General features: G+C 65.7%; 30 protein-coding genes. 9 read left to right on the forward strand and 21 right to left on the reverse strand.

What is annotated here, in order from left to right:
* Positions 1-141 precede the first annotated feature (141 nt).
* From fabG to DTW89_RS08435, 6 genes are all read right to left on the reverse strand, one after another.
* Positions 142-888, reverse strand: coding sequence for a 3-oxoacyl-ACP reductase FabG (gene fabG, locus DTW89_RS08410; protein WP_111865531.1), 747 nt, complete (start codon positions 886-888; stop codon positions 142-144).
* Positions 885-1,835 (reverse strand): ACP S-malonyltransferase, encoded by a 951-nt coding sequence (fabD, locus tag DTW89_RS08415; protein WP_114655617.1) that lies wholly within the window; start codon positions 1,833-1,835, stop codon positions 885-887. Before fabD ends, fabG begins: the two co-directional genes overlap by 4 nt.
* A 59-nt stretch (positions 1,836-1,894) precedes the next feature.
* On the reverse strand, positions 1,895-2,872 hold the full coding sequence (locus tag DTW89_RS08420) for a beta-ketoacyl-ACP synthase III (protein WP_111865534.1): 978 nt from the start codon (positions 2,870-2,872) through the stop codon (positions 1,895-1,897).
* Positions 2,872-3,924, reverse strand: coding sequence for a phosphate acyltransferase PlsX (gene plsX / locus DTW89_RS08425; protein WP_114655618.1), 1,053 nt, complete (start codon positions 3,922-3,924; stop codon positions 2,872-2,874). The genes DTW89_RS08420 and plsX overlap by 1 nt, the downstream gene beginning before the upstream one ends.
* A 108-nt stretch (positions 3,925-4,032) precedes the next feature.
* The gene (gene rpmF / locus DTW89_RS08430; RefSeq protein WP_005794249.1) at positions 4,033-4,215 is read right to left on the reverse strand and encodes a 50S ribosomal protein L32; all 183 of its coding nucleotides are present in this window, start codon (positions 4,213-4,215) and stop codon (positions 4,033-4,035) included.
* A 100-nt stretch (positions 4,216-4,315) separates the two neighbouring features.
* Positions 4,316-4,867, reverse strand: coding sequence for a YceD family protein (locus DTW89_RS08435; protein ID WP_114655619.1), 552 nt, complete (start codon positions 4,865-4,867; stop codon positions 4,316-4,318).
* Between the two features lie 25 nt (positions 4,868-4,892).
* Here DTW89_RS08435 and DTW89_RS08440 point away from each other — a divergent pair, with 25 nt between their 5' ends.
* Both DTW89_RS08440 and DTW89_RS08445 read left to right on the forward strand, forming a co-directional pair.
* Positions 4,893-5,492 (forward strand): Maf family nucleotide pyrophosphatase, encoded by a 600-nt coding sequence (locus DTW89_RS08440; protein WP_024814390.1) that lies wholly within the window; start codon positions 4,893-4,895, stop codon positions 5,490-5,492.
* Entirely contained in the window at positions 5,489-6,304 is an 816-nt protein-coding gene (locus DTW89_RS08445) for an SAM-dependent methyltransferase (protein WP_024814389.1), read from the forward strand. Before DTW89_RS08440 ends, DTW89_RS08445 begins: the two co-directional genes overlap by 4 nt.
* A gap of 136 nt (positions 6,305-6,440) precedes the next feature.
* Here DTW89_RS08445 and DTW89_RS08450 read toward each other — a convergent pair whose 3' ends face one another.
* From DTW89_RS08450 to DTW89_RS08465, 4 genes are all read right to left on the reverse strand, one after another.
* Positions 6,441-7,499, reverse strand: a complete 1,059-nt coding sequence (locus DTW89_RS08450) for a S49 family peptidase (protein ID WP_114655620.1) — start codon at positions 7,497-7,499, stop codon at positions 6,441-6,443.
* Positions 7,500-7,590: 91 nt separating this feature from the next.
* Positions 7,591-7,968, reverse strand: a complete 378-nt coding sequence (locus DTW89_RS08455; protein ID WP_024814387.1) for a Rieske (2Fe-2S) protein — start codon at positions 7,966-7,968, stop codon at positions 7,591-7,593.
* Between the two features lie 36 nt (positions 7,969-8,004).
* Entirely contained in the window at positions 8,005-8,676 is a 672-nt protein-coding gene (locus DTW89_RS08460) for an HAD family hydrolase (RefSeq protein WP_114655621.1), read from the reverse strand.
* 7 nt (positions 8,677-8,683) lie between these two features.
* A complete protein-coding gene (locus tag DTW89_RS08465) occupies positions 8,684-9,694 on the reverse strand; it encodes an RluA family pseudouridine synthase (protein ID WP_201740971.1) in 1,011 nt (336 codons plus the stop codon).
* Positions 9,695-10,277: 583 nt separating this feature from the next.
* Between DTW89_RS08465 and DTW89_RS08470 the strand changes: the two genes are divergently transcribed.
* The 4 genes from DTW89_RS08470 (at position 10,278) to queF (ending at position 16,267) form a co-directional block, all read left to right on the forward strand.
* On the forward strand, positions 10,278-13,430 hold the full coding sequence (locus DTW89_RS08470) for an Rne/Rng family ribonuclease (protein ID WP_114655622.1): 3,153 nt from the start codon (positions 10,278-10,280) through the stop codon (positions 13,428-13,430).
* Between the two features lie 237 nt (positions 13,431-13,667).
* The gene (gene yaaA, locus DTW89_RS08475; protein ID WP_114655623.1) at positions 13,668-14,444 is read left to right on the forward strand and encodes a peroxide stress protein YaaA; all 777 of its coding nucleotides are present in this window, start codon (positions 13,668-13,670) and stop codon (positions 14,442-14,444) included.
* 8 nt (positions 14,445-14,452) lie between these two features.
* A complete protein-coding gene (locus DTW89_RS08480; protein ID WP_114655624.1) occupies positions 14,453-15,355 on the forward strand; it encodes a 2OG-Fe(II) oxygenase in 903 nt (300 codons plus the stop codon).
* 66 nt (positions 15,356-15,421) lie between these two features.
* Complete coding sequence (gene queF / locus DTW89_RS08485) at positions 15,422-16,267, forward strand: NADPH-dependent 7-cyano-7-deazaguanine reductase QueF (RefSeq protein WP_114655625.1); 846 nt, start codon at positions 15,422-15,424, stop codon at positions 16,265-16,267.
* A gap of 15 nt (positions 16,268-16,282) precedes the next feature.
* Here the strand turns inward: queF and DTW89_RS08490 are convergent, their stop codons facing one another.
* From DTW89_RS08490 to DTW89_RS08525, 9 genes are all read right to left on the reverse strand, one after another.
* The gene (locus tag DTW89_RS08490; RefSeq protein ID WP_114655626.1) at positions 16,283-16,552 is read right to left on the reverse strand and encodes a hypothetical protein; all 270 of its coding nucleotides are present in this window, start codon (positions 16,550-16,552) and stop codon (positions 16,283-16,285) included.
* Between the two features lie 103 nt (positions 16,553-16,655).
* Positions 16,656-18,218 carry a methyl-accepting chemotaxis protein gene (locus DTW89_RS08495; RefSeq protein ID WP_114655627.1) on the reverse strand — a complete coding sequence of 521 codons (1,563 nt, stop codon included), beginning with the start codon at positions 18,216-18,218 and terminating at the stop codon, positions 16,656-16,658.
* Between the two features lie 93 nt (positions 18,219-18,311).
* The gene (locus DTW89_RS08500; RefSeq protein WP_114655628.1) at positions 18,312-19,610 is read right to left on the reverse strand and encodes a DNA polymerase Y family protein; all 1,299 of its coding nucleotides are present in this window, start codon (positions 19,608-19,610) and stop codon (positions 18,312-18,314) included.
* 9 nt (positions 19,611-19,619) lie between these two features.
* Positions 19,620-21,293, reverse strand: a complete 1,674-nt coding sequence (locus DTW89_RS08505) for a thiamine pyrophosphate-binding protein (protein ID WP_114655629.1) — start codon at positions 21,291-21,293, stop codon at positions 19,620-19,622.
* A gap of 184 nt (positions 21,294-21,477) precedes the next feature.
* A complete protein-coding gene (locus DTW89_RS08510; RefSeq protein ID WP_024814376.1) occupies positions 21,478-22,641 on the reverse strand; it encodes an alpha-hydroxy acid oxidase in 1,164 nt (387 codons plus the stop codon).
* Positions 22,642-22,831: 190 nt separating this feature from the next.
* Positions 22,832-24,085 (reverse strand): diguanylate cyclase domain-containing protein, encoded by a 1,254-nt coding sequence (locus DTW89_RS19970; RefSeq protein ID WP_330863072.1) that lies wholly within the window; start codon positions 24,083-24,085, stop codon positions 22,832-22,834.
* A 9-nt stretch (positions 24,086-24,094) separates the two neighbouring features.
* Positions 24,095-25,108: a cache domain-containing protein gene (locus tag DTW89_RS19975; protein WP_330863066.1), complete on the reverse strand. Its 1,014-nt coding sequence runs from the start codon at positions 25,106-25,108 to the stop codon at positions 24,095-24,097.
* Between the two features lie 90 nt (positions 25,109-25,198).
* Positions 25,199-27,520: a penicillin-binding protein 1C gene (pbpC, locus tag DTW89_RS08520; protein ID WP_114655630.1), complete on the reverse strand. Its 2,322-nt coding sequence runs from the start codon at positions 27,518-27,520 to the stop codon at positions 25,199-25,201.
* A gap of 254 nt (positions 27,521-27,774) precedes the next feature.
* On the reverse strand, positions 27,775-33,756 hold the full coding sequence (locus DTW89_RS08525) for an alpha-2-macroglobulin family protein (protein ID WP_114655637.1): 5,982 nt from the start codon (positions 33,754-33,756) through the stop codon (positions 27,775-27,777).
* Positions 33,757-33,996: 240 nt separating this feature from the next.
* Between DTW89_RS08525 and DTW89_RS08530 the strand changes: the two genes are divergently transcribed.
* On the forward strand, positions 33,997-36,114 hold the full coding sequence (locus DTW89_RS08530; RefSeq protein ID WP_114655631.1) for a catalase: 2,118 nt from the start codon (positions 33,997-33,999) through the stop codon (positions 36,112-36,114).
* 49 nt (positions 36,115-36,163) lie between these two features.
* Positions 36,164-36,772: a hypothetical protein gene (locus DTW89_RS08535; protein WP_114655632.1), complete on the forward strand. Its 609-nt coding sequence runs from the start codon at positions 36,164-36,166 to the stop codon at positions 36,770-36,772.
* Between the two features lie 161 nt (positions 36,773-36,933).
* Here the strand turns inward: DTW89_RS08535 and DTW89_RS08540 are convergent, their stop codons facing one another.
* Both DTW89_RS08540 and argH read right to left on the reverse strand, forming a co-directional pair.
* Complete coding sequence (locus tag DTW89_RS08540) at positions 36,934-37,917, reverse strand: Bug family tripartite tricarboxylate transporter substrate binding protein (protein WP_114655633.1); 984 nt, start codon at positions 37,915-37,917, stop codon at positions 36,934-36,936.
* A gap of 227 nt (positions 37,918-38,144) precedes the next feature.
* Positions 38,145-39,623, reverse strand: a complete 1,479-nt coding sequence (gene argH / locus DTW89_RS08545; RefSeq protein ID WP_114655634.1) for an argininosuccinate lyase — start codon at positions 39,621-39,623, stop codon at positions 38,145-38,147.
* Between the two features lie 51 nt (positions 39,624-39,674).
* Between argH and DTW89_RS08550 the strand changes: the two genes are divergently transcribed.
* On the forward strand, positions 39,675-40,744 hold a 1,070-nt coding region (locus tag DTW89_RS08550), incomplete at its 3' end, for a sensor histidine kinase (protein ID WP_114655635.1).

Consider the following 40,744-nt stretch of genomic DNA (forward strand, 5'->3'; position numbering starts at 1 on the left):
CACGTCGGGTGGGCTTGCGCGACTGCTCGAATCCGTTGTTTTGATCTGCGGCCATTGCCAGGGTCTGCTGCTTCATCTGCGGATAACGTTTGAGAAGCGACAACGGTGGACCTTGATCAGCATTGCCTTAACTCTCAACAATTACATGTACATGCCGCCATTGACGTGCAATTCCTGCCCCGTCACATAGCCCGCCTCACGCGATGCCAGGTAGGCCACCGCATGGGCAATGTCGGCAGGCTTGCCCAGATGGCCCAGGGCGATCTGGGATTGCAGCGCCTTTTGCTGCTCTTCGGGCAGATTTGCCGTCATGTCGGTTTCAATGAATCCCGGCGCCACGCAATTGACCGTGATGCTGCGGCTGCCAAGTTCGCGGGCCAGCGCGCGCGTCATGCCAGCCACGCCAGCCTTGGCGGCTGCATAGTTGGCCTGCCCGGCATTGCCCGATGCGCCCACCACGCTGGTGATGCTGATGATGCGCCCAAAGCGCTGCTTCATCATGGGGCGAATCGCCGCACGGCTCACGCGGAAAACAGCCTTGAGATTGGTGTCCAGCACGGCATCCCAGTCTTCGTCTTTCATGCGCATGGCCAGCGTGTCGCGCGTGATGCCGGCATTGTTCACCAGCACATGCAATCCGCCTTGCTGCTTGACGATGGAGTCCATCAGCGCCTCGATGGCCGCGCCATCGTTGACATTCAGGTTGGCGCCCCGGCAGCCCGGGTAGGCTGACAGGGCCTTGCTGATGCGCTCTGCGCCCTCGTCCGTGGTGGCGGTGCCGACCACCTGGTAACCACGCACTGCTAGCTCCAGGGCAATCGCGGCACCGATGCCGCGCGATGCGCCGGTGACCAGCGCCACCTGGGCTGGGGATACAGAATGCGTCATGCCAACAACTCCCGGGTTTCGGCCAGCGTGGCCGGATCAAACAGTGCTGCGCCGACCAGTTCAGGGTCGATGCGTTTGGTCAGGCCCGCCAGCACCTTGCCGGGGCCACATTCAATGATATGGGTGATGCCACGGCCTTTCAGCGCCTGCACACACTCAACCCAGCGCACAGCACCAAAGGCCTGGCGGTACAGCGCGTCACGAATGGCGTCGGCGTCCTGCTGCACGGCCACATCCACGTTGTTGAGCACCGGAATCTGGGGCACAGCCAGCACCACATCGGCCAGCGCCATGCGCAGCTTCTCGGCGGCAGGCTTCATCAGGCTGGAATGGAATGGTGCCGACACGGGCAGCGGCAGCGCGCGCTTGGCACCCGCTGCCTTGAGCAGCTCGCAGGCCTTGTCCACACCCGCCTTGGTGCCAGCGATCACGGTCTGGATCGGGTCGTTGAAATTCACGGCCTCGACCACTTCGGTCGATCCCGGACCAAAGGATGCAGTCGCCTCAGAGCACCCCTCAATCACCCGGGACGCCTCCATACCCAGAATGGCCGCCATGGCCCCTGTGCCCACCGGTACGGCCTCTTGCATGACTGCGGCGCGCAGGCGCACCAGAGGCGCTGCCTGTGCCAGTGTCAGCACGCCAGCGGCCACCAGCGCCGAATACTCGCCCAGCGAATGCCCGGCCACGGCCAGCGGCGCAGCCCCGCCTTCGGCGCACCACACGCGCCATGCGGCAACCCCGGCCACCAGCATCACGGGCTGGGTGTTGGTGGTCAGGGCCAGTGCTTCCTTGGGGCCTTGCTGAATCAGCAGGGCAAGATCTTCACCCAGAGCGTCCGATGCCTCTTGCAGCGCTTGGGCCACAACCGGGTGATCGCCCCAGGCGTCCAGCATGCCTACAGACTGCGAGCCCTGCCCGGGAAAGACAAATGCAAAGGATTTCATAAAAACCAAGATATTTATAAGAAATATGCCTCTAGCGCTTTATCAGTAAGCGCAAGTAGCTATAACTTCAGGAGCACAGCGCCCCAGGTAAAACCGCCCCCCACACCTTCGAGCAGCAGGGTTTCGCCCTTCTTGACCTGCCCGGTGCGCACGGCATGGTCCAGCGCCAACGGAATCGAGGCTGCCGACGTGTTGCCGTGCTGGTCCACTGTGACCACCACCTTGTCCATGGACAGCTTCAACTTCTTGGCTGTGCTCTGCATGATGCGGATGTTGGCCTGGTGCGGAATCAGCCAGTCGATGTCGGCATCGGTCAGGTTGGCTTTTGCCAGCGTGGCGCGTGCCGCTTTTTCGAGCACACCCACCGCCAGCTTGAATACAGCCTGGCCATCCATCTTGAGCAGGGGATCGCCCAGCACCTCGCCACCCGATACATTGCCCGGCACACACAGGATGCCCACATACTGGCCGTCGGCGTGCAGGTCGCTGGCCAGGATTCCGGGCGTGTCAGACGCCTCCAGCACCACCGCGCCTGCTCCGTCACCAAACAGCACGCAGGTCGTGCGGTCCTTGAAATCCAGGATGCGGCTGAAAACCTCGGCCCCCACCACCAGCGCACGCTTGGCGGCGCCGGTCTGGATCATGGCGTCTGCCACCGTGAGGGCGTAGACAAAGCCACTGCACACCGCCTGCACGTCAAAAGCGGGACAACCATTGGCGCCCAGCTTGTTTTGCAATATGCAGGCCACCGAGGGAAACACCATGTCGGGCGTGGAGGTGGCCACGATGATCAGATCGATGTCTTGCGGCTCGCAGCCGGCGGCCTCCAGCGCCTTCCTGGCAGCCTCCAGACCCAGATCGCCGCTGGTCACATCGGGCGCAGCGAAGTGGCGCGCCCGTATACCGGTGCGCTCCACGATCCATTCGTCAGAGGTCTGGATTCCGCTCTGCGCCAGCTCGGCCACCAGATCGGCGTTGGTCACCCGGCGGGGAGGCAGATAACTGCCGGTGCCGGTAATGCGGGAATAGCGTCTCATCAATGTGTTGTCGCCACAGCGACGGGCGTTGGCTGGGCATTGCCAGGCGCCAGCAGGGGCGCCGCATGCGCAATCCGGGTCCGGACACGATCGAGCAGGTTGTTGCGGGCTGCATCATACGCCCGGTTCAATGCCTGCTCGAAAGCCATGGTGTCGGCCGAACCGTGGCTCTTGAACACCAGCCCCCGCAGGCCCAACAGCGCCGCGCCGTTGTATCGACGGTAATCTATGCGCTTCATGAGCGCTTTTAGCACCGGATAGGCAAAGATGGCGGCAATTTTTGTCAGGATATTGCGCGAGAACTCTTGCTTGAGCCCACCCACCACCATGGTCGCCACGCCCTCACTGGCTTTCAGCGCCACATTGCCCACGAAACCGTCACACACCACGATGTCCACGGTTCCCTTGAAAATGTCATTGCCTTCCACATTGCCATAAAAATTCAGATCGCCCGAATTGGCAGCAGATCGGAGCAGTTCACCAGCTTTTTTGATGACTTCACTGCCCTTGATGATTTCTTCGCCAATGTTGAGCAAACCAACCGTGGGCTCCTCGACACCCTTGAGCACCGACACCAGCGCAGAACCCATGACGGCAAACTGCAAAAGGTGCTCGGCAGAGCAGTCCACATTGGCCCCCAGGTCGAGCACCGTGGTGGCACCACCCTGGGCATTGGGCATCTGGGTGGCAATGGCCGGGCGGTCAATGCCATCGAGCGTCTTGAGGATATAGCGGGCAATGGCCATCAAGGCACCCGTGTTGCCGGCGGAAACCGCGGCAGCAGCCGTGCCATCCTTTACCTGCTGAATGGCAACGCGCATGGACGAATCCTTCTTGCGGCGCAGGGCAATCTCCACGGGGTCATCCATGGCAACCACCTCGGTGGCCAACACCACGGTAGCGCGCTCGTGCGAGAACGATTGAAGACTGTCCTTCAGACCGACCAGCAGCAGATGGGCATCGGGATGATTGTCGAGGAACTGGCGGCACGCCGCGAGCGTGACGCGGGGGCCGTGGTCGCCCCCCATGCAGTCAACAGCCAGTGTGATCATGGGCGACTTGTCCGGCCGGCAGTGCGGGCCGAAAGATAAATGCAACGGTCAAAACAAAGGCCCGAGCTACAGATGCAGTAGCAGCGGGCCTTGTGGAGAGGGCTAAAGTCAGGCTTCAGACTTGTTCTTCAGCACCTGGCGGCCACGGTAGAAGCCGTTGGGGCTGATGTGGTGGCGCAGATGCGTTTCACCGGTGGTGGGTTCCACAGCAATGCCCGGCACGTTCAGGGCATTGTGCGAGCGGTGCATGCCGCGCTTGGAAGGGGACTTTTTGTTTTGCTGAACGGCCATGATGGCTCCTGGTCTTGAATAGGGTTGGTAAAAACGCGATCAGCCCAAAAAAGACCCGAGGGGATTCGCGTGAAGCCCACGATTATATCCCAAACGCCAATTACTGTCCCTTTTCTTCTTTGCGAAGGCTTGCCAACGCAGCGAAGGGGTTTGGTTTTTCGGCACTGGCCGCCTCGAAATCGCCGTCGCTGGAGGCCAGCGGCACGGCCGTGGGGCACTCATCGTGGCGCGGCACCACGGGCAATGCCATCAGCAACTCATCCTCGATCAACTCACGCAAATCGAATTCACGGCTCAGGGCCAGCAGATCTTCCTCACTCTCGTCGTCCAGCGCCTCGGCCGTGGCTTCGTCGGCCACGAAACGAAACGAGCGCTCCACGGCCAATGGCACATCCACCGGCGTCAGGCAGCGCTGGCATTCCATGGGAAACGTGGCCTGCACCTTCATGTGCAGCCACAGCTGACCGCTGTCACCGAGTTCCGTGCGCAGCTCGCCCGTGGCCGTCCAGTCCACCCGCAAATCGGGATGCAGGCCTTTGGCCTCCTGGGACAACCGCTCGTATTTCAGCAGCGAGTCGTGCCCGGACAGGTGTCCGCTTACCTGAGCGAAGGCCTTGACATCGAGCCGGTCGGGAGAGAATTCCTTGGTCATGGCGGCAGTGTAAGAGAATCGCCCGATGCAACAATCCCCCACCCCGCAACGCCCATTGGTATTGGGCTCTACTTCGCGTTACCGCCACGAACTCCTGGCCCGTCTGAACCTGCCTTTCGTCGTAGCAGCTCCCGAGGTTGACGAAACCCCGCTGGCCGAAGAAACACCGCGCGACCTGGCTTTGCGCCTGGCCGTGGCCAAGGCCCGCGCAGTGGCCCGCCAGCACCCACAGGCGGTGGTGATCGGCTCGGACCAGGTGGCCGACCTGGGTGGTCACCCGCTGGGCAAACCGGGCACGCACGAGCGTGCGACGGCCCAGTTGCGCCAGATGCGCGGCCAGACCGTGATTTTCCAGACGGCGGTGGCCGTGGTCTGTGAGGCCACGGGGTTCGAACAGGTGGATCTCGCGCCCGTGGAGGTGCGCTTTCGCGCACTGTCCGACGATGAGATTGAACGCTATCTGCGCGCCGAAGAGCCCTACGATTGCGCGGGCAGCGCCAAAAGTGAAGGCCTGGGCATTGCGTTGCTCGACGCCATCCTGAGCGACGACCCCACTGCCCTGATTGGCCTGCCGCTGATCCGCACCTGCCGCATGCTGCGCGCCGCCGGGATGGTCTTGCCATGAGCACGCGCCCCACCACCCCGTCCGACGCGCCCAGCTTCACCGCCACCAACGGCACGCTGTACCTGGTGCCCGCACCGCTCGACTTCGGCTGCGACACCCAGGCGCCGCTGCAAGACGCCTTACCCGATGGCACGTTGAAAACGGCGGCCCGCCTTACGCACTGGATTTGCGAGAACGCCAAGAGCACACGCGCCTACCTCAAGCGCATCGAGCCCCTGCATCCGCTGGCCGCTTCGCTGCAGCAGCAAACCATCACCGAGCTGCCGCGCGAGGTCCACAAGAAAGGCGACCATGGTGAAAAGGGGTCGGCGCCGTTTGATGCCCGCCCGCTGCTGGCCGCCGCACTGGTGGGGCACGACATGGGACTGATCAGCGAAGCGGGCATGCCTGCCGTGGCAGACCCCGGCTCATCGGTGGTGCGCGCAGCACACGATCTGGGCATTCCGGTGGTGCCACTGGTGGGCCCCGTCTCACTGCTGCTGGCGCTGGCGGCCAGCGGCCTCAACGGCCAGAATTTCGCCTTTACCGGCTACCTGCCAGTGGATGCGCAAGAGCGCAGCCAGCGCATCCGCGAGCTGGAATCTCTGGCGCTCAAGACCGGGCAAACCCAGCTCTTCATCGAAACCCCCTATCGCAACGCAGCGCTGTGGCAGGCGCTGGTGCAGACCCTGCAGCCCCACACGCGGCTGGCCATGGCAGGAGGGCTGACATTGCCCCAGGCCCAGATCCGCAGCCAGCTGGTGCGCCAGTGGCGCCAATTGCCATGCCCCACCGACAACCGCACACCGGTGGTATTCGCCCTGGGGCGTTAGGCACGTTAGGCATTGCGATTGAAAATTTGCTATCTATTTAATAGCTATTAGCGCTTATTGGATAAGCGTTAAGGGCATATTTCTTCAAAACATTGCCCCCCCCTCTGCTGCCCCCACCAAGCCGGGGCCAATGCGTTCAACGCAATTGCACCGTGGCGGGGGTTGCCAGGGCCTTGGCGGCGCCCACGCCCATCGCTGCGCCAAAACGCTTGACCAGGCGTTCGGCCACGTTTTCACGGCGGGTGTAGTCGATGATGTCTTCGGCCTTGACCACTTCGCGCGCCACAAAGTCAAGACTGCCCAGCTTGTCGGCCAGGCCCATTTCAATGGCCTGCTGGCCCGTCCAGAACAGGCCGCTGAAGGTTTCCGGCGTGGGTTTGAGGCGATCACCCCGCCCGGCCTTCACCACGCCAATGAACTGCTGGTGGATCTGGTCCAGCATGGTCTGGGCGTATTCACGCTGCGTTTGCGTCTGTGGACTGAAAGGATCGAGAAATCCCTTGTTCTCGCCCGCAGTGAGCAGGCGGCGTTCCACACCCAGCTTTTCCATGGTGCCCGTGAAGCCAAAGCCGTCCATCAGGACGCCAATGCTGCCCACGATGCTGGCCTTGTCCACAAAAATCTCGTCGGCTGCCGCCGCAATGTAATAGGCGGCCGAAGCGCAGGTTTCTTCCACCACCGCATACACAGGCTTGCCGTGTTTGGCCTTCAGGCGCAGGATTTCATCGTTGATCATGCCGGCCTGCACCGGGCTGCCACCGGGTGAGTTGATCAGCAGCACCAGTGCCTGCGAGCCTTCGTCTTCGAGGGCGCTGCGCATGGCGGCCACCACCAGCTCGGCGCTGGCTTCGGCGCCTGCGGCGATTTCACCCTTGATATCCACCACCGCGGTGTGGGGCGCCAACTTGCTGGCGCCACTGGTGCTCTGGTCCAGGGCCGCCCAGGCCACCAGCACGGCCACCAGCAGCCAGGTCAGGCGAAAGAATATCTTCCAGCGCCGTGCACTGCGCTGCTCGTTGAGGGCGGCAAACGCCAGCTTTTCCAGCGTGGCCCGCTCCCAGCCGGGCTCCAGCGCCGCCTTGGGGCGAGCTGCCGAGGCCGCTCCTGATTCAGTAGCTGCTTGCGCCCACAGGTCCGGCGGTACAGACGGTTTTGTGCCAGAACCAGAACCGCCGGGTTGTTGCGAATCACTCATCTCACACCTCCCACCGGGACATGCCAACGCGGGCCGGTGCACCCACAGCGGGGGTGCAGCGCATGAACAAAAGAACGAGGGTGTAATGCATCTAGAACTCGACGGGTTGCAGGTTGTGGGCAGTATGCCAGTGCACCACCCCGTCCACTTCGGACAGGGCAATTTTCACCAGCCCGCCGCGGCATGGGCCGCCCACGCAGGCGCCGGTGTCTGGCCGATAGGTCGCACCGTGCGTGGCGCAAAGCAGCCACTGGCCGGTGTCGTCAAAAAAGCGGTCGGGCTGGTAGTCCATCTCCATGGCCACATGGGAGCACCGGTTCAGGAAGGCGTGGGGCCGCCCCTCGAAGCGGATGGCAAAGGCCCGGCAGGTCTGCCCGGCATACACCACGTCAAAAGGCACGGCCAGGTGGCGCTCCTGCAGGTCGGCACTGTTGCACAGCGCGATGGCGATGGAATCGGCGGTGGTCATGGGCAAGCGGGCACGGGTGATGCGATGGCGCGCAAGTCAGGCATGGGACAGCAGCCAGTCGTGCAATTCGCGCACCGAATGGGCCACATGCAGCGGATTCAGCACGTCAAAGGCCGCAGGCTCGTGGGCGCCGTAGCTCACGCCCACGCTGGCACACCCCGCCGACAGCGCCATTTGCAGGTCGTGGGTGGTGTCGCCAATCATGAGCAGGCGCTCGGGCGGCACATCAAATTCGGCCATCAACTCCTGCAGCATCAGGGGATGGGGTTTGCCGGCCGTCTCGTCGGCGGTGCGCGAGCCGTCGAAAACGCCCTTGAGCTGCACCGAATGCAGCGCCTCGTCCAGCCCCCGCCGGCTTTTGCCGGTGGCCACGGCCAGCAGATGGCCTTGCGCCCGCAGGTCACCCAGCAGGGGCAGCACGCCGTCGAACAGGCTCAGGTCGTCCTGGTGCTGCAGGTAGTGGTAACGGTAGCGGTTGCCCAGCTCGGGGTATTTTTCGGGCGGCACATCGGGCGCAGCGTGGGCCAGGGCCTGGGTGAGTGCCATGCCGATCACGTAGGAAGCGGCTTCGTCGGTGGGCACGGCGCCGCCCACGTCGCGCACGGCCTCCTGGATGCTGCGCACGATGATGGCCGTGGAGTCGAACAGCGTGCCGTCCCAGTCAAAGGCGATCAGGTCAAAGCGGCGTGGGCGGGAGGTCGCAGGCATGGGGCAATCAGGCGGTTGGAACGAAGTCGGCAAGCTCCGGCGGCAGTTCGGCGTTCAGCAGCACGCGTTCGCCGGTGGCCGGGTGCGTGAACTGTAACCTCCACGCATGAAGAAACATACGCCGCATCCCCAGCTTGTGCAGGCGTTTGTTGAGGTCGAAATCACCGTATTTGTCGTCCCCCACGATCGCGTGCCCCTGGCTGGCCAGGTGCACACGGATCTGGTGGGTGCGGCCGGTCTTGATGGTCACCTCCAACAGGCTCATGGCGGGCAGGCATTGCGCCGGCCGGGCGGACAGCACCTGTCGCACCTTGACCAGTGTGACCGAACGCATGCCGTCGGGGTCGTCGGCGGTGGTCACCCGCACGCGGCGTTCGCCGTCGGCCTGCAGGTATTTGTGCAGCGGCAGGTCGATCACTTTTTTGTTAGAGGCCCAGGCCCCGGTCACCAGCGCGAGATAGGTTTTGCCGGTTTCGCGTTCACGGAACTGGTCTTGCAGGTGAGTGAGTGCTGACCTTTTTTTTGCCACCAGCAGGATGCCCGATGTTTCGCGGTCCAGCCGGTGCACCAGCTCCAGAAACCGGGCCTGGGGCCGCGCCTGGCGCAGTTGCTCGATCACGCCAAAGCTCACGCCGCTGCCACCATGCACCGCCACGCCAGCGGGCTTGTCCAGGGCAATCAGGTGTTCGTCTTCGAGCAGGATGGGGAACTCGCGCGCCGGAGCAGGCCGCTCGGCCTTTTCAGCCACCTTGTCGGAGATGCGCACGGGCGGCAGGCGCACCACGTCGCCCGCCTCCACGCGGGTGTCGGCGTTGACCCGGCCCTTGTTGATGCGCACCTCGCCACTGCGGATGATGCGATAGACATGGGTTTTGGGCACGCCTTTGAGCTGGCGTATCAGAAAGTTGTCGAGGCGCTGGCCCGAAGAGTCTTCGTCGACCTCCACCAGGCGCGCTGCGGGAGCGGGAGCGGCGGGGGTGCGGTCGGATGACGGTTTGCCCCCTATAATGTGTTTCACCTGCGCGTCAATGTGTAAGTGGTTGATTTGTCTGGAGTTTAGTCCACACAGCCCTTGCATTTGCGCAGGCAGGTCGATGCCAGCGGGCGTCGTACCGGCAGATTGCAGGCCAGATGCCTGCAGTGGCCTGTACGCCGTGCGGCGGGCTGACAAATTGAAACACTGATACGGAATCCCCCAAGCTGGCAGATTCGCCCCACCAGGGCGCAATCTGCCAGCGGATCGAAGCGAGCATGTGGTTGCTGATGGCATTGATATTGACTCTCTGGCGGTGGCGCTTGCCCCCGCTTTTGGGCGTCATATTGCCTATAGCGCGCACCCTGCCTGCGCATACAGCTATTATTTCAATAGCAAAACTGCGCACACTCCCACTCGCCCCCATCCACCCGCCCTTGCCGCCCCCGTTGAGCTAGCGCTCGACGGCACTGCGTCATCCCCGGCAATTCCCTTCGTTTCAATGCGTCAGTCCAGGCATTCACAGCTCCGGTAGAGCTTGTTTTTGGTTTGGAACTGCGGGTGGCAGCCCGCGCAGCCCTGTTGGCTGCGCCGCTGCCCTCCGCAAAACACGCAAAGGAATCGCATCATGAAGCGGATGCTCATCAACGCCACGCAGCCCGAAGAACGGCGCCTGGCCATCGTCGACGGACAAAAGCTCCTCGACTACGAAATCGAAATCGAGGGGCGCGAGCAACGCAAGGGCAATATCTACAAGGCCGTCGTCACGCGCGTCGAGCCTTCGCTGGAAGCCTGCTTTGTGGATTACGGCGAAGACCGCCACGGCTTTCTGCCGTTCAAGGAAATTTCGCGCAGCTACTTCGCCCCGGGTGTCTCGCCCAACCAGGCACGCATCAATGACGTGATCAAGGAAGGCCAGGAACTGCTGGTCCAGGTCGAAAAAGAAGAGCGCGGCAACAAGGGCGCTGCCCTGACCACCTTTGTCTCGCTGGCCGGCCGCTACGTGGTGCTGATGCCCAACAACCCCCGTGGCGGTGGCGTTTCGCGCCGCATCGAGGGCGAGGACCGCGCCGAGCTGAAAGAGGCGATGGACCAGCTCGAGTACCCCAACGGCATGTCCATCATTGCCCGCACCGCTGGCATTGGCCGCAGCGCCCCTGAACTGCAGTGGGACCTGAACTACCTGCTGAAATTGTGGAACGCCATTGACGGCGCCGCCAAGGGTGGCAAGGGCGCCTTCCTGATTTACCAGGAATCGAGCCTGGTGATCCGCGCCATCCGCGACTACTTCAACAACGACATCGGTGACATCCTCATCGATACCGACGATATCTACGAACAGGCGCAGCAGTTCATGGCGCACGTCATGCCCGAGCATGCCGCCCGCGTGAAGCGCTACCGCGACGACGCCGCCCTGTTCAGCCGCTTCCAGATCGAGCACCAGATCGAGTCGGCCTACGCCCGCACCGTGCAACTGCCCTCGGGCGGTGCCATCGTGATCGACCACACCGAAGCGCTGGTCAGCGTGGACGTGAACTCGGCCCGCGCCATCAAGGGCGGCGACATCGAGGAAACCGCCACGCGCACCAACCTGGAAGCCGCCGACGAAGTGGCCCGCCAGATGCGCCTGCGCGACCTGGGCGGCCTGATCGTGATCGACTTCATCGACATGGAAGAGTCGAAGAACCGCCGTGAAGTGGAAAACCGCCTGCGCGACGCGCTGCGCCAGGACCGCGCCCGCGTGCAGTTCGGCACCATCAGCAAGTTCGGCCTCATGGAAATGAGCCGCCAGCGCCTCAAGCCCGCCCTGAGCGAAGGTTCGTCCATCCCCTGCCCCCGTTGCGGCGGCTCGGGCCACATCCGTGACACCGAATCGTCGGCCCTGCAGATCCTGCGGATCATTCAGGAAGAGTCGATGAAGGACAACACGGCCGCCGTGCACTGCCAGGTGCCGGTGGAAGTGGCTTCGTTCCTGCTGAACGAAAAGCGCACCGAGATCGCCAAGATCGAGCTCAAGCAGCGCGTCGCCGTGCTGATGGTTCCCAACAAGACGCTGGAAACCCCTAACTACCGCCTGGAACGACTCAAGCACGACGACCCGCGCCTGGACCACATCGAAGCCAGCTACAAGCTTGCAGAAGAAGTGGAAGACCCCACGGCCGTGACGCGCCGCTCGCAAGAGCCCACCAACAAGCAGACCCCGGTGATCAAGGGTGTGCTGCCAGATGCGCCCGCGCCCATCGCAGAACCGCGCGAGCCCCGCCCCGAAGGCGCCGTGCGCCCACCGCGCGCGGGCCAGCGCCCGGCCGCTGCTGCCCCGGTGCAAGCCGCCGCACCCGCTCCTGCGGCACCGCGCGCCCCTGTCGCGGCCCAGGAACAAGGCTTCTTCGGCTGGCTCAAGAGCCTGTTTGGCATGGGTGACGCCCCGGCATCCGCTCCGGTGGCAGCCCCCGCACCGGCCGCTGCGCCCGCCGAAGCCGGCACACGCAGCGAACCCCGCCGCGACGGCCGCAATGGCGAAGGCCGTGGCCGCCGTGGCGAGCGTGGTGAACGCGGCGCAGGCCGCGACGGCAACCGCGAAGGCGGTGCCCGTGATGGCAACCGCGAAGCTGCCGGTGAAGGCCGCGGCCGCCGTGGAGAGCGCTCGGCAGAAGGCCGTGCCCCGCGCGACGTTGAAAGCCGTCCACCCCGTGGCGAAGGCGAAGGCCGCAACGGCCGTGAAGGTCGCGAAGGCCGTGAAGGTGGCCGTGGCCGCCGCGACGAGCCCCGCAACAGCGCTGCCGGCGCCGACGCCGACAATGCCGCCGCCCAGACCGCCATCCAGGCGCAGGTGACGGGCCCGAACGGCAATGGCGCCGAAACGGCTGGCACCCAGCCCCGTGGCGAACGCGGCCCCCGCCGTGAACGCGGTGAAGGCCAGGGTCGTCGTGAACGCGGCGAACGCGCACCCCGCGCGGCAGAGGCCCGGGAAGACACCGGCGCCCCTACGCCCGACTTCGCGGACACCGCGCCGCTGGCATCGCTGCCCGATCTGGACCTGACCGGCAACGACGTCGCACCGGCCGCAGACGAACGCCGTGAGCGCCGCTCACGCGACCGCTATGGCCGTGACCGGCGCGAACGCGGTGAACGCGGTCCCCGCGACACGGTGGAATCGGCTGCCCCCGCCATGATGGAGCTCGACACCTCGGCCCCGGTTGCCGCCACTGCGACCGAAGCCCAGGAAGAGCCGGCACGCCGCAGCTACTTCAACGCGGCTCCGGCACCGGCGCAAGCACCCGCGGCCCCTGCGCCAGTGCTGGTACCCGCTCCTGCACCCGTGCCAGCACCCGCACAGCCCCGCGCCGAGACCGCCGTGCAAGCTGCTGCCCCCGTGCCAGCACCTGCTGCCGCACCGGCACCGGCGCCCTTGGCCGCCGCGCCAGCGCCAGCGCCCGCTCCTGTGGCGGTGGCTGCAAAGCCCGCACCCGCGGTGTCACCGGCGCCTGCCGCAGCGCCTACAGCGGCACCGGCCCAAGGCATGCCCCGCGTCCAGGGCTTTACGCTGCCGCTCGATGCGCTGCACCAGGTGGCCGCTGCGTCGGGCCTGCAATGGGTGAACTCGGATGCTGAAAAAATCGCCGCCGTGCAGGCAGCGATTGCCGCCGAGCCACAACCCATCCGCGTGCCGCGCGAGCGCCCGCCCGCCGTGGTGCTGGACGAAGGCCCGCTGGTGCTGGTGGAAACCCGCCGCGACCTCTCTGCCATGACGCTGCCGTTTGAGCAACCCCCAACGGCTTGATGCCCTGACAGGTCTGCCGCCCCCCCGGGCCGCAGTCACCACCAAAGAAGGCGGCCTGGGCCGCCTTCTTTCATTGCAGCCCGCAAATACCCCTGGGGGCCAGCAGCAACCCGGCACCGGGTACCATTTTGGGTCGCTGTGGCCACCGCACGCATGCAGCACCCCGCATCGCCAGCGCCTGCAGTGTCCCGGCCACCGCCTGCCTTGCCCTCCGAGATCCACAGACTTTCCGCCACCATGCTGTTCCTGCTGTCTCCCGCCAAATCGCTCGACTACGACACGCCTTTGCCCGAGGGGCTGCCGCACACCGTGCCGCAGTTCGTGCCGCAGTCGGCGCAGCTGATCGAGGTGCTGCGCCAGAAATCCCCCCAGGACATCGCCTCGCTGATGGGTCTGAGCGACAAGCTCGCCGCCCTGAACGTGGCGCGCTACGAGGTGTGGCAACCGAAATTCACCGCCACCAACGCACGCCAGGCCGTGCTGGCCTTCAACGGTGATGTGTATGAAGGCCTGCAGGCCCGCACGCTGACCGCGCCCGACCTGGACTGGGCGCAAAAACATGTGGCCATCCTCAGCGGCCTGTATGGCGTGCTGCGGCCACTCGATCGCATGCAGCCCTACCGGCTGGAAATGGGCACGCGCCTGGCCACCGATGCGGGCAGCAACCTCTACCAGTTCTGGGGCAGCCAGATTGCCGAGCACCTCAACACCCGCTTGCGTGCCGACACCACACCCGTGGTGGTCAACCTGGCGTCGCAGGAGTATTTCAAGGCCGTGGACCGCAAGGCCCTCAAGGCGCGCGTCATCGACTGCGTGTTCGAGGACTGGAAAGCGGGCGCCTACAAGATCATCAGCTTTCATGCCAAGCGCGCGCGGGGCCTCATGGCGCGCCATGCCATCACGCACCGCATTGCCACGCCCCACCAGCTCGAAGGGTTTGACCTGGAGGGCTATGCCTTTGCCCCCGCCGCCTCCGAGCCCGAGCGCCTGGTGTTCCGGCGCAAGGCGGCCTGAGCAGCATCATGGCGACGCGTTCTGACCAGCGCACCCCGGCAGGGGCAAGCACGGCGCAACCGGCTCGCCAATCCATCACGCCCGAGCTGCGCGACTGGATTGCCGAGCAGGCCAGCGCCGACTGCTCGCCCGCCGCCCTGCGGCAATCCCTGCGCGCAGCGGGCTGGGACGACGACGTGGCCGCGCAGGCGCTGGCCGATGCGCTGCAAGCACCCACCAGCAACAGCCCCGAGGCCCACCACCGCGCACCGCCCCTGGCCGTGCCCGCACCGCTGCTGGCAGATTCGCCCCCGTTTCTGGATGCGGGCGACCGGCAGGTCGGCGTGCTGCTCACCCTCGCGCAGCCCCGCCTGGTGGTGTTTGCCAACCTGCTTGCGCCCGAGGAATGCGACGCCCTGATCGCCGCCGCCGCCCCGCGCATGGCGCGCTCGCTCACGGTGGCCACCCAGACGGGCGGCGACGAAATCAACGACGACCGCACCAGCGACGGCATGTTTTTTCAGCGGGGCGAGAGCCCGCTGATCCAGCGTATCGAAGAACGCATTGCCCGCCTGCTGAACTGGCCCATCGAAAATGGCGAAGGCCTGCAGGTGCTGCACTACGGCCCCGGCGCCGAATACAAGCCGCATTACGACTACTTTGACCCCGCCGAGCCCGGCACCCCCACCATCGTGCGGCGCGGCGGGCAGCGCGTGGGCACGCTCGTGATGTACCTGAACACGCCCGAAAAAGGCGGCGGCACCATCTTCCCCGATGTGCAGGTCGAGGTGGCACCGCAGCGCGGCAACGCCGTGTTCTTCAGCTACGAGCGCCCCGATCCGTCCACGCGCACACTGCATGGCGGCGCGCCGGTCATTGCGGGCGACAAGTGGATTGCCACCAAATGGCTGCGCGAGCGCGAATTTATATAAAAACAGGCTCTAGCGCTTTCCCGATAAGCGCAAGCAGCTATTAATTTAATAGTAAAAGGATAGACCATGACCACGCCGGAACAATCGCAGCTGGGCAAAACATCGGCGTATGCCGATCAATACGACGCCTCGCTGCTGTTTCCCATCCCGCGCGCGGGCAAGCGCGCCGAGATCGGCATTGCGGGCGCAGCACCCTTTTTTGGGGCCGACCTGTGGACGGCTTTCGAGCTGTCGTGGCTGAACTTGCGCGGCAAGCCGCAGGTGGCGCTGGCGCACATCACCGTGCCCTGCGAAACACCCAACATTGTCGAGAGCAAGTCCTTCAAGCTTTACCTCAACAGCTTCAACAACACGCGCTTTGCCGATGCGGCTGAAGTGCAGGCACGCATCCGCACCGACATCAGCGAAGCCGTGTGGCGCGGTGCCGACCGCGCCGCCACCGTGGGCGTGAAACTGCTGCTGCCCGAACTGTTTGACCGCGAGCCCGTGCACGAACTCGATGGCCTGAGTCTGGACCGGCTGGACGTGGAATGCACGCGCTACCAGCCCGCACCCGAATTGCTGACCGCGGCCTCTGGCGAAGCGCCCGTGTCCGAGGTTCTGACCAGCAACCTGCTCAAGAGCAATTGCCTGGTGACCGGCCAGCCCGACTGGGGCAGCGTGCAGATTGCCTACAGCGGCCCGCAGATCGACCAGGAGGGGTTGCTGCAATACATCGTGAGCTTTCGCAACCACAACGAATTCCACGAGCAGTGCGTGGAGCGCATCTTCATGGACATCTGGACCCGCTGCCAGCCCATCAAGCTCACGGTATATGCCCGCTACACGCGCCGGGGCGGGCTGGACATCAACCCCTGGCGCACCAGCCACCCGCAGGCGATGCCGAAGAACGTGCGTACCGCGCGGCAGTGAGGGTGGGTTGCGCTGTCAGGAACGGCGCAGATCGAGCCAGTCGCAGCGCAGCTTGTGGCGCCGGTGCGCGCTACCGCGCCAGGTGACATAGAGGCTGGGGAACAGCATGCCCACACAACACAGGGGTGCGCCCCACCACTGGTCAAACAGGTAGGTGGGAAACCAACCCACCCAACCCATGAGCCAGAAGGTCAGGACCGCATCCCACAAGTGGTATTCCAAGGGGTGGTCGGCCTTGTGATCCACATGCCATTGCTTGATGCGTTGCAGTTCTTCGAGGGTCATTGGAATCTCCCGGCGCGACGGGGACTCCAACGTAAGTCTGACGTAAGTTTTCGTCAAGATGCCGGTGTGCCACCCGGCACACCGTATCGGGATGACACCACCCTCAACGCACGCGGAACACTTCCAGCGTGCGGCCCAGCACGGCCGCGCTGTCGCTCATGACGCGCGAGGAGGCAGCCGATTGCTCCGCCAGCGCAGCGTTTTGCTGCGTGTCGCGGTCCAGCAGGGTGACGGCCTCGTTGACCTGGGAGATGCCTTCGGACTGCTCGCGCGCCGCCACGCCCATCTGGCCCATGAGGGAGTTGACGTGCGCGACCGACTGCACCACCTGGTCGATGGTCTGGCTGGCCGACTGCATCAGCCCGGCACCGCGTTCGATGTTGGTGGCCGAATCGTTGATCAGCCCCTGGATTTCCTTGGCCGCCTCGGACGAGCGCTGCGCCAGGCTGCGCACCTCGCCTGCCACCACGGCAAAGCCACGGCCCTGCTCGCCTGCGCGTGCGGCCTCAACGGCCGCATTGAGCGCCAGGATGTTGGTCTGGAAGGCGATGCCCTCGATGGTGGAGATGATCTGCCCCATCTTGCGCGAAGACTGCTCGATGGCACTGACCACTTGGCTGACCTGGGCCACCGCCTGCCCGCCCTGGGTCGCCAGCTCGGAACTGTGGCGGCTCTCACGCACCACTTTTTGTGCGGCCTCGTTGGAGTTTTCCACCGTGGCGGAGATCTGCTCCATGGCGGCGGCCGATTCTTCCAGGCTGCTGGCCTGCGACTCGGCCCGGCCCGACAGATCCTGTGCGCTCTGGGCGATTTCCGCCGAGATGCCGCTGAAGCGCTCCATTTCCTCCATCGCGTCGCCCACCACGGCCCGGATGTTGAGTTGCAACCGCTGCACGCGCGCCATGACCTTGCCCAGCACATGGGTCATGGGCAGCTCGGGCTCGCGGTGCGTGAGGTCGCCAGCGGCCATGCCGTTGAGCAGGCGGCGCAGGCTGCGGATGGGCAGGGTCATGCCCACGTGGTAGCGCGCCAGCACCAGGCCCGCCGTCACCAGCCAGGCCAGGGTGTGCAGGGCCAGGGCCATGCCATCGTTCCAGCCCATCCAGCCTGGCACCAGCGACACCAGCATGAGCGGCAGCAGCATGGCCGCCAGGCGCAGCGTGGGGCCCGTGCGGTAGCGCTTGCGCAGATGGTCCCGCATGCTGGTGCTGCGCACGCCACCGGCATGGATGCGGATGGTCTGGCGCCCGGACTCGCGCTCCTGCTTGACGCGTGCATACAAGGCCTCTGCCGCCTGAACCTGCTCGCGCGTGGGCTTGGTGCGCACCGACATGTACCCCACCGGTTTGCCCTGGCGCATGATGGGGGTGACGTGGGCCTGCACCCAGTAGAAGTCGCCGTCCTTGCGCCGGTTCTTCACAAAACCCGTCCAGCTGCGCCCGCGGCCTATGGTGGACCACATGTCCTTGTAGGCCTCGGGCGGCATGTCCGGGTGGCGGATCAGGTTGTGCGGCTGGCCCATGAGTTCTTCCATGGTGAAGCCACTCACACGGGCAAAGGGCGCGTTGCAGTGCGTCAACACCCCTTTGGTGTCGGTGGTGGACATCAGCAGCTCGTCGGCCGGAAAGTCGTATTCGTTGTTGGTGACGGGAAGGTTGACGCGCATAGGTAAGTCCTGCCGAAAGGTTCCGCACGGAAACGGTGCAAACCATTGTGCCGTGGTTTGCTGACACAAAAATTTACGTGATTTCCCTGATGGTCAGAAAAGCCCCAGCGTCTCTCCCTGCGCCGGGCCGGGGGAGTGCGCAGCGGCAGGGTGCAAAGCCGCCTCGACCACCGGCACCAGCGAGGCCACACGCACACCCAGCAGGCGCAGGCGCTGTTGCAGCGGCACGCGCTTGAGGCACTGGCCCGCCACGCGGCGCAGCATGGCGGCGTCCTGCGTGGCCTGGGCAATGGTCTGGTCGCGCGTGGCGCCGCGAAAGTCCGCATAGCGCAGCTTGATGCCGATGGTGCGGCCCGCATAGCCCTTGCGCTGCAGGTCCTGCGCCACCTGCTCGCACAAGGCCGTGAAGATGCGGCCCAGCTCGGCGCGGTCGTGCACGGCGTGCAGGTCGCGCTCGAAGGTGGTTTCGCGGCTGATGCTCACGGGCTCGCTTTCAGTCACCAACGGGCGCTCGTCGCGCCCCCAGGCGGCATCGTGCAGCCAGGCCCCCGTGGCCTTGCCAAAGTGCTGCACCAGCCAGGCGCGCGATCGCGCGGCCAGCTCGCCGATGGTGTGGATGCCGTGGGCCGCCAGCTTGGCATCGGCCTTGGGGCCAATGCCGTTGATCTTGCGGCAGGCCAGCGGCCAGACCAGCGGTTGCAGGTCGCCCTCGTGCACGATGGAAATGCCCTTGGGCTTGTGAAATTCGCTTGCCATCTTGGCCAGCAGCTTGTTGGGCGCCACGCCAATGGAGCAGGTCAGACCCGTGGCATCAAAAATGGCTTTTTGGATCAGCCGCGCCAGCACGCGCCCGCCCTCGCGTTGGCCGCCAGGCACATCGGTGAAGTCGATATACACCTCGTCCACCCCCCGGTCTTGCATCACCGGGGCGATCTCGGTGATAGCGCTTTTGAACATGCGCGAATACTTGCGCACCTCTTCAAAATCCACCGGCAACACAATGGCCTGGGGGCACAGCTTGGCCGCCTTCATCATGCCCATGGCCGAGCCCACACCAAACTGCCGCGCGGCATAGGTGGCGGTGGTGATCACGCCCCGGCCCACGTAGTCCTTGAGCAGCGGGAAATCGGCCACGGGAATAAAGCACGGCTCGCGCGCACCCGAGCCATCGGGGCTTTGCAGCAGCAGATCGTCCACCGTGCGCCGCCGGCCGCCAATCACCACGGGCAGGCCCTTGAGCTGCGGATAGCGCAGCAACTCCACAGACGCAAAGAAAGCGTCCATGTCCAGGTGCGCAATGCGGCGCAGTGGTGCGGGGCGGTCAGCGTCTGGGGCAGAAAAAGCAGGAGCGGCTTCGGTCACAGCCGCTATTTTGCGCGGTGCCCTCAGCATCCGCTGGGTTCAGGCTTTCGCTAGCGCCGCCTTGCGAATCCCCTGCAACGTCCCCGTGGGCGTGATGGCCTCGGGGTCGATCAGGCAGTGCAGCACGCTGGGCAGGCCGCTGGCGCGTGCGCGGGCCAGGGCGGGGGCAAATTCTTCGGTGGTGGTCACGCGCTCGCCGTGGCCGCCAAAAGCCTGGGCGTAGGCCTGGAAGTCGGGGTTTTTCAGGGCCGTGGCGCTGATGCGACCGGGGTATTCGCGCTCCTGGTGCATGCGGATAGTGCCGTACATGGCGTTGTCGAGCAGCACCACGATGACGGGCAGGCCGTATTGCACGGCGGTGGCGAATTCCTGTCCGTGCATCAGAAAGTCGCCGTCGCCTGCAAACACCACCACTTCACGTTGTGGCCACAGGCGCTTGGCACCCACGGCCGCAGGCAGGCCGTAGCCCATGGACCCGCTGGTGGGCGCCAGCTGGCTGGCATAGCTGTTGAAAGGCCAGAAGCGGTGCACCCAGGTGGCGAAGTTGCCGGCGCCGTTGCAAAAGATGGTGTCGGCTGGCAATGCGGCGCGCAGGTGCTGCATCACCTCGCCCATTTGCAGCGCGCCAGGGATGCGGATGGGCGCCGGGTCGCTCCACGCCAGGTATTCGGCGTGCGCAGCCTCGGTGTGGGCTTTCCATGGCACGTTCGCCTGGGGGCGCACGGCATTCAACGCGGCAGCAAAGGCCTGCGGCGTAGCATGAATGGCCTGCGCGGGGCGATAAAGCTTGCCCAGCTCGTCGGCATCGGCGTGCACATGCACCAAGGGTTGCGCGGGTGTGGGGATGTCGAACAGCTCGTAGCCCTGCGAAGGCACTTCGGACAAACGCCCACCCACCACCAGCACCAGGTCGGACGCCTTGATGCGTGCCAACAGCTTGGGGTTCACGCCCAGCCCGAGGTCGCCGCCGTAGCAGGCGTGCGTGGCCGGGAACAGCATTTGCCGGCGAAACGAGCAATACACCGGAATGGACCACGCCTGGGCAAACGCCGTGAACGCTTGCACTGCCTGCGCAGACCAACGGCTGCCGCCCACAATCGCCACGGGCTGCTGTGCCGCCTGCAAGCGTTGCTGCAACTCGGCCATCTGCGCCGCACCGGGGTGTGTTTCGGTGACCTGGTAAGGCAAGGCATCGGCCACCGTGGCGGCTTGCACCAGCATGTCTTCGGGCAGCGCCACCACCACGGGGCCGGGGCGCCCCGAGGTGGCGACATGGAAGGCGCGCGAGACCAGCTCGGGCATGCGCGCCGGGTCGTCGATCTGCACCACCCACTTGGCCATGGTGCCGAACACGGCGCCGTAGTCGAGCTCCTGAAACGCCTCGCGCCCCATGGCGCCCCGCGCCACCTGGCCCACGAACAGGATGAGCGCAGTGGAGTCCTGGTGCGCGATGTGGATGCCCGCGGCCGCATTGGTGGCGCCCGGCCCGCGCGTCACAAAGCAGATACCGGGCTGGCCCGTGAGCTTGCCCTGCGCCTCGGCCATCATGGCCGCGCCGCCCTCCTGGCGGCACACGGTGACGGCGATGTGGGCATCGTGCAGCGCATCGAGCACGGCCAGGTAGCTTTCGCCGGGCACGCAAAACAGCTGCTGCACGCCGTGGATAAGGAGCTGATCGACCAGGATCTGGCCGCCGGTGCGGGAGGTTGTCATGGGCAGGGCTGAAAAAGGGAACTCAGAAGGTGTGAATGAAACCGGCGTGGCCGAGCAGGCCGCAAAAACGCGGCCGATCGAGGCGCAAAGCGCAGCCATAGCTCGGGCCATGGCGAGCATTTACAACGACGAGGGGGTGCGTTTTGGCGGGATGAGCGGGCATGGTGGGTTCGTTCACACCTTCTCAGGCGAGCGGGTAGGTGCCCGGCAGCAAAATGCCCCGGTCCACCGTGTTGATGTTGGTGTGGCCGCAGAACGCCATGGTGATGTCCAGCTCTTTCTGGATGATCTGCAGCGCCCGGGTCACGCCCGCCTCGCCATAGGCACCCAGGCCATACAAGAAACTGCGGCCAATCAGCGTGCCGCGCGCGCCCAGGGCGCGGGCCTTGAGCACGTCCTGGCCGCTGCGGATGCCGCCGTCCATCCACACTTCAATGTCCTTGCCCACCGCCTCGGCGATGGCGGGCAGTGCGGCAATGGACGAGGGCGCGCCATCGAGCTGGCGGCCGCCGTGGTTGCTGACGATGAGCGCATCGGCGCCGCTGTTGACCGCCAGGCGCGCGTCTTCGGCGTCCATGATGCCCTTCAGGATCAGCTTGCCGCCCCAGCGCTTTTTGATCCACTCCACATCGCCCCAGTTGAGCTGCGGGTCAAACTGCTCGGCCGTCCACGATGCCAGCGACGACATGTCGCCCACGCCCTTGGCATGGCCCACGATGTTGCCAAACGTGCGGCGTTTGGTGCCCAGCATGCCCAGGCACCAGTGCGGCTTGGTCGCCAGGTTGATGAGGTTGGCCAGCGTGGGCTTGGGTGGCGATGACAGGCCATTTTTGATGTCCTTGTGGCGCTGGCCCAGGATCTGCAAATCCAGCGTGAGCTGCAGCGCCGAGCAGCCAGCGGCCTTGGCACGGTCGATCAGGCGCTCGATGTAGTCGCGGTCGCGCATCACATACAGCTGAAACCAGAAGCCGGGGCCGGCGTGCTGGGCCACGTCTTCGATAGAGCAGATGCTCATGGTCGACAGCGTGAACGGAATGCCAAACGCCTTGGCCGCACGCGCGCCCAGAATTTCGCCATCGGCATGCTGCATGCCCGTCAGGCCCGTGGGCGCAATGGCCACCGGCATGGCCACGTCCTGGCCGACCATGGTGGTGCGGGTGCTGCGGCCCTCCATGTTCACGGCCACACGCTGGCGCAGCTTGATGCCCTGAAAATCGGCGGTATTGGAGCGGTAGGTGCCCTCGGTGTACGAGCCCGAATCGGCATAGTCATAGAACATGCGTGGCACACGGCGCTTGGCAACCACACGCAGGTCTTCGATGCAGGTAACTGTGGACAGATTGGGCACTTGGGCACTCCGGGTAACAAAGGGTTTGACTGCGCATGGTAGGTGGCTGCGCACGGCGGGGCCATCAAAATTATTTGCGCGGCCTTGCAACAAATTTCGCGCCCAACCACCAACGGCACGGGGCCCCAGCAAAAAACACAAGCAAAAACCGACTCCAGCCCTTATGCATCAAGCGCTAGCAGCTATTATTTCAGGAGTTTTCTACTGCCTGAACATCGCCTTGCGTCACCAGCACGGGCTGGGCATCGGCCCCCGCGTACAGGCGAAACTGCCGCCGTCCCGCGGTTTTGGCGGCATACATGGCCGCATCGGCGTGGCGTGACAGCTCATCGAAGTTCTCGCCATGCTGGGGGAACAGGGCAATGCCGCCACTCAACCCCACCGACAGCACCTGGTCATTGATCACATACGCCGGGCTGCAGGCCGCCATGATCTTGGTGGCCACATGGCAGGCCTGCTCTGCGGTGTCGATGCTTGGCAGCATCACCACAAACTCGTCGCCCCCCTGGCGGCACGCCGTGTCGGACACGCGCACGGCGCCCGTGAGGCGCTTGGCCAGTTGCACCAGCAGCTTGTCGCCCATGTCGTGGCCCAGCGTGTCGTTGATTTGCTTGAAGCCGTCGAGATCGATGTACATCACGGCCACTGACTTCTTGTCGCGCCGCGCATGGGCCAGCGCCTGGCGGGCCCGGTCTTGCAACAGCACACGGTTGGGCAGATCGGTCAGTACGTCGTATTGCGCCAGGTGCGCCATGCGTTCGGCCATGGCCACGCTTTCGGTCACATCGCGCAGCACGGCCACGGCGCCGGTGATGTGGCCATGGCGGTCGGTGATGGGGCTGGCCGTTTCCTCCACATCAAAGCGCTGGCCACTGGTACGGTGCAGCAGCACGCCGCGCGTGGGCTCCACGGCTTTTTTCTGCGCAAGGGCCTGGCGCAGCGGGCTGGTCTGGGGCGCCTGTCCGTCCGGGGTGACCAGGCGCATCACCTCGTCCACATTGCGGCCCGCGGCGTCAAACCCCTGCCAGCCGGTCAGGCGCTGCGCCACGGGGTTCAGGTAGGTGACCAGGCCCTGCGCATCGGTGCAGACCACGGCATCGCCAATCGACTTGAGTGTCAGGCGCATGCGCTCCTTTTCCTCGAACAGCGCTTCTTCCATGCGCTTGCGCTCGGTGATGTCGGTCACCTGCACAAAAATGCCTCGCACCTCGTCGCCATCCATATCGGGCACATAAGAGGCGATGGCGTAGCGCTCCGTGCCCGCGGGGTCCACGATGGTGCGCTCGAAAATCTGTGCATGCCCCTGCAGCGCGTGCCCCAGGTAAGGCAGGGTCTTCTGGTAAAGCTCTTCACCCAGCAACTCGCGGATATGCTTGCCGCGCATTTCGTCGGGCGCCTTGCCAAACCATTCCACATAGGCGTGGTTGGCAAAGCGGTTGTGCAGGTCGCGATCTCAGTAACCAATCATGGACGGCAGGTTGTTCAGGATGGTGCGCAGGTCGTGCTCTGCCTGCTGCAGCTGGGCGCCCACCTCCTGGCGGCGGCCCAACTCGCGCGCAAAAAGCACCGCCAGCCCCACGCAGGCGGCCATCAGCACCAGGGCAAAGCTGCCTGAAAGCCAGGCGCTGCGGTACCAGCCGGCCAAAATGGAATCGACCGACTGGGCCACGTTCACCATCAGGGGGTAGTCGCCCACATGCCGGAAGGCGTAAAGCCGCTCTACCTTGTCAAGCGCCGCACGGCCCGTGAAGGTGCCGCTGCGGGCCGCCTGCATATTGCGCATGGTGGGCGTGCCCGCCAGGCTGCGGCCCAGCACGTCCTCGCTGAAGGGAAACCGCGTGACAAGAACGCCATCGGCCCGGAACAGGTTCAGGGCGCCGCCAGCGCCCAGGTTCAGCTCTTCAAACAAACCCTGAAAATGCGCCAGCCGGATGGTGCCCACCACCACCCCGGCCAGCTGGCCTTGGGAATCATAGAAAGCGCGGCTCACGGGCAAGCTGAGCAGGCCGCTCAGGCGCGCACGCACCGGCGCGCCCACATACAGGCCCGTGTGGGCACCGCTCTCAAACACCTTGAAGTAATCGCGATCGGCAAAGTTGGCTTTGCGGGGCACCGCGTGTTCGGAATCCATCACCACATTGCCAGCCGGGTCCAGCACCAAAATGGAGCCGACGCCTTGCACGCGCAGCGAGTTGTCGAACAGTGCAAGGTTGCGCATGGCCAACGGCAGGGCCATCACGCGCGGGTCGGTCATGCCCTCCACCACCCCCTGCAGTGACTGGTCAAACGCCTCCATCGTGCGGGCGATGCTGCGGTCGAGCGCGCGCACCAGGTTGGTGTTGGTGCGCTCGGCGTTGTTCCATGCCTCTTCGCGCAGCGTCCAGATGCTGCGGGCAAAAAGCCCGCCAATGCCCAAGGACAGCAGCAGGGCCAGCAAGATCAGACGGGAAGTGGCAGGTAGGCGCACAAACAGCGATGGAACTAGATTTTTACAATCGTAAGCACTGGCTTGGTGCAGACCCGACACCCGGCACAAGGCGCGCTGCGCTGGCCCAGCTTACCGCCCGGGTGCGGCGCCGGGCAGCACCCCGGCCCCTCGCACCTCAATGCGCACCTCGTCCAGCACGGTGCCCGCTGCATCAGTGATTTGTATCACATGGCGCCCTGGCCACGGCAGCCACGCCACCTGCGGCCCACGCCCCAGCGGCTTGCCGTCCATGCGCCAATAAAGGCCCTGCCCGCTGGCCCGCAGGTGCAGGCGCTGGCGCGTGGGTGGAATATCGGGGTCGAGCGCCACCACGGTGCCGGGCGCGGGCGCGGTGATGCGGGCGCCCGTGGTGATGACTGTGGCTGCCGTGGCTGCTGAGGCCGTTGTGGCGCTGCCCACGGATGATTTTTGGTCTTTTTGGCCTCTAGCCCTTTCTGTATAAGCGCCATAAGCTACTGAATCAATAGCAAACAAAGCCTGTTGCGTGCCCGGCACAAACCATTCTTGGCGCGCGGCCTCCAGCGGCGGGCTGCCAGCGGGTGCCAGCGGTGCCGGGCCAAACCGTACAGGCGCCCTCACCAGCCCCACCGGTGGCCGGGGCGCCGGGCCCGGCTCGCGTGCGTGCAAAAAGCCCATCATCGCGGCCCAGATGGGCGCCGCGCCGCTGGTGCCGCTCACATCGTGCATGGCCGCGCCGCTGGCGTTGCCCACCCACACGCCCACGGTGTAGCGCTGCGACCAGCCCACGGCCCAGTTGTCGCGCATGTCCTTGCTGGTGCCGGTTTTCACGGCGCTCCAAAAGCGCGTGGCCAGCACGCTGTCGGTGCCAAAGGTGCGGGCGCGCGCATTGCCGTCCGACAGGATGTCGCCCACGATGAAAGCCGCCCGCGCATCCAGTGCGGCGGTGAACAGCGGCTTGGCATCGGCCGCCACCGCCACCGCGCTGGCACGCCCGCCGTTGGCCAGTGTGCGAAAGGCATTGGTCAGGTGCAGCAGCGGCACCTCGGGGCTGCCCAGCGCCAGGCTGTAGCCAAAATAATCACCGCTTTCGCGCAGCGGCAGGCCTACGGCAGCCAGCTGGCGATGAAACGCATCGGGCGTGACCATGACCAGCGCGCGCACTGCCGGCACGTTGAGCGAGGCCGCCAGCGCCGTGCGCACCGACACCCAGCCCTTGAACTGCCGGTCGTAGTTCTGCGGGATATACAGGCCGCTGGCCGTGGTGATTTGCGCAGGCGAGTCATGCACCAGCGAGGCCGCCGTGAGCCGCTGCTCTGCAATCGCCTGGGCATACAAAAATGGCTTGAGCGTGGAGCCCGGCTGGCGCAGCGCCAGCACGCCATCGACCTCACTGGCCTGGCTCAGCGCCCCCGAAGACCCCACCCAGGCCAGCACCGCGCCCGTGGCGTTGTCCAGCACCAGCACGGCGCCGTCTTCGACATTGCGGCCACGCAGCTCGCGCAGGTGCTGCTGCAGGCTCTGCACGGCAAAGCGCTGCAGCGGCGCGCGCAGCGTGCTGGGCACGCGCTCGGGGGGCACCGCCCCGTCCTTGAACCGCTGGCGCAGCAGATGGCGGGCAAAGTGCGGCGCCACGCCTTCGCTGGCATCGAACGCACGGCGCTGCAGCGCGGCGGTGGTGAAGAATTCGAGCGCATCGCAATCAACCGGCAACCCCGCCGCCGGTGCTGCCCCCTTGGCACGCCGCTGCAACGGGCTGGTGCTGACGCTGGCTTGCATGTCGCGCAGCACGCCACAAGCCCGCTGCGCCACCAGCGCGGGCCGAGCATTGGGCGCGCGCACCAGCGCCGCCGCCACAGCCGCCTCGCGGTCGTCCAGCCCGTGGGCGGCCTTGCCAAACAGCGTGCGGCTCAGCGCATCAATGCCCACCAGCTCGCTGCGAAACGGTACGAGGTTGAGGTAGGCCTCCAAAATCTGGTCCTTGCGCCAGCGGCGGTCCAGCACCTGCGCGGCCACCGTTTGCCCCAGCTTTTGCACCACGGTGCGGCCGCCGGGGCCCTGGCGCCAGTCCCCGTCGAGCAAACCCGCCAGCTGCATGGTGATGGTGCTGGCCCCGCGCGTGCGCTGGTTCCACAGGTTGCCCCAGGCAGCGGCCGAGGCGGCGCGCCAGTCCACGCCGCTGTGTTCAAAAAAACGCTGGTCCTCGCTGAGCACCAGGGCCTGACGCAGGGCCGGCGACACGTCCTGCAGCGCCACCCACTGCCCGCGCCGCACCGTGGCGTCCACGCGCATGCGCTGCAGCACCTCGCCCTCGCGCGAGAGGATCAGGGTGTCGGAGGGCTTGAAGTCGCGCCGCACTTCGTCAAAAGCAGGAATAGCGCTTGCTGGAAAAGCGCAAGCAGCTATCAAAATAGAAGCAATCAGATGCTTCAACGCGGCCTCCTGTCTTTCAGGCTGCGGCAGGGGCCGCGCAAGAGGTTGGCAATATTCCAGATGTCACCGTGGGCCTGGAAGGCGTCGGTATTTTTCATAAGGCTCGTGGGAAATAACTGCGCACCATATAAAAGACGGTTTTAGCCTCTTAGCCATGAACTACGCAGTGACAAACAGCTAGCAAAAATATAGCGAATTGTTAACGGATTGCCACGCCGCCCAGCACAGGAAACGCAGCCCCCCTCAACCCACTTCTACTTGCCAGCTTCCACCTTCACCCGCGCATTGGGCGCTTCACCAAACATCTCCGGCGCATACAGCGCCTCCACGCGGCTGGGGGGCAGCGCAAAGTCACCTGCATTGTTCAGGCGCACGGTGTACTCCATCTTGACCGTCCCCTTGGGCAAAAACTCGTAGTAGCTGCGGAACGACTCGAAGCTGCGTTCCTCGAACGCTGGCCATCCGCTGCCGCTTCGTTTCTCGCCCTGCGTGGCGATCTCGGAATCGCGGCCCAGGCCACTGCCCAGGATGGTCGCGCCGCCCGGGATGGGGTCGGTGATGGCCACCCAGGTCATGTCGGCGCTGGCGTTCACCTCCAGCGTCACGCGCAGCACATCGCCGCGCGTGTACTGGCCCACGGGCAACGACTTGTTGGCCTGTTCCACCGGGCTGACGGTCTTCCTGATGGCATAGCCCGCCGCAAACGGGGCCTTGAGCTCTATGGCCGCCACCGACTGCAGCGTGAGCCAGGGCTTGCCCGGACCCTGGTGCGCCACCGCCAGGTTCTCCTTGCCACCGGCTTTGCCCCAGGCCAGGAACATGTCGTTGTTCTTGAGGTTGCCAGGTGATGCGGGGGCTCCGAACCAGGTGGTCTGGTGCGCGGCGCCCGTGGCGTCATTGGTCTTCACGCGCTCGACCTTGCTCCAGTCCACGGCGCCAGTGTTGCCGCCCATGGCGGCGCGGGTGGTCCCCGCCACCGGCGTGGCTTCGAACCTGGCGCTGAATTTTTCCAGTGCCAGAGCGCCCCACAGGTTGGCCGTGGTGGTGTGCCAGGCACCCGCTTGCTGGCGGCTGATGAAGCCGTTGGCCAAGCGGCCCATGTCGTCTTTCCAGGCCGGGTCGTCCATCACGGCCAGCATCAGGCGCGCGGTGTTCACGTCGCCGTTTTGCATCAGCCACCACCAGTAATCCTGTTGCTCGGTGCTGAAGATGAGCTTGGTGCCCTGGTACGAGAGGCGTGCGCGCAGGATCTGCATGGCCTCTTGCAAGCGCTGGTCGCGCTGGGGCACGTCGGCCACGCGTTTGAGCACATTCACCCAGTCGATCACGGTGTGCGTGGGCCACTGGTTGGGCGCAATGGTGATGCTGCTCACCATGCGGCCCTGCGCCTTGCCGTAGCGAGACAACGCCTCGATGGCCGCGAGCTTGCGCATGTCGAGGTCTTTGCGCGGGCTCCAGAAGTTGCGCTCGATGCGGCCCTCGACAAACGCGATCAGGCCACGTTCCATGGGTGCGCGGGCTTCGTCGGGCAGCGCAAACGCGGGGTTGATGCTGGCTGCCTCATGCGCGGTGGCCAGCAGATAGGCGGTGAGCGTGTCGCTGCCCCGGTTGCTGTCGCCATCACGCGGCGGGAAGTAGCTGGCCAGACCATCGCTGTCGAGGTAGGTGGGCAGTTGCGCCACCACGGTTTGCCACAGCGCGCCGTCGCGCAGGCCCACGGCCTTGCTGGTCTTTTGCTCCAGGCAGGCAAAGGGGTAGCGCGCCCACCAGTCGCGCACGCCGGGCAGGCCTTCGGCCAGCTTGGGCTGCAGCGACATCTTCAGGCCGCCCCGGCCCGGCAAGGCGTCGGCGGGCGGATTCACATCCAGGTTGAAGCTGCCCTCCACCTGCACCAGAGTGGCCTGCTGCACCGTGAGCGGCACGGCCGGGATCAGCTTCTGGCTGACCTTGAGGGCGTCGCGCGCGCCGCTGACCTGGTCTTTGGCTTCGATCTCCCACAGGATGGCCTGGGCGCGGGTCTGCGCCAGTTGCGCGGGTGCCGTCACGCTCCACGCCACCTCGCGCGCCTCTCCGGGCGGGATATCGATGCTTTGCGGCTTCAAATCGAGCAGCGTGGCGCGCGGTGCCACCTCCACCTTCATCGCCGCCTTGGTGGTGTTGCGCAGCGTGATCTGGGCACGGAACTGGTCGTCCTCGCGCACCAGCGGCGGCAGGCCGCTGATGATCTGCAGGTCTTGCGTGGCGCGGATGCTCGTGCTGCCCATGCCGAACAGGCCGGTGGATGCATCGGCCACCGCCACGATCTTGAAGGTAGTCAATGCATCGTTCAACGGCACCGTCACCTTGGCCTGGCCGTTGGCATCGAGCTGGATCGCGGGCTGCCACAGCAACAAGGTGTCGAGCAGCTCGCGCGTCTGCGCCCTGCCCCCGCCGCCGCCTGCGGGCACGGCCTTTTTGCCATAGTGGCGGCGGCCGATGATCTCCATCTGTGCGGTGGAGGTTTCTACGCCCCAGCTGCGCCGCTGCAGCATGGCTTCGAGCAGGTTCCAGCTGGTGTTGGGCATCAGCTCCAGCAGGGCCTGGTCCACGGCGGCCAGCGCCACCTCAGCGTGGGCGGCGGGCTTGCCCCCGGGCAGCGTGGCCGTGATGGTGACCTGCGCCTTGCCGCGCACGGCGTAGGTTTCTTTGTCGGCCGTCACTTTCACGTCGATCTGGTGGGCCTGCGTGCCCACGCGGATCTCGGCCAGGCCGACGCGGAACGCGGGCTTGGACAAATCCACCAGCGCCGTGGGCGCCTGGTATTCCTTGCCCTCGTACCAGAACGACGTCCACCATTCGCGCGGTGCCTTGAAGCCCCAGGTGAAGAAGCTGTACCACGGCACCTCGCGCAGGCGGCCGCGCAGGGCCAGCACGCTCACGTACACGTTGGGCCCCCAGTCGGGCTGCACTTTCAGGCTCACCGTGGGGTCCTGGCCGTTGAGCTGCACCACCTGCGTGTCGATGATGCCCTCGCGCTCCACCGCCACCAGGGCCGTGGCAAAGCGAAACGGCATGCGCACCTGGAACCTGGCGGTCTCGCCAGGCTGGTAGCTCTTTTTCTCGGGCAGCAGGTCGATGCGGTCGTGGTCTTCACCGCCAAACCACAGCTCGCCCTGGCGCGTCACCCACACCGAAGCGGCCGACTCGCTGGTGTTGCCCACCGGGTCGGTGGCCGTTGCCACCAGTTCCACCTCGCCCGCTTCATCGAGGCGGGCCTCGCACAGCAGCAGGCCGCGGCTGTCGCTCTTGCCGGTGCATACGGTGCCCAGGTCCTTGGTTTCGGTCTGGTTGTCGTAGCTGTAAAAGCCGCCCACCATGCGCTTGCGCGTGGTGGTGGTGATGCGCGCAATGGCCTGCACCTGAAGGCTGGTGTCGGGCGCGGCCTTGCCATCGTGCTGCAGCGCCAGCGCCTGGAAGCGGATTTTCTGGCGGGCCGACACCCAGCCCTCGGTCTTGATGCCGGCCACCACAGCGGCGGGCCACAGCGTCTGGGTGCTGCGGATCGTCTGCACTTCGCCATTGGGGTCGGCGTAGGTGGCTTCGAGCAGCAGCTCCTGCGGCTGGCGCGCCTGGGGCACGTTGTCGATGGTGAGCTTGCCCGCGCCGCTGCGGTCCAGCGTGAGCGGCAGCTTGTCGGCAATCACGCGCGCATCCTGGCTGGCCGTGGCTTCCTCGTCATCACTGCGGGCATTGGCGTGCTCGCGCTTGCGCGGGGGGCTGAAGCTGAAAGCCTCGTAGTCGCTGTAGTGCAGCGCCTTGCCGCGCACCAGGGCCGATACGCGCACCGGCAGGTTGGCCGCGCCGCCCCCGGCCACGTAGCTGATCTGCACATCGGCGGGCACCGAGCGCACATGCACCAGTGCTTTCTTGTCGCTGGGCGTGATGCGGCCCTGCAGCACGGGCAGGCGGAACTCCTCCACCCGAAACTCGCCCGAGCCGTAGCCACCTTCGGTGATGGCATCGTTGCGCAGCTCCACCTGGTACACCCCCAGCTTGGCCGCTGGCGGCACGGCAAAGCTGCTCTGGGCGCTCAGGCCGCCCGTGGCAGTGTTGCGCCATGCCAGTGGCTGGGTGAACTGCTGGCCGCTGCCCACATGGGTGATGACCAGCAGGTCGGGTCGGTCCGAGGGCAGCGCAAAGCCCTGGCGCGTTTCAGCGCGCAGCAGATGCTTCATCGACACCGTTTCGCCCGCACGCAGCAGCGTGCGGTCAAAAATGGTGTGGGCGCGCTCGTCGGGGCGTGCCTCGGTACTGGTGGGCACGTTAAAGCGCCAGGGCTCGATACCGCGCTGCCAGTCGCTCCAGGTAAAGGCCATGTCCTCTACCCCATCGGTGCCTGTTTGGCGCGCGCTCACAAAATAGGCGCTGCCGCCTTCGCCATAGTCACCCCCGTCGCTGCAGCGGCTGGGGTCGGACGACAGGCCTTCGATGCGGGCAATGCCCTGCGCGTCGGTCAAGGCGTTGGCCAGTTCGTTGCCCTTGCAGTCAGACACCCGCACCGTGGCGCCCTGCACCGGCTGGCCCTTGTCCAGCGTGGTGACCCAGGCCAGGGCGTTTTCGCGGCCCAGCTTGAAATGCACACCCAGGTTGGTGACCAGGGCCGAAGTGCGCACAAACATCGTGCGGGCGTTGCCATGGCGTTCATCGAGCAGCGAGGCGCCCAGCTTTTGCGAGGCAATCTCCACCACATGAAAGCCGGGCGTGAGCGGAATACCCACCACCTCGAACGGGCGCGGGTCGTCGCGGGCGGGCTGGGGCAAATCCAGCGTCTTGACCCCGCCCTTGCCGGCCAGCAGCGACAGCATGCGCGACTGCACGTAGTCCTTGTCGATGTCTTTGTCCAGCACCGGGGGGAGCGGGCCGGTGATGTCCTTGCGCGCCTCTTTGCGGTCCACCACATGGCTGTTGTAGCGGTGCACCTTTTTGAACCAGGCAATGATGTCGGCATCGGTGCGGGGCTTGAGGGTGCTGACCTTGCCTGCGGGGCCCTTGGGGTTGGCCGTGCCCGGCTGCAGCGCCTGCACACGCAGGGCTGCCTCGACATTGCGCAGCGTCACGGGCAGCAGCGCGGGGGGCTTGTCGGCGGCCGGGCCTTCGGCAAAGCGCTCCACCACGCCAAACGGCGCCGCCGCAAACTTGGCCAGCGGCGGCATGCCGCCCGTGGCCACCTTCAGCGGAAAGTTGTCGGCGTTGCGCAGCGTGCGGCCCGAGGCGTCCTTGAAATTCTTGGGCAGCTCCAGCGTGAAGGCCGCGTTTTCGGCCAGGGGTGCGGCAAACTGCACGCTGTTCACCAGGGCATCGGCCTGCGGGCCTTCGGCGCCACCGTCCAGGCGCGGCTGCAGGGTTTCGGTGGGCGATTTCAGGCGGATGGCGGCTGCCAGCTTGCGCGGCACGGGCGCGTTGAAGGCCAGTTGCAGCGGCCGGATCGGCAGGCAGGCGGCCTGGGCGTTCTCGCGCTCGCAACTGAACTCGGCGGCAAAAGGCTGGCGCACCTTGTAGTCAAAGCGCTTTTCCACCGCGTTGGGCACGCCACTGGGCGTGGCCACGCCTTTGCCAAACACCAGCTGCAGGCGCGAGCCCGAGGTGAGGCGCCGGTTGCAGGCCAGCGAAACAAATTGCAGCGGATCCTTGAGCGCGCGCTGCTCCAGCCCCAGCGATTTCAGCATTTCGCTGCGCTGGTCGCCCTCGATCAGCCGCACCGGCACGCGCTCGCCCACCCCTTCCACGGCGCACCACACGTTGGCCTGCACGCTGGCCAGCGTGGCCGGTCCGTTCAGTTGCAGCACAAAAAACTGTTCTTCGTCGATCTCTTCGTAGGTGCCGGGCCGCACGCTCCGGACAAACGGGCCACCACTATTAAATTGATAGCCAATTGCGCCCGTCAATAAAGCGCCAGAGGCCGATTTGAACCCTGATTTTGCAGTGGCGGTGCAGCGCACACCGGGCGGCAGGTCGTTGTCAAAGTCGAAGACCCATTCGCGCTCGCTGGTCCAGCGGCCCGTGCCCTGGGTGGCGGCGGCATCGCTGCAACTGAGGTTCAGGGGGGCCGGCGCCTTGGGGTCGCCAAAGCGGACGGCCGCCGCGTCGAACTTGGCCACCATCTGGCGCACGCGCGCCACCTCGCCCTGCGGCGAAAAGTGGGAGATCTGCAGGGCGTGCGCGCCCCACGCCATCAGCGCCAGGCTGGCAGCCACCATCCATTTTTTTGCGTTCACGCGTTCCCCTCCGAAGGTAGGGGCAAGGGTAACAAAACGGCACGACAGACCATGTGGCGTTGCATGCGCTTACGTGTTGCCCGCGCGGCCCGCCGGTGGTGGCGTTTCGATAAACGGCGACGACGGATCCATGGGGCGGCGTCCTACGCCACATGGCTTTGCGCGGCACAAAGATAAGCGCCTGTCCAGAACCCCTTGTCCAGCACCCCCACAGGAGCACCCATGGCACGAACCCCCACCCCGCGCAGCGCGGCCACCCGATCGCCCGTTGCCAAACCGTCTTCCACCCAGGCCGACAGCCACCGCGGCAACGCAGGCGAGTTGCAGCAGCAAGCCAAGGGCACCCACCCGGTGCTGACCACGCAGCTGGGCATCCCGGTCGCCGACAACCAGAACTCGCTGCGCTCTGCGCCCCGCGGCCCCACGCTGCTCGAAGACTTCATCCTGCGCGAGAAGATCACGCACTTTGACCACGAACGCATCCCCGAGCGCATCGTGCATGCGCGCGGCTCGGCGGCGCACGGTTTTTTTGAACTCACGCATTCGCTCAAGCAATACACCACCGCCAAGGTGTTGACCGAACTGGGCGTGCAGACGCCCGTGTTCACGCGCTTTTCCACCGTGGCCGGTGGCGCGGGCTCGGTGGACACGCCGCGCGATGTGCGCGGCTTTGCCGTCAAGTTCTACACACCCGAAGGCAACTGGGACCTGGTGGGCAACAACATCCCGGTGTTCTTCATCCAGGACGCGATGAAGTTCCCCGATCTGGTGCACGCCGTGAAAATGGAGCCCGACCGGGGCTTTCCGCAAGCCGCCAGCGCACACGACACGTTCTGGGATTTCGTCTCGCTGATGCCCGAAACCCTGCACACGGTGATGTGGGCCATGAGCGATCGCACCCTGCCGCGCAGCCTGCGCATGATGGAAGGCTTTGGCGTGCACAGCTTTCGCCTGCTGAACGCGGCGGGCGAAAGCACGTTTGTGAAGTTCCACTGGCGCCCCAAGCTGGGCATCCAGTCCACCGTGTGGGACGAGGCCGTCAAGCTGCAATCGGCCGACAACGACTTTCACCGGCGCGACCTGTTCGAGTCCATCGAGGCGGGCGACTTCCCCGAGTGGGAGCTGTCGGTGCAGCTCTTTACCGATGAGGATGCGCAAGACTTTCCGTTCGACCACCTCGACCCCACCAAGCTCATCCCCGAAGAGCTGATCCCGCTGCAACCTGTTGGCCGCATGGTGCTCAACCGCTGGCCCGACAACTTCTTTGCCGAGACCGAGCAGGTGGCCTTCTGCCCCGCCAACGTGCCGCCGGGCATCGACTTCAGCAACGACCCCTTGCTGCAAGGCCGCCTGTTTTCGTACCTGGACACGCAGCTTTCACGCCTGGGCGGGCCCAACTTTGCGCAGATCCCGATCAACGCGCCCAAGTGCCCGTTCCACCACATGCAGCGCGATGGCCACATGCAGATGCAGGTGCCCAAAGGCCGCGTCAACTACGAGCCCAGCAGTTTGCAGGCCGACACGCCGCGCGCATCACAGGCCCAGGGCTTCCGGCACTTTGCCCAGGCCGACGATGGCGTGAAGGGCCGCGTGCGTGCCGAGAGTTTTGCAGACCACTACAGCCAGGCGCGCATGTTCTACCGCAGCCAGAGCCCGCTGGAACAGGCGCACATGGCATCGGCCACGGTGTTCGAGTTGTCCAAGGTGGGCACGCCCCATGTGCGCGAAGCCGTGGTGGGCCACCTGCAGCATGTGGACCCCGAACTCGCCCAGCGCGTGGCCGACGGCCTGGGCATGCAGGCCCTGCCGCCTGCGCCGCCGACGGTGGAGCCTGTGCAAGACCTGCCGCTGTCGCCCGCGCTGCGCATCATCGACCGCATGAAACCCACGCTGCAGGGGCGTTGTGTGGGCATTCTGGTGGCCGATGGGTCCAACGGCACCTCGGTGGCCAACCTTCGCAAGGCGCTGGAAAAGGCCGGCGCCAGCGTGAAGATCGTGGCGCCCAAGGTGGGCGGTGCGGTGCTGAAAGACGGCACCCTGCTGCCCGCCGACGGCCAGCTGGCTGGCACGCCTTCGGTGGTGTTTGACGCCGTGGCCTCGGTGCTGTCGCCCGACATGGGCGCCGTGCTGGCCAAGGAGGCCGCTGCCGTGGACTGGTTCCGCGATGCCTTTGGTCACCTCAAGGCCATTGCCGCCTGCAAGGGCACACAGGCCATCCTGCAGGCCGGTGGCATCGAGCCCGATGCGGGCGTGCTGGACCCGGCCGATGTGCAAGGTTTCATCGCCGCCGCCCAGACCCGCCAATGGGACCGCGAGCCCAAGTTGCGCACGCTGGCGTAAGCAAGCTGCAACCGTTCAACACCTCACCACAGCAACCCAAGGAGATCCCATGTCCAAAGCACGCTATGACAGCCAGCAACTCAACGATCTGGTCATCCAGATGATGGAAACCGAGCTCGGTGGCGAGCAGGTGTACCGCACCGCCATCGCCTGCGCCATCAACCCCGACCTGAAAAAAGAGTGGGAAGAGTATCTGGAGGAGACGCTCACCCACCAGAAGGTGGTACGCGGTTTGTGCGACACGCTGGGCTTGAGCCCCGACACGCAGACGCCCACACGCCAGGTGGTCAAGCACATCGGCGAATCGTTGGTGAAGGCCATGCAGATGGCCAAAAAGGGCGCGGACCCGGCGGCGGCCCAGCTCGTGGCTGCCGAATGCGTGGTGCACGCCGAAACCAAGGACCACGCCAACTGGGAGCTACTGGGCAAGGTGGCCGAAGTGGCCACCGGCGACCTGGGCAAGGCCCTGAAAGCCGCGCACGAAGCAGTCGAAAAGCAGGAAGACCACCACCTGTACCACACCAAGGGCTGGAGCCGCGAGCTCGCCATCGAGGCGCTGGGCATGCCCGCCGTGCTGCCGCCGCCCGAAGAAGTGAAAAAGGTGGAAACCGCCATTGGCGCGTCGCGCGCCGAGCAGCAGCGCGAAGCCATGCTGTGACGCCAGAGCACATGTCCGCTGTTGTGCACGCCGGTATGCCCGCTGCCATGGCGGCGGGCATACGCTATAACAATAATAGCTGCTAGCGCTTATCCATCAAGCGCTAGCAGCTATTTTTACGTGAATTTTCGAACCTCGGGCTGCCCCCCGCCCTGGCAGGCTTACTGCGGCACAAACCCGCTGGTCTTGATGATGCGGCGCCAGGCGTCGGTGTAGGCGTGTTCGCGCGTGGCCAGTTGCTGCGGCGTCATGAAACCCACCGTGAGGCCCATGGCAGTGAGCTGGTCGCGCACCCGGGGCTCGCCCACCACCGTGGCTAGCGCCACGGCAAACTGGTTGATGAACTTCTGCGGTGTGCCGGCCGGGGCATAAAAGCCGTAGTACGGCAGGTCTGCAAACCCCTTGAGACCCAGCTCGTCGAAGGTAGGCACCTGGGGCATGGCCGCCTGGCGCTTGCTGCCCATCACCGCCACCACGCGCAGCTTGCCCGCCTTGTGGTTTTCCATGAAGTCCTGCACCGAGCCCACGCCCGCGCCGATCTGGTTGCCCAGCATGTCGGCCATCATGGGCGCCGCGCCGCGGTAGGGTGCCGACACCAGATCGAGGTGGAACCTCTCGCCCACCAGCTTCACCAGAAACTCCGGTGTGGACGCCGGCGCCGGAATGCCCACGGCGCCCTTGCCACCGCCCTGGGTGCGCACCCACTGCACGTATTCCTCGAAGCTCTTGGCGGGCGTACCGCCCGACACGGCAAAGGCGTTCACAAAAGTGGCAAAGCCGGCCACGGGCACGAAGTCATGGTCGGGCTGGTAGCCGGGGTTCTTCACCACCAGCGGCAGGATGGAGATGGTGTGGTCGTGCGTGAGAAACACCGTGGTGCCGTCGGCCGGCGATGCCTTGAGCACCTGCGCGGCAATCTGTCCGCCAGCGCCGGGCCGGTTGTCCACCACCACCGGCACGCCCAGGGCGTCCGCAAGGCGCTCGGACAGCGTGCGCGCAATCGCATCCGTGCCGCCACCGGGCGGAAAACCCACCAGGATGCGCAGGGGTTTGGGCTGGGCCATGGCGACAGACACGGCCAGGCCGGCCACCAGAACGGCCAGGCCGCGCAGGGCGCGCGAAACAACGGTGCGGCGCAAAGACATATCCAACTCCTCAAAGGAACAACCGGGTGGGGAACACAGGAACAAGGCAGAACGAACGCGGCCACCAGACCACTCATCGGCATATCGGGTGGCGGTGTGGCCACCGGCAGCACGAGCTGCGTTGCGCCGCACGGTCCGCACGCATCAGGGATACCAAATGCTACTAAAAACAGAGCTGCTAGCGCAATACCATCAATCGCCAGAGCCCTGTTTCACTTAAAACCGCGTCACACCGCCAGCCGTGCCTGATGGCGTGCAATCTGCGCACGCACCTGCGCGGGCGCCGTGCCGCCCAGCGTGTTGCGCGCGTTGAGCGAGCCGCGCAGGCTAAGGCACTCGTACACGTCTTTTTCGATCTGCGGGTGAAAGCCCTGCAGCACCGCCAGCGGCAGCTCCGACAGGTCACACGCATGCGTGGTGGCGGCTTTCACGGCATGGGCCACGGTTTCGTGCGCGTCACGGAAGGGCAGACCCTTTTTGACCAGGTAATCGGCCAGGTCGGTGGCGGTGGCGTAGCCCTTCTTGGCCGCGTCTTCCATGGCCTGCGCGTTGACGGTGATGCCGCCTTCCTTCTTGCCCGTGGCGGGGTTCAGCTGGCCACCGACCATCTCGGCAAAAATGCGCAGCGTGTCCTTGAGCGTATCGACCGTGTCGAACAGCGGCTCCTTGTCTTCCTGGTTGTCCTTGTTGTAGGCCAGGGGCTGGCCCTTCATCAACGTGATCAGGCCCATCAGGTGGCCGACCACGCGGCCGGTCTTGCCGCGCGCCAGTTCCGGCACGTCGGGGTTCTTCTTCTGCGGCATGATCGAACTGCCGGTGGTGAAGCGGTCGGCGATCTTGATGAAGCCGAAGTTCTGGCTCATCCAGATGATGAGTTCTTCAGAGAGGCGGCTCACGTGCACCATGCACAGGCTGGCGGCCGCCGTGAACTCGATGGCGAAGTCGCGGTCGCTCACGGCGTCCAGGCTGTTCTGGCACACCACGGGGGACCCGTTCGCATCCACCATACCCAGCGTTTTTGCCACGCGCTCGCGGTCCAGCGGGTAGGTGGTGCCGGCCAGCGCTGCTGACCCGAGCGGCAGCACGTTGGTGCGGCGGCGTACGTCGGCCATGCGGTCGGCGTCGCGGGCAAACATTTCCACATAGGCCAGCATGTGGTGACCAAAGCTCACGGGCTGGGCGACTTGCAGGTGGGTAAAGCCGGGCAGGATCACCTCGACGTTCTGCGCCGCCACATCGACCAGCGACACCTGCAGCTCCTTGAGCAGGTCGCCAATCAGGTCAATCTCGCCGCGCAGCCACAGGCGCACATCGGTGGCCACCTGGTCGTTGCGGCTGCGGCCGGTGTGCAGGCGCTTGCCGGCGTCGCCCACCAGCTGGGTCAGGCGCGCCTCGATGTTCAGGTGCACGTCTTCCAGATCCAGCTTCCATTCGAAGCCGCCCGATTCGATCTCGGCCGTGATCTGCGCCATGCCGCGCTGGATGGAGGCGTGGTCGGAGGCAGAGATGATGCCCTGCGCAGCCAGCATGTCGGCGTGCGCCAGGCTGCCCGCAATGTCGGCCTGCCACAGGCGCTTGTCAAAAAACACGCTGGAGGTGTAGCGCTTGACCAGGTCGCTCATGGGCTCGGAAAACAGTGCGGACCATGCCTGCGCCTTGGTGTCGAGCTGGTTGTGGGAGGGGGTCGTGGCTTGGCTGGTGGGCATGGCAGGGCAATAATCGGGTGGAACTGACACCCGGAACACCCGGATGCCTCAATGCAAAACAAGCAAATTTTATCGACCCAGCCCCTGGAGCTGGAAACGGCGCCCGCAAGGCCCCGCCCACGCGCTCCCGTGCAGCGGGCGCTGGTGTTCGATGCCTGCCATGTGGGCGTGGTGCTGCGCGCCGTGCTGTTTGTGGAAATTGTGCTCGGCGTTGGTGCCCTGTATGGCGCCAGCACCCCGCTGGAATGGCTGGCGCGTGTGTCGCTGCTCACCGGCGGCGCCCTGCCCGCCACGCTGGTCTGGCTGATTGCCGCCTGCAGCCTCAAGACCCTGCTGCAGCGCCTGGGCACCAACGGCCAGTTTGCGGCCGGCGTGGTGCTGGGCACCCTGGCGGGGCTGTATGCCTGCGCCATGCTGAGCCTGGTGGGCGTGGCAGAGCAGCCGCCCTGGCTGGCCAGCGCGGCCAGCGGCGCCTTGCTGTCGGCCGCCCTGGTGGCGGCGCTGGTGCTGCGCGCACGCGGGCGCACCCCGGCGGCCACCGCCGCGCGCCTGACCGAGCTGCAGTCGCGCATTCGGCCGCACTTTCTGTTCAACACCCTCAACAGCGCCATTGCCCTGGTGCGCGAAGAGCCTGCCAAGGCCGAATCGCTGCTCGAAGACCTGAGCGACCTGTTCCGCCACGCGCTGGTGGAGCAAGGCGAAGCCGTCACGCTGGCCGAAGAAATCACGCTGGCGCGCCGTTACCTGGCGATTGAAGAAGTGCGCTTTGGCAAGCGCCTGCAGGTGCAGTGGAGCCTGGACCCGCGCACCGACAACGCCCGCCTGCCCCCGCTGCTGCTGCAGCCGCTGGTGGAAAACGCCGTCAAGCACGGCGTGGAGCCCAGCGCACGCGGCGGCAAGCTGCGCGTGCTGACCGAGCTGCGCGGAAGCCGCGTGGTGGTGCGCATCACCAACACCCTGCCCAGCACCGACACCCGCACTGGCGACCTGCCGCGCGGCCACGGCATTGCGCTGGCCAACGTGCGTGCCCGGCTGGCGCTGCTGCATGATGTGCAGGGCGAGTTCAGCGCGGGTGTGCAGGATGGCCTGTACCAGGTGCGCATCACCCTGCCGGCCCCCGC

Source organism: Acidovorax sp. BoFeN1 (assembly GCF_003345135.1).
Taxonomy (GTDB): Bacteria; Pseudomonadota; Gammaproteobacteria; order Burkholderiales; family Burkholderiaceae_C; genus Acidovorax; species Acidovorax defluvii.

Bases quoted from the DNA above. Each gene is read 5' to 3' on its own strand.
- fabG (WP_111865531.1), bottom strand. From the start codon at position 888: ATGACGCATTCTGTATCCCCAGCCCAGGTGGCGCTGGTCACCGGCGCA.
- fabD (WP_114655617.1), bottom strand. From the start codon at position 1,835: ATGAAATCCTTTGCATTTGTCTTTCCCGGGCAGGGCTCGCAGTCTGTA.
- DTW89_RS08420 (WP_111865534.1), bottom strand. From the start codon at position 2,872: ATGAGACGCTATTCCCGCATTACCGGCACCGGCAGTTATCTGCCTCCC.
- plsX (WP_114655618.1), bottom strand. From the start codon at position 3,924: ATGATCACACTGGCTGTTGACTGCATGGGGGGCGACCACGGCCCCCGC.
- rpmF (WP_005794249.1), bottom strand. From the start codon at position 4,215: ATGGCCGTTCAGCAAAACAAAAAGTCCCCTTCCAAGCGCGGCATGCAC.
- DTW89_RS08435 (WP_114655619.1), bottom strand. From the start codon at position 4,867: ATGACCAAGGAATTCTCTCCCGACCGGCTCGATGTCAAGGCCTTCGCT.
- DTW89_RS08440 (WP_024814390.1), top strand. From the start codon at position 4,893: ATGCAACAATCCCCCACCCCGCAACGCCCATTGGTATTGGGCTCTACT.
- DTW89_RS08445 (WP_024814389.1), top strand. From the start codon at position 5,489: ATGAGCACGCGCCCCACCACCCCGTCCGACGCGCCCAGCTTCACCGCC.
- DTW89_RS08450 (WP_114655620.1), bottom strand. From the start codon at position 7,499: ATGAGTGATTCGCAACAACCCGGCGGTTCTGGTTCTGGCACAAAACCG.
- DTW89_RS08455 (WP_024814387.1), bottom strand. From the start codon at position 7,968: ATGACCACCGCCGATTCCATCGCCATCGCGCTGTGCAACAGTGCCGAC.
- DTW89_RS08460 (WP_114655621.1), bottom strand. From the start codon at position 8,676: ATGCCTGCGACCTCCCGCCCACGCCGCTTTGACCTGATCGCCTTTGAC.
- DTW89_RS08470 (WP_114655622.1), top strand. From the start codon at position 10,278: ATGAAGCGGATGCTCATCAACGCCACGCAGCCCGAAGAACGGCGCCTG.
- yaaA (WP_114655623.1), top strand. From the start codon at position 13,668: ATGCTGTTCCTGCTGTCTCCCGCCAAATCGCTCGACTACGACACGCCT.
- DTW89_RS08480 (WP_114655624.1), top strand. From the start codon at position 14,453: ATGGCGACGCGTTCTGACCAGCGCACCCCGGCAGGGGCAAGCACGGCG.
- queF (WP_114655625.1), top strand. From the start codon at position 15,422: ATGACCACGCCGGAACAATCGCAGCTGGGCAAAACATCGGCGTATGCC.
- DTW89_RS08490 (WP_114655626.1), bottom strand. From the start codon at position 16,552: ATGACCCTCGAAGAACTGCAACGCATCAAGCAATGGCATGTGGATCAC.
- DTW89_RS08495 (WP_114655627.1), bottom strand. From the start codon at position 18,218: ATGCGCGTCAACCTTCCCGTCACCAACAACGAATACGACTTTCCGGCC.
- DTW89_RS08500 (WP_114655628.1), bottom strand. From the start codon at position 19,610: ATGCTGAGGGCACCGCGCAAAATAGCGGCTGTGACCGAAGCCGCTCCT.
- DTW89_RS08505 (WP_114655629.1), bottom strand. From the start codon at position 21,293: ATGACAACCTCCCGCACCGGCGGCCAGATCCTGGTCGATCAGCTCCTT.
- DTW89_RS08525 (WP_114655637.1), bottom strand. From the start codon at position 33,756: ATGGTGGCTGCCAGCCTGGCGCTGATGGCGTGGGGCGCGCACGCCCTG.
- DTW89_RS08530 (WP_114655631.1), top strand. From the start codon at position 33,997: ATGGCACGAACCCCCACCCCGCGCAGCGCGGCCACCCGATCGCCCGTT.
- DTW89_RS08535 (WP_114655632.1), top strand. From the start codon at position 36,164: ATGTCCAAAGCACGCTATGACAGCCAGCAACTCAACGATCTGGTCATC.
- DTW89_RS08540 (WP_114655633.1), bottom strand. From the start codon at position 37,917: ATGTCTTTGCGCCGCACCGTTGTTTCGCGCGCCCTGCGCGGCCTGGCC.
- argH (WP_114655634.1), bottom strand. From the start codon at position 39,623: ATGCCCACCAGCCAAGCCACGACCCCCTCCCACAACCAGCTCGACACC.